Below are 57,671 nucleotides of genomic sequence, written 5' to 3' on the forward strand. Positions count from 1 at the left end.
AAGAACACCACCATTGCCATCTCCCAGGGGTCCCCCGGGATCGTGTTCCTGGAGCCAGGGAAGATCTATCCAGATGGGAATGTGACCGTCCACTTCACCGTGGTCGACAGCGCAGCCCTCGGCAAGCTGGAGTATTCCCTTGACGACGGAGCGTTCGTGGAGATCCCCCTGAACTCCACTTCGGTGTCGTTCGCAGGGCTCGGGAACGGACCACACAGCGTGACCGTGAAGGGCACGGACGGATCGGGTCATACCGTTGAGGGGGCCGTTGAGTTCTCGGTGGGCAGCTCTGGGAACGATGCCCTGGGAGACATCATGGGGAACCCCGTGCTCCTGGGCGGAGTGCTCGTGGCCGTGATCGGGGCCGTGGGTGGAGCGGTTTGGTTTATAAGGAGAAGAAGGTGATGCAGGGCGTAGACGCCCCAAGCGTCACTGTTCAGGGGAACGGAAGGACCATATGGATGGTTCTGCACCGTGACGGTGTTACTGGTCTGTGGGTAGGGAGAATGCCCACAATCCCAGGGCAGTATCGAGGAGATTATGATGAGGAACTCCAAGGATAAGAAGAAGGAAAGGACGAACAGGATGGCCGCATATGTCACCCAGGTCATCGAGCAGAGCGGCGGCGTGGTCCTGGTAAAGCAGGACATACAGGACAACATCGATGAGATCGAGTACCTGAAGGTGGAGCATCCGGACAAGAGGGATTACTACCAGGGGCAGATCGATATTCTCCAGAAGGTGATGACCAACACCCTGGACAAGTTCGAGGATGTGGAGGAGAAAGGGTCCAGCGAAGAGGGCTCCAAGTAGGTCTTAATAAAGACAGGCCGTGTTAGGATGGGCAAGGCCAGTCGATAATGACAGGCCCTATGCCGCCATGGGGGCGGATGCATAGTTCGTACCCAGGGCGGCCGAGAGGGTACGCTCAGGAGGAGAGAAGCTTCTCGATCTCCTTCTTTATCAGGTCGCTTGCCGCCTTTCCGTCGAGCTTGCCCTTGAGCTCGCCCATCACCACGCCCATGAGAGGGCCCACCGCGCCCGCTCCCTTCTCGCGCACAAAACCTTCCCGCTCATGCACGATCCTGGCTACCACCTCAGCAGCTTCATCGGTGGAAATCACCGTTATTCCCAGCTCCTTGATCGCCTGAGGGACGCTATTGCCCTTGGCCACCAACGATAGGACGTCGGGCACCGCCTCCTTGGCGAACCCTCCCTTGGATAAGGATGTGAACACCTCGCGCAAGGCGGCCTCGTCCAGTTTGCTGACGTCCACGCCCTGCCGCTCTAGCTCGGGCAAGGTCGAGAGCAGGGTCCGGGCCGCGATGCCGGCGAGCTCCTTGTTCGAGGCGACCTCTTCGAAGAGGTCGTCCCATCCGTCACGCACCAACTGCTTTGCCTGCTGCTCATGGATGCCATATGTGGACGCAATGCGGGCGGTGCGAACCTCCGGCATCTCGGGGAGGTTGGACGCGATGCGGTCCAGCCTGTCCTTCTCCAAGGTGATTGGCGGGACGTCCGTCTCCGGGTACATCCTGGCAGCCCCCGGCAGGGGGCGGGAGTAGGTGCTGGTGCCGTCGGGGAGGGGGTCGCGGGTCTCCTCGGGAACGCCCACCAGGGCTTCGTAGGCCCGGGCCAGGGCTGCGTTCAATGCCGCCTCCGCCCTGTTGACCTCATCCGCGCAGAGCACGAATGAATCCTGAGTTCCCAGGTTGAAGGTCCTGCACACCTCATCCACATAGCTCTGATCTATCCCGTAGTTCGGTAGCTCGTCGGAGTGGAATATTCCGGCCACACCCTTGGTGCGGGCATACTGCGCCATCTCCGCTCCCAGGCGCAGCTTGTTATCAGGAGAGCGCAGTACCCCGGCAAAGCCGGGAAGGGGAGCGCCGAGCACCTTCCCGCCCTTCTTGAGCGCGCCCATGATCACCTTGGAAGGGCACTTGATGAACGTTTCCGTGAGGTCCTGTATCGCGGTCTCGCTCCTGGCGACGTTCCTCTCCTTCAACACGTCCCGTATCCGCAGCAGGGAACGCTGCCTCTCCACTTCCTTTTCCACATATACGGGAAGAAGTCTCAGCTCCTGCACTCCCTTGATCTCGATCCTGCTTCCCCCGGGGATGGATATGTTGACGTCCTCGCGGATGGTGCCGATCCCCCTCTTCACCTTCCTGGTGGCGCGCATCATCGAGCCCAGGCGCTGGGCGGCCTCCTTTACCTCCTCAGGCGTGTGCAGCTCGGGACCGGTGGCCACCTCGATGAGCGGGATCCCCAGGCGGTCCAGGCGGTATGTGATCTCCCCGGCCTTGGTGTCCACCTTGCGGGCGGCGTCCTCCTCCAGGCAGAACGTGGGTACGGAGATGGCGCGGCCGTTGACCTCCAACACCCCGTCGGTAGCGATCATGGCAGTGCGTTGGAAACCCGTGGTATTGGAGCCATCGATGACGATCTTGCGCATGAAGTGGACCTCGTTCACCGACCGGGCTCGGAGCATGGCCGCGAACGTCAGTACAATGTCCAGGGCCTCGTCGTTAGCGCAGTGAGGGGGCTCCTCGTCCGCATCCACGAGACAGGAGGCGGAGGGGGGTGCCTGATAGCGGAATCGCATCTTCTTCTCCGCCTGCACCAAGGCCGCCCGGTCGATCTCCCCCAACTCCGACGTCGTAGGACGGAGGCGCCGCTGGAACTTGGCCCCCTCCTCCTCCACCAGAGATGTCTGGCAATCACAGAACAGCTTCTTGGTGTCAAGCTGCTGGTGGATCTCCAGCCCGCAGGTCAGCTCATGCTCGCTCATGTTGCACCCTCCTCGAAGTCAGCTCTCCACGCAGGTTCGTGGTCATCAGCTCCCTGATGCTGCTCTCATCGTCCTTCTGTCCCAGTACCCACATCAACTTCACCAGTGCGGTCTCTGGCAGCATGTCTCCGCCGGATATGACGCCAGCGGTCAGGAGGTCCCGGCCGGTATCGTACACGTTCATGTCCACCATGCCGTACAGGCACTGTGAGGTCATGACCACCGTGGTGCCTCCTGCGACCGCTTTCCTCACCTCCTCCACCATGTCCGAGGATACATGACCCAGGCCGGTACCGGCGAGGACCGCCCCTCGGCTGCCCCTTAGTACGCTGCCGAAGGTCGTGGGGCTCATGCCGGGGTAGAACTGCAACAGCGTGACGTTGGTCTCCATGGCGGTCCGGGCGATGGTCTTTCCAGATGACCGCCGGTGGTGATCGCCATGGAAGGCGATCTGTCCCTCGAAGTCCACCGTGGCGATGGGGGCTTCGTTGATACTGCGGAAAGCGTCCCTCCGCGAGGTGTGCATCTTGCGCACTTTAGTCCCCCTGTGGACAGCGGCCGTGGTGTCGGAACTGCTCTCATGCATCAGCACCACCACCTCAGCGGCATCGGTGTCCACGATAAAGCGGGCGGCCGATAGCAGGTTGGTGTAGGCGTCCGAGGACGGTCGATCGGAGGAGCGCTGCGCGCCCACTAGGACGACCGGCCTTGTCAGATCCTCAAGCATGAAGGACAAAGCTGCCGATGTATAGCCCATGGTATCCGTGCCGTGGGGGATGATGCATCCCTCCATGCCTCCGTTGATGCGGTCCGCTACGGACTCAGCGATCCTCTGCCAGCTCTCGGCCCTCATGTTCTCGGAGAAAATGGAGAACAGCACCTCGGCCCTCACATCACATATTTCAGCGATCTCCGGGACGCTGGCCACCAGGTCACCGGCGGACAGGGCGGGATGGACCGCACCGGTCCGATAGTCGACATAGCTGGCGATGGTGCCGCCAGTGCCGAGCACCGCCACCTGTTTCTTTCCCTTGCCGTTGATGCCCTCGCGGTCGGCCTTCGCCCTGGTCGCTCCCTTGGAGACCACTGAGACCTCAGACGTCGGGACGACCTTGACCCCAACGTTGTAGCCGCTCTTCAACTTCAGAACCACGACGTCGGGGTGGCTGAACTCGTGATGGGGCATGAGGACGCCGATATGGTCGTGGCTGTCGCTCCTCACCTGGAGCGTGTCGCCCTCGACCGCACCGGTCTTCTGCAGGATCTCGCGTACGCGGGGAGAATAGCTCATTCAACAGACACCGAGCTGGGGATACGGCTCTTTGCTTATAATTTGTGTCGAGGGTCGGACGAAGTCCTTTTCGTATACCATGCTCCCCTTCGGAGCAAATCGTTATTACTGCCTACTCGTCTTTGCGCTCGTGCATAAGGTTTCTAACATTTCCATAGAGGCGGACGTCCTCGCCGAGAACAGGAAGCTGGGCCATGAGAACCACCACCGGCTGAGGGAACATGGTATCCGCTCCGTGGACGTCATGGGTTCCATCGGATCGGGCAAGACCCTCCTCATCCAGCAGATGGCTGTACGTATGAGGGAGAAGGGTATCAGGGTCGCGGTCCTCGCCGGCGACGTGACCGGACAGGATGATTTCGACAGGTTCCAGAAGGCTGGCGTCAAGGCGGTGAACGTCAACACCGGAAAAGAGTGCCACCTGGATGCGGACCTAGTGTACCACGCGCTGGACGAACTGGACCTGGAAAACCTGGACTTCCTGTTCGTGGAGAACGTCGGCAACCTGGTGTGCCCCGCGGACTTCCCCTTGGGGACGGACCAGCGCATGGTGGTCATCTCCGTAACGGAGGGGGATGACATGGTGCGGAAGCAACCCCTGATCTTCCTGGAGTCGGATATCGCCGTCCTCAACAAGATCGACCTGCTTCCATACATGGACATCGATGCATCCCTGCTCGACCGCGACTATGACCGCGTCAAGAAGGGGGCCAAGCTCTACCGCACCTGTGCCAAGACCGGAGAAGGGCTGGACGAACTGTTCCAGGCGCTCAACATCCAGGCCTGAACCGCCAATTATTATTACGGGCCCCCATTATCCTAGCGAGGCATTTCCATGAAGGTCCTAGTCGTAGGAGGGGGTGGACGCGAGCACGCCATCGCCGCCGCTCTGTCCGCCAGCGGTTCGACAATCTACTCCGCCATGAAGAACCATAACCCCGGCATAGCAGGTCTGTCCCGAGAGTTCAAGCTCATGAAGGAGACCGACGTGGAAAAGGTGGTGGGTTTCGCGGCGGATCGAGCTGTGGATCTGGCGGTCATTGGGCCGGAATCCCCCCTGGAGGTGGGTCTGGTGGATGCCCTGGAGGCCAAGGGCATCGGCTGCGTCGGCCCCAGCAAGGCGGCGGCGAGGCTGGAGGTGTCCAAGTCCTTCACCCGGGGCCTTATGCGCAAGCACGATGTTCCTGGCAACATAGAGTTCGAGGCCTTCGACGACCTTGAGGCCGCGAAGGCTTATGTTCGAGACCACGACCAGGACCTGGTCGTAAAGCCCGTCGGGCTCACAGGGGGAAAGGGGGTCAAAGTGATGGGCGAGCACCTTCTCAGTGAGGAGGATGCCATGCTTTACCTTGAGGACATCTTCTCCCATAACATAGGCGGCGGAGGGGTGGTGCTCGAGGAGCGGCTGGTCGGCGAGGAGTTCACCCTGCAGGCCTTCTGCGACGGCCATAAGGTGATACCTATGCCTCTGGTGCAGGACCACAAGCGCGCTTACGAGGGGGATGTGGGGCCGAACACAGGGGGCATGGGCTCATATTCTCAGGAGGACCACCTTTTGCCATTCGTCACCCCCACCGAGAAGGAGGCCGCCCTTGACATAATGCGGGCGACGGTTGCGGCCATGGAAGAGGAGGGCTGTCCTTACCGTGGAATCCTGTATGGGCAGTTCATGAACACGCGAAGCGGGCCTCGGGTGATCGAGTTCAACGCCCGCTTCGGGGACCCCGAGGCCATGAACGTCCTGTCCATCGTTTCATCATCGTTCACGGACATCTGTGCTGGCATAGCCGCGGGTAGCTTGAGCGAGAAGGACGTTTCCTTCGCCCGTAAGGCCACGGTGTGCAAGTATGTCGTCCCTCAAGGGTATGGAACCAGCCCCGCGGCGGGCAAGGAAGTGCATGTCGATGAGAAGAGCATCGCTGCCATGGGGGCCCGCGCCTACTACGCCATGGTAAGCGAGGAGGGCGGCAGGGTGCTGACCACTACCTCTCGGGCCGTGGGAGTGGTGGGGATCGATGACAGCATCGAGGAGGCAGAGAGGGCGTGTGAGGAGGCGCTCTCCTTCGTGACAGGAGAGGCCATCTTCGTCCGCCATGACATTGGGCGGCCTGAGGTCATCCGGCGCCGCGTCGAGCATATGGAAACGATAAGAAGGTAGATGTAAACGGGCGGTGTTAAAATGGATATGAAGAACCTGGAAGAGATCGCTGAACGCATCGAATCCAGACTGGAAGAGAAGGATCAGGTGCGTGAGGTCGCCATCAAGTCCACGCGGGCCATCAACCGCCTGTCAGGCAGCATCGTACATATGATACACAAGAAGGACGATGCCATGCCTCTCATGCATGAGGCATTGGATGAGGCGCACCGACTTCGCTCTCTGCTGGAGGACTATCCCGAGATATGGGAATCGGGCCTGGTGGAGAGTGCTCTGCAGGAGCTGGCGGAGGCCGCGATCCTTATGGCCATGGTCAAGGACGAGGAGCTGCCGGACCCCGATGACATGGGCATCACCGGGAACGCCTACATGCTGGGCATGGCCGATGCCATCGGGGAGCTGCGACGCTTCGCCCTGGAAAGATTGCGGGAGGGCGACGTGGAGAAGGCCACGGAGTACCTCAACTTGATGGAGGAGATGTTCCTTGTCATAATGCGCTTCGATTTCCCCGACGCGCTGATACCGATAAGAAGGAAACAGGATGTGGCCAGGTCCCTCCTGGAAAAGACCCGGGGGGAAGTGGCAGTGGCGGTCAACTCGGCCCGCCTACAGAAGAAGATCGATGAGCTCTGCCGCAAGCTGTGAGGTCACAGCTTCTTTCGTATGACCTCTTCGATCTCTTCCTTGGGTACGAGCCCTACTATCTGGTCTACTACCTTTCCGTCCTTGAAGAACAGCAAAGTAGGGATAGCCATGATGCGGTGCGTCTGCGCTAGCTTCTGATTCTCGTCGACGTTGAGCTTGGCGAACGCCACCTTGCCCGAATGGTCCATGGCCAGCTTGTCTATGATAGGGCCCATCATGCGACAGGGTCCGCACCATGCCGCCCAGCAGTCCACTACCACCTTGGGGTGGGCCTTAATGTATGCATCGAAACCATCCTGACCAATATCCTCAACATGTTCAGCCATAGCGATCGCCCCGAACAATTGAGGAGGGACTATTTGGAGCTATTCCCGACAACGAAAAGATCGCTGTATAAATAAAAGGAGGAAAATGGTTTCAGTTCTTCTTCTTCCCCTTCTTACCCCTGTTCATATAGGTCAGGAACACGATGAAGGCGAGGATGGCCACGAGTATGGCCAAGATGATGTTCATGGTGCCCCAGATGGACTCTCCAACAAAGAACTTGGATGTGTACGTGGAGCTGCCGTCGAGGAACCTCACATACTCGTTGTCCGGGTCCAACATCACCTGCACGGTGTGTTCTCCTGCGCTCAGACCGTGCGCCGTCCAGTTGTAAGATACCGTACTGGTTGAATTGGCGGCGATATTGAAGGTGGTCTCGTTCAGGACCGCCCCGTCCGCCAGGAACCGCACCTTCACATCATCCATCGCCAGGAAGCCGCTGTTCTTCACCGTCGCGGAAATGACCGTGGCCTGTATGACGTGCAACGTATAGGTGGAGGTGTGGTTCACCGTCCCGTTGGTCAGGCTCAGGCTCAGGACCGCATCCCCTGTGGTAGCGGGAGCGGTGACAGTGATGTTGAAGCTGTCCGCGCTTCCCGAACCCTTGTTGGGGGTGATCTGCCCGGAACTTATCGACGCGTTCCAGGTGTAGTCGCCTAAGGGCCGGTCGGTGGCGATGTTTACCACCACCACGCCCTGCTCAGACGGGATCAGGTACTCGGCGCCGCTGAAGCTTACTCTATAGTCACTCGCCTCATCCGCCATCACCGGCAAGGCGAGGGCTGATGTCAGCAGCAGCGATATCACCGCTGCGATCAAGATCATCTCTTTCTTCGGCGTCCGAACACCCCCTTGTTGACCCTAAGGACCACGAACAGCACCAGCATCAGGACCAGAGCCACCAGGAGCACCCAGGTCATGGCCGGTATCTCCGGGGCGTTCATCTTGATGCCGTCTCCGCTGACCGTGAGGCCATCTTCTGGCATGCTGATGTCGGCCCTCTGAATCTGCCTTTCCCCGCTGGCCGTGGCGCTCTGCTCCGAGCTTACCGCCACCACTACAGTGGAGTTCACATCGGGTGTCTCCTGGTTCCTTGTAAGCACCACATTGACCGTCTGGGTGCTTCCCGCGGCCACTGACACGACCTTGTAGTCGTTGCTCGTGCCTGAGATGGTGGCTGTCCATCCCTGCACCGCCAGCTCTGCTATGTTGGACACCGTGAAGTTGTAGGTGTCCACGATGTTACCGTCGTTCTCGATGATGAACGGGTAGGTTATGGTGTCGCCTCTTATCGTCTGAGCCGCGGACGTGTTGATACTGACCGCGTACACCGGCACGATGTTGACGTCGACGTTGACCGTACCTGATGCGCTGGTGTGGTTCTTGGAGGTGGCGGTCAGCTTTATGGCGGAGTGGCTTACCTTTGCGTTATCCGGGGTCCCTATGGTTACCTGGACCGTCCTGAAGCTGTTGGCGCCCCAAGGTATCTCCACGGTGTTCTCGGAGAAGGTGACGTTCCAGCTGGAGTCACTGCCGAGGACGTACGTGTCGTCAATGTTGCCGCGGTTGTACACGGTAACATCATAGGTGGCGGACTCCCCCGCGTTGACGGTCGTCTTGCTCCCGGAGTCCCATACCAGCTCCACTACTCCCTTAATCTGCCGGACCAGATCGATGTCCCTGCTCACACTGGAGTTGACATCCAGATCGAAGGAGCGGGAGTAGGTAACGATGACTCCGGCCACCTCTTCGTTGGTCCATGTTGCTGTCACATTATAGGAGCCCCGTGGCAGGTAGGCGGAATAGCCTCCAGCCCCGTTGGCGTTGGCAGTGACCTGGGCACCGTCCGAGAATACTATCTTGGCGTTACCGGCGCCCGCTCCGTTGTATCGGACCGTCCCGCTGACCAGGAGGCCGCTCTCGAACGTCACGTTGGCGGTGTTGGTGCCCTCGGAGTTGACGTTTACGACCCCCAAGTACACATTGCCAGAACCATCGACGCCGTGGGCGCTGTATGTCCCTGGTGCGAGGTTCACGGAATAGGAGCCCGCTCCGGAGCTGGCGGCGCTATCGATGGCCGTGCTGGACAACGCAACGAAGGTCCAGCTCACTCCTGAGGAGGCCCCGCTGATGGAGCCGCTGAGGGTGGCGTTATCAAGGCTGCGGGCCAGAGCGATGTCCGCGGTCTGCCCGCCGTTGACAGTGACGCTTTGGCTCGCTGTGTAGACAAGGTAACGTGTCTTTTCATCTATCGTCCCCGTGGTGTGGTACTCCGCATCCACGGTATAGGTGCCGTTCACCAGGTAGGTGGTGAACGACCCTTGGCTGTTGGCGTTCATGGTAATCGCGGCCGCTCCCGAGGAGATGGTGACGTTGGCGGGGATGAGAAGGTCCTCACCATCGTACTGCAACTGCCCAGTTAGGGCATAGGAGAGCTGGGGAGCGATGTTCAGATCTGTGCCCGCAGCTATGGTCGCCGACCTTAGGTCAGTGTAGTACACACCGTCGTCCGAGAGCTCGGTATATACCGAATATGTGCCTGGTGTCAGGTACTCGGTGAAGGATGTGGACGCGGCCACGGTCGTTTCGTCGGGCCCGATGAAACGGACCGATCCCGATGCTCCCGAAGGTATGGCCACGTTGACCGTGACCCGGGCTACCGTGTCTAGCGAGACGTTGACGGCGTCGGGGTCCTTGCCTACCTCCACTGTCAGGGACTGGGAGGCCTTGTACATGCTGGAGTTGTCCCCGGAGACGTTCTGATCGACGATGATCGAGTAGGTGCCAGGTGCAGCGGTGACAGCGAACTGCCCGGACCCGCTGGTGGTCGCGGTGGTGGTCACAGCTCCACCGCCGTTGGCGGTAAGGGTGACCGTTATCCCGTTGACCGGGGTCCCGCCGGATGTTACCGTTCCGGTGACCGTGCGGTTGATGGCCGCCATCTCGATGTTGGTGGTGACGGCCGAGCTCAGGGGATCGTACGTGTTGGTGTACTCGGTGTAACCGTCCAAGTTGGCGGTGAGCACGTACGAGTTCCCAGTGGGCAGGGTTATGTTATAATCGCCCGAAGCATCGGATGTGAAGTACACCGTCTGAGATGGTGAATTCTTGGACTGCACCTTGAGGACCACGTTGCCGAGGCCCTCGCTGGCGTCCATCTCATCGTTGAGGTTGGTATCGTACCAAGTGGTTCCTCCGATGGTTGTCGAATCCTGCAAGGCGATCTCCTGGGTGCTGGTGCCGCTTATGGCCAGGTTACCCCAGTGGGCCTTTCCGGAGCCTGCCGCATACACGAAGTAATCTCCCGTGGGCAAGACCAGACGGTAGTCCCCGGTGGAGTTGGTAGAGGTCCTCAGGAAAGTAGCGTCAGCTGTAGAGGTGAAGACAACCTCAGCGTCGCTGACCGCCGAGCCGCCGTTCTTGACCGCTCCTGTGACCACCGAACCGGTGGACAGTTGTAGGTCGAGGGTGGCGCTGATGGTATTGGCGACCAGGGGCTCCATGGCCACCATGCTCGCGCCTTCCTTCAGGGTCAGAGCGTATGCGGTGTAAGTGCCTTGGGGCAGTGTCATCACATAGTTGCCTGAGGGATCGGTAGTGGTGAACAGCTCACCGGCATCGGATATGAAGCCGACCGCCACATTGGCCTGGGGCACCGCATCGATGGTGACCTGGCCGGTGATCTGTGTCGCTCTGTACATGTTCAAGTTCACGGTCGCGGTGGACCCTGCACTGAGGGTAACGGTCTGGGAGCCTCCGCTGATGTTGGCGTCGGCAGTGTCCACATTGTACTCTCCCGGCAGCAGGCGGCCAAAGGTGAACGCACCTCCAGCCCCGCTGGTGGTGTTGACCACCTCTCCGCTGGCAGTGTCGGTGAGGCTTATCACGACCCCACTGGCGGTCCCGCCTTCCAGGAAGGAGATGGTCCCACTGACCACCGCCGGCTCTATAGCGATGTTGCGGCGTAGGGAACCGGTCGAGGCCAGGTCCACAGAATCGTAACCGAAGGTATGGTCCTCGTAGGTGGCGTAGAGCACGTTGTCGTCGCTCTCCGGACCTAGCAGGGAGTAATATCCGCTGCCGTCAGAGGTCACGGTGGATGTGAACCCAGTTTTGTTATTCTCGAGTACTACGGTAGCGCCGGCGATGGCCTCATCCCCGGTGCTGTAACGCCCGTTCCCGTCCATGTCCCAGAACACGTAACCGGACAACCTCGAGCCCGCGAGGGTTATGTCTCCGTTCGCGGTGAAGCTCTCCAGCCTCATGGCCTGGGCATAGGATACCTGGTAGTCCACCCGATCGATCTCAGAGCCGATGAGGGTGCTGCCTTCGAGGTCTCCGACGGAGTATACCACGCTGACGTTGCCGAAAGGCAGGTAGACCTGGTAGGAACCGTCGGACGAGGTTGTGACCGTCTGATGCGGTATACCGTTCTCATCGACCACGGTAACGTGGATGCCCGAGTAGGGTGTCCCGTCACTGGCGATAGCCGTGCCGTTCAGTACCGCGCCGTCGTAGTATTGCAAGAACACCACGCCGGATTGCAGTACCGAGGCGCTCATGTCCACGGTACCGTTGATGGCGCCAGCATCTATCTGGGACTGCAGGTACTTAGCCTCCTCATAGGAGACCGCCTCCCAGGTGGTGGAGTTGTCTGGCAAGTAGTAAGCTGTGCGGTAGACCTGCTTGAAATGGGTCAGGTTATAGCCCGGCATGGCGTCGTACTTGCTTAGCGATCCCGAGTACCCGGGTATTCCCTGGGTGGTCTCGCCTATGTCCGAGGGGCTCAGACCCATGAACGTCCTGTAGATCATGGTGTCGTAGAACAGGTCGGTGTAGTAGATCTGGTAGCCCAGGACGGTGTCGCTGGAGGTCACGTTCTGGATGTCCACGGCGCTATAGTCGCTGAGTATGGCCTTTATGGTGTAGTAGTCGGTCGGAGAACCGGTGTTCGAGTCTATGTTCCGATCGTTGAGCTTGGCGGGGGCATAGAAGATGTTGCTCCCCGTCGCACTGAAGGGGAACAGCCTGCTGTCCACGGCCACATAGCCGATGTCGTGCCCACTGACCTCTCTGACATCGTGGTACATATCGACCAGTTTATCAAGGCCGACCTTCTCGAGCTCCACGCGGGCCGCCGCATACTTGGCGTTGGCCACGCTGATGTCGCTCGTGAACTTACTGTAGACATCGGGGTTGTCGAGAACCGTCTGGATATAGTTGGACGGGTTCTGCATGATATCCTTGAGGGCGGCTGCATCGGCGCCATTGTCAGTTAACGCGCTGTTCATGTCATCGGTGAAGCCGGTCTTCTCCAGCAGTCTTATGATCAGCAGGGAGACGGCATCGCTCTCGTTCTCTGACATCAGGAACGAGGCGGCATATTCGTAGCCGCTCTGGAAGTTGTCGGCCACGGTAGGGTGACCGCCCGATTGTATGGCCTCGAATCCATAATCCCACCATGATAGGAAGGCCGGTCTGTCTGCCTCCGTCAGATTACTGTCCTGCGTCTTGAGCCATGACCACGCGGCCGGATAGTATGAGGTCGGTAGCGGCAGCGAATACGAGAACGCACCAAGGTAATGGAACGTTCCGTTGACCGCATCATAGTCAGCAGGGTGCAGCACGTCCGGCAGGGCATAGTAGATCTGCTTGTCGTAGTCCTTCTTGGTCTCCGACGGGATGCTCGCGTCCATCGCCCCCCAAGCGTTGGGGAGGATGACCAAGAAGGCGAGGAACAGCACTCCTACAACATGGCTTATCCTCACGTTCTTCCTGAGCGTTCGCAGAGGATTGGACCAGAAGCCATTGAATGTCTTGGGCATTTCCTCGAACTTGAGCCTCGTGATCAGCAGCGCCAGTATCCATCCCGCGGCCATAGCGAAGGCGGGGGAGGCATTGAACAGGAACCTGCTGGCCGAGGCCGCCATATACATGCTGACCGCCATCCACACGACGATGAACACCAAGTAAGGCGAGGGGTCCTTGGGTATCTTCACCGCTGCCCATATAAGGCCGATGATGGCGAGCCAGAAGGTCACCACACCGAATGACATGGCCAGGTTGGAGAAGGTGGGGGCCGTGGCTTCCGAAATGGTGGAGTACAACTTGCTCTTGACCAGATATCCTTGGCCCGTGACGATCGCCTCGAACAGGTTGGGGGCGAGGAAGAACACCGCCACCAGTGCCAGGATGATTATGCCGACGACCACTGGGATGACCAGCGTCCAGGGATAGTCCCGGGATGCCACGAACAACCCGCCCACGAACATCGTGGCGAGGAACAGATAGAAAGGCACATCGTACCACTGGTTCCAGTAACTGAGCTGCCAGTACAGGGGGGCCATGAGGACGAAGCCAGTTAGGAGCATGGCCCCGATGACGAAGAACGCACCCATGGAGTCGATGTTCCGGAAGCGGTTTATAAGGACCTGGACCAAGAAATAGACCAGGACGATTATGAGCATGTACGTGTACCCGGTCCATATCATGGCCACTGTAGCGAAGCAGACGCCTCCCAACATCGCGTAGATGAGGGAACGCCGATTGGTTTCCATGTAAGATTTGACGCCCGTTCTAATGGACGTGACATTTTTCCAGTTCTCGACCCATCTGGTCCCTTTTATATTGGCCAGGGATCGGAAGAGGAAGTACAGACCGAAGATCACGAAGAACAATATCATGGCATCGTGGTCGGCATCCGCGAACACGCTGCGGGTGATGTTACCCGGCATTATCGCGAACAGAAGAGCCGCTAGGAGCCCTGCGCGGTTACCGAAGGCGGCCCGCGTCAGCATGTAAACTGGAATGCATGTAAGTGCCCCCCAGAACGCCGTGGAGGACAGGAGGGTAAAGCCAGTGCTGTCCGTGATCGACATCCCCGTGACGCCGGACATGAACATGCTGGTAACAGCTACAGACCAGTCGTATAGAGGCGGTCTCATGTTCCTGACGCCCATAGGGTAGTTCAGCATGGGGTCGTTAACCAGATGGTTGCCTGTGTCCTCGACATATCCGATAACGCGCTGATGATAGTACGAGTCCGAGCCTCCTGCGACCAAGAAACCATTGTCCACTGCTGTGGAGTACCCGAAGTAGCTACGCACGAAGAGTGCGATAAAAATGATAGCTACCAGGATGAGGATGGTGCCCCAGTTCCGACCCAGCCAGGAATCTTCCTTGAACAGGGCGTGGAGACCACCTTCCTTTGGCTTCTGTATCTTATGGGGACGACCATTTGGCCTCCCATCATTTGCATCCATCGTTAACGTCTCCTAGGCAGAATCGTCCTCAGATTACTGGTCCGGTATAAAAAATCTGGCTTTAAAGGGCTTTTTTCTGGCACAACCGTGCGGATGGGATTATAGATGTGCCTTTTCCGGGCATGACTTTCCAAAAAAGACGCGGCGAGGTGCAGGACGCAGCGGAGACGGAAGGCCGCCCCGAAGGGGCGAAGGAACGCGCCGGCGAACGCTATGGGGCTTGTATCACCTTCTGTATCTCTTCTACAAGCCTTTCCGCGGCCTCCCGGGGCCTTGGAGAGCCGTAGATGGAACGCCCCACGATCACATGGTCAGCTCCCATGGAGATGGCATCAGAAGCGCTCCCTCCCTGCGCTCCCACTCCCGGCGTCAGAATGAGGAGGTCTCCCACGATCCTGCGAACCTTAGCAATGCTCTCCGGGCGAGTGGCGGGTGCGATCACGCCAGATGCCCCTGCCTCCACGGCCATGCTGGCGAAGCGCTCGGCCAGGGGGGCGGTGAACTCCTGACCCCCGGGATGGGACATCTCTGTCACCACGAACACATCCAGATCCTCGGCCGCCTTCACGGCCGCGGACAGGGAATCCGAGCCGGTGAAGGCATGAACGATAACGCCAGCAGCACCCCTCTTCTGCACCTGCTCCACGATCAGGCGGTCGGTGTTGGGTATGTCCGCGATCTTGAAGTCGCATATGACCGGGGCCATTCGAGAGAGGCGGGTGATCATCTCCGGCGATGTGGAGAGCACCAAGGGCCAGTTGATCTTTATAGCGTCCACAAGGTCGGCCACCTCATCGGCGATCTTGAGCGCCCTGCTCTCGTCCGTCTCGTCCAGGGCGAGGATCATCCTCGTGTTCATCTTCATGTGACCATCATGACCTTATCACGATGCACGTATTTTAGGGATGGTCAGCCGCCCTTGGACCTCTCTAGGGGATGTGGAGCTCCATCGAAGGATGGTAAAGGGTCGAAAGAAGAAGTAAGATAGCTGGGGTAACGGCAGGGTCCCATGTACTTGCCTTGCGCAGAAGCAACCTTTAATAGCGGCGCCCGGCCTCAGGCAGACTGATGAGGGTCGAACCGATGGAGGCGGGGTCCGCATACACCGGACGGTTACCACGTGGATGCGTGCTGTGCCGCCAGGGGACCAAGATGGTGCTATTGGTGTCTGGCAGGTGCTCCACCGGCTGCTTCTATTGCCCACTGTCATTGGAGAAGAGGGGTAAGAACGTCGTCTTTGCCAACGAGCTGAAGGCCGGCAGCGATGAGGACGTGATAGAGGAGGCCAAGACTATAGGGGCCCTGGGCACCGGGATAACAGGAGGGGACCCCGTGGCATGTCTAGACCGCACAGTACACTTCATCAAGCTACTAAAGGAGACCTTCGGGAAGAGGCACCACATCCACCTCTACACCTCATCCTTGGATATCTCCGCATACCATGCTCTGGAGGACGCAGGGTTGGACGAGCTGCGACTGCATCCCCCTATGGAGGCATGGGGCCAGCTGGAGGGGTCCGGGATCGCGGAGTTCAAGAAGACCTCCCGTATGAAGATGGGGATGGAGGTCCCGGCCATGCCCGGAAAGGAGGAGGAGCTGAGGCGCCTCGTCCATTACGCCCAGGAGGCAGGTCTGGACTTCGTCAACCTCAATGAGCTGGAGTTCTCCGAGGGCAACTGGGAGGAGCTGAAGGATAGGGGCATGGAGGTCAAGGACGATGTGTCCAGTGCGGTCCTTGGGAGTGAGGAGACGGCGCTGAGCGTGGTCCAAGGTAAGCACACCATCCCCGTCCATTACTGCTCATCCAGCTTCAAGGACTCTGTGCAGCTGAGGAAACGTATAAAGAGGCGGGCGCTGAGGGTTGCGCTGCCCTCGGATATGATCACCGATGAGGGCATGCTCCTCAAAGGCGTTGTCGAAGGCCCCGCAGATGAGATCATGGCCGTGCTGCGGGACAAGTATGGTGTGCCCGATGGGCTCTTCAGAAGGGACGTGGAAAAGGAAAGGGTTGAGGTGGCCCCGTGGGTGCTGAAGGATCTAGCCCCCTTGCTACCTTACGAGTCCTTCCTGGTGGAGGAGTACCCCACCGCCGATCGGTTGGAAGTAGAGCGGGAACCGCTCAAGCCACGCTGATGCTCTGAACGTTGTGGTGACGGTTGACGATGTCCCGGGCGATCTTGAGGTTGCGGCCGTTCTTGCCGATGGCCCTCCCCTTGACCTTGGGATCCACGGTCACGGTGGCATGCACCACATTGCCCCGGTTCTCGATGACGACGTTCTGCACATTGTAGTTGTAGAACACGTTCCGGATGAACTTCTCCGGCTCGTCCGAGTACTCTATGACCTGGATATTCTTCCCGGTCTGGTTCTTGAGGCGGATGACGTTCTCGCCAGCCTTGCCCACGGCCCTGTTGGCCTGGCCAGGCTCGACCACGAACACCAGCTTCTCCTCTGTCTCCATGCAATCTTTGACCCTGGTCTTGGTCACCGCCTCGAAGAGGTTGATGTACCTCAGGGTGTCCTCGGTGAAAGTTATCTCAGCCGGCATAGGATCACAACGAAAGGATGTTGGAGGTACCCTTGTCGATCACCGCTAAAGCGGACACCGAGAACGGTTTCCCACATAGAGCCCCTAGCTCCATGTTGGTACCCTCAAACTTGACAACCTTGACATTGTTGTGGTTTCCAGATCTGAGGAACTCACTCGGGCAGTTCACAGATAGAATGACCATCTTGGCCTCACCGCTGTTGACCGCCTTCTCTGCCTGCTGCACGCCGTAGACCACCTTTCCGGTGGTCGCAGCCGCCTTAATCGCTCTTCCCAAATCTATCATTCGCTTGCCTCCTTAGGCCTTTTCTTGGGCACGTAAACAAGGTTGACAGCACCTGTCCCCAGGGTTACGGGTTGCCCCACGATAATGTTCTCCGCTACACCGTCCAGATCGTCCGTCTCTCCGGTGAGAGCGGCGTGGAGCAAGTGGGTGGCAGTGATCTCGAACGCGGCCCTCGCGAGCACGCTCGATTTCCTGCCGGAGATCCCATGCCTACCTATGGCCTTGACGTCGCCGTCGTTGGTCATCAGATCGGCCACGAGCATGATATGCCGGATGTCCACCGTCAGACCCTGTTCGCCCAGGGTCCTGGATGCCTCGTGGATGATGGAGTTCCGGGCAGCCTCCACACCCAATACGTCATATATCTCCTGGATGGAGTTGGTGGTGGTCCTCTTACGGTCCACGTGCTCCTCCGCCAGTACCTCCCTGAGATTGGAGCCTGCAGTGTATATGACGTACTCGCCACCCTGGTTCCTTAGGATGGCCCTCTCGATTCCGTCCAAGCCCTGGATGACCGCATCCCGGGTGGCCTGAACGATGCCTTGGAGCTTCTTGAAGCTGGCCTCCTCGGAGGATATGACGACCAACCGGCGGTCCTTGTCCTCCTCGTCCTGGACCAGGGCTACCTGCCCGCGCAGGCGGCGGTCCTTGTTGAGCCTCTCCACGATCTGCTCCTCGGTGATCCCTTTCTGCTCCAGCTTGGAGCGGTCGGGGTGGACTATCACCTTCATGTTGGCGATATCGGTCTCGATGTCCGCGATGTCCAGGAGGGTCGTCTTCTCGATCCTGGACGCCACCTTGCGAACGACCTCGACGTCCCCGGCCAGTTCCGGTTCGATGTACACCGTCATCATCGGGGTGGAGGGCACCCGACGGGCGTCCACGATCTCGATGAGACGCGGCAGACCCAACGTAACGTTGATCTCCGCCACACCGGCGTAGTGGAAGGTACGCATGGTCATCTGGGTACCCGGCTCCCCGATGGACTGCGCCGCAAGGATCCCCGCAGACTCGTTGGCGTCCATCTTGTGGAGCTCGTACTTCTCGGCGGATCTCAGCAGTATCTCCTTGATCTTGGAATCGGAAAGAGCGACCCCATCCAGCCTCTCTGCGAGAGAGACGACCACGCGACGGGGGAGGTACCTATTGATGTCAGAGAGCAATTTGTTCAGCTTCTCTTCCATCGGTATGAGGGGACGGGCCTTGACAACCCTCTGGAACTCCGTCTTCTTCACGGGCTCCGGAGCCGCCTCCTTCTTCTCCGCTTTCTTTCCGCCTTCCTTCTTCGCCTTGCCCAGGAGCTTGCTTACCTCACCGGCCTGAGCTTCGGTGAGGCCCAGGGCCACCATGTCCGCGGCCGAGGCCGCGGCGATATCGGTGATGCTGCTGTACCCCTGGAGCAGCTTGTCTGCCGTGGCCTCATCTATGCCCCGGCGCAACAGTGCCTTGAACGTGTCCTTACGGGCCATCAGTCCTCACCTCCGCCGCCTCCGGCGTCATATTCCGTCTCCTCGACCTCCTCTTCCTCGATGGTCTCCATGAGGTCCTTCTCCATGGTGGCGTAGCCGGCCACCTTCTTCTCCTCCAGCCGGGCCAGGGCCTCGGCATCATCACCAAGGACCTCAGCGAGGATATCATCGATATCCACGGCATCTCCCTGCACGCTGCGGCAGGGGTCCACTCCATCTTCCCCGTACTGTAACTGGACGATCATGTCCGCGGTGTTCCTCACCGTACCGTCCTGCTTCAGCTTTAGGTCCTCGAGCGCGTTGATCAGTCGGCGCTGCATGTAACCGGAACGGGATGTACGGACGGCGGTATCGACCAGACCCTCCCTTCCACCCATGGAGTGGAAGAAGAACTCGGTCGGGGTCAACCCGCTCTTGTAGGAGTTCTGCACAAAGCCCTTGGCCTGCGCCCCCAGGTCGCCTTTCTTGAAGTGCGGCAGGGTCCTGTTCCAGTACCCCCTAGATAGGCGTTCCCCACGGACAGCTTGCTGTCCTATGCAGCCCGCCATCTGTGAGAGGTTAAGCATGGACCCTCTGGCGCCCGAGCGGGCCATTATGACCGCGGAGTTCTCCATACCCAGATGCCGGCCGGCAATTTGACCGGCCTCATCTCTGGCGTTTCCCAGCGTTTTCATGACCTCGACCTCGAGGGTCTCCTCAAGGGACCGGCCCGGCCTTTGCTCTAAGGTCCCGTCACGGTATGCCTGGACATATTCCGATACCTTGCGTACCGAGTCCTTGAGCATATCGTTGATCTGGTGGGTCGCCTCCTCCGGAATGTCCTCATCATCGATGCCGGTGGTGAACCCGCGCACCATGATGGCACCGATGGCGAGCTTGGTAACGTTATCCAGGAACTCCCTGGCAGCGTCAGCGCCGTAATCGCGGGTTATCTTGTCGAGGATCTTGCCCTTGAAGGAACCGATGGCCTTCTCATCGATGGTGCCGGTGATCAGCTTCCCCTCACGTATCTTCACGTAGGCGTCAAGGTCACAGTCCTCTTTCTTGCATACCGCGCAGTTGCGGCAGATGGACGCCTTGAAGGTGCTGTGGAAGCCCTTGGGAAGCACCATGGAGAAGAGCTGATGGCCTGTCCAGTATTCCTTCCCGTCGACCACCAAGGGCTCGGGTAGGTGCTCGTGCTTCACCTTGGAGAGGATGCTCAGCGTCTCCTGCTTGTCGAACTTGGGGTCCATATGGGTCAGGAGGAACGTCCCGGTGATGTGGTCGTGGATAGCACCGATGACGGGGCCGCCGAACCTCGGGGACAGGATATGCTCCTGCACCCTCATCAGGATCATCGCCTCCGCCCTGGCCTCATCGCTTTGAAGGACGTGCAGGTTCATCTCATCGCCGTCGAAGTCGGCGTTGTAGGGCGGGCACACGCACAGGTTGAACCGGAAGGTCTTCCACGGCATGACCCTGACGGTGTGGGCCATCATGGACATGCGGTGCAGGGACGGCTGCCTATTGAACAGCACGACGTCCTTGTCCATGAGATGCCTCTCCACTATGTACCCGATCTCCAGGCCGTCGGAGATCATCTCGGCGTTCCTGTCGGTGACCTTCATCCTGCGCCCGTCGGAACGGATGACGTAGTTGACACCAGGGGCGTACCTTCCGTCGTCCAGAGGCGGGTTGGAGCCCCTCTTGACCATAGCCTTGAGGACGTCTATGTTGGCCTTGGTGACATGGACCGGGACGGTCAGTTCACGGGCAGCCTCGTACGGTACTCCCACTTCATTGATGGAGAGCGAGGGGTCGGGAGAGATGACGGTACGCGCCGAGAAATTGACACGTTTACCGGACAGGTTCGATCGGAACCTCCCCTCCTTACCCTTTAGCCTCTGGACCAGGGTCTTGAGGGGCCTACCGGAGCGGTGCCTAGCCGGGGGGATGCCCGACGTCTGATTGTCGAAATAGGTGGTTACGTGGTACTGCAGCAGCTCCCACAGGTCCTCTACGATCAGCTGAGGGGCGCCGGCATCACGGTTCTCACGCAGACGCTGGTTGATCCTCAGGACGTCCACCAGCTTGTGTGTGAGGTCGTCCTCGGAGCGGTCGCCGGACTCTAGTGTGATGGAGGGGCGGACCGTCACCGGCGGAACGGCCAGTGCGGTGAGCACCATCCACTCGGGACGGCATGAGTTGGGGTCTATGCCCAGTGGAGGCAGGTCCTCATCGGGGATACGCTCCAGGCGCTCCCTGACCTCCTTGGGGGTGAGCTTGTGGCCATCCTCACGGAACGTGGTCGGCTTGTCCAGGGTGATCTTGCCCTGCTCCTGGCCGCAGTGGGGGCAGGTGGTGTTCTTGGACGCGTCCTTGGCCGTTCCCTTGGCAAGGAGACGATAATCGATGGCATCTCCACCGAGATCATCCATCATCTCCCATTCCTGGGCCTTCCGCTGCGCTTCCTCCTTGGTCATGAGGAGCTTTCCGCAGGTCTTGCAGGTGGACTGCAGCAGCTTCTTGATCTCCTTAACCAGGCCAACGTGGATCACAGGCATGGCAAGGTCGATGTGGCCAAAGTGGCCAGGGCACTCATCCACTTTGTTGCCGCAGGTCTTGCAGCGCAGACCGGGCTCGATGACGCCCAGGTGGGGGTCCATCAGACCCATGTCTATGGGGAAGCCATCGTCATCGTACGTGTCCGCGGTGATGACCTTGGTCGCGGACATCTTCCTGACCTCATCGGGTGACAACGACGAGAACTTGATCGAACCTATCCTCTTTGAAACGCCTCGCATCATCTTAGGTCCTCCAGTTGAAGGCGCATGACGACGCCAAGTGACAGCAGCTCGTCGAGCAACAGCTTGAACGCATAGCTCGTCTGCACGAGGTGCACGTTGGTGTTGTTGCCGCATACTGGGCAGCGTATCGCTCCCCTCCGGTCCATCATGGCGATGTGACCGCAGTTGGAGTTGCCGCAAACATACAGGAACGTCCCATCGGACTCGTCCAGCAACCGGTCCTTGATGACCATGGCCGCCCCATGCCCGATCAGGCAGTCCCTCTCCATCTCACCGAAACGCAGACCGCCCTGCCTTGAGCGGCCTTCCGTCGGTTGTCTTGTCAATATCTGCACCGGTCCGCGGGAACGCACGTGCATCTTTCCCGACACCATGTGGTGCAGCTTCTGGTAGTAGATGACGCCGGTGAATATCTCGGCCTCGATCTTCTTGCCGTTCTGACCGTCGTACATCACCTCCTTCCCCGTGGTTCTAAACCCGGCTCGGCCCAGGGATTCCCTGATGGCCTGCTCCTTCTCCCCTGAGAAGGACGTGCCGTCGATGGATCTGGCCTCCATGGCCCCGACCTTACCGCCGATCATCTCCAGGACGTGGGCGACGGTCATACGAGAGGGGATAGCATGGGGGTTGATGACCAGGTCCGGTGTCACACCGTCGCAGGTGAACGGCATGTCCTCTTGCGGCACGATGAGGCCTATGACCCCCTTCTGCCCATGTCTAGAGGCGAATTTGTCACCCAGCTCAGGGATGCGCTCGTCCCTCACCTTGACCTTGACCAAGCGGGAACCGTTCTCCGATTCTGTCAACATGACGGAGTCGACCCAGCCGCTCTCTCCCGGCCGTATGGTTATGGACGTCTCCCTCCTCTTCTGCGGAGTGAGGAAGTCGGTCTCCTCCTCCAGGAACCTGGGGGGTGAGGTCTTTCCGACCAGGACATCGCCTCCGGAGACCAAGGTCTCGGGGGAGATCAGTCCGTCCTCTCCCAGGTTTGCATAAGAGAGGTCGGTACGTGCGCCGCGGACATCGGGGGAGGGGATCTCAAAGTGGTCCTCCTGCCCTCCAGGGTAGCGCCGCTCCTCGGCACGGTATGTCCTCATGAAGGTTGATCGTCCCAGGCCGCGCTCGATGGAAGCCCGGTTGAGGATGAGGGCATCCTCCATGTTGTAGCCATGATAGGATATGACGGCGACCACGAAGTTCTGCCCCGCCGGGCGATCGTTGAACGCCACGAAGTCCATGGGCTTGGTCTGCACCATGGGCTTCTGGGGGTAGTGCAGGATGTGGCCGCGAGTATCCGGCCTCTTCCTATAGTTGGTGCAGCTTAGCCCCAGCGACTGCTTTGCCATTCCCGATCCCATGGTAACACGCGGGGAGGAGTCATGCTCCGGATAGGGGACGACTCCCGCCGCCACGCCCAGGATGACCATTGGATCTACCTCCATATGGGTATGCTCAGGTGTGATCAGTAGAGGGACCTTGTTGTCCCCACCGCAGTGCTTGCACTTCAGGACGGCCTCGGTACTGTCCGTCCCCGGGTTCATCCAATCCACGTCAGTAGGCGACAGCGCACGGGAGCATGACGCGCAACGCTCGGGGGAATCGAAGGGCTCCACAGCCACCAGGGAGTCCTCTTCCTCTTCGGCGTCGATCCACTCCGTGACCCCTTCGCGCAGCAGGTCGGACCACTTTATCCGGCCCTCGCGGATGTCCTCGAGGTGCCTACGGGTGATGACGGTGCGCCCCTCCTGGATGACCAGTAGGGGCCTCCTCAGGCGGCCTTCATCGCAGTTGATGACGACCTCGCCCATCTCCTCGTCGTAGCGGATGTTTATCTCGCTGGACAGCAGCCCCTGCCTCCTGCCGGCCCGGATCTCGGACACCAACAGGCGGGGATTGTCCACATTTCCCACCAGGTCGCCGTTCACATATACCTTGGCCCCGGTGCTGATCTCCCCCGCCTTGACCTCCACAACGCCCCGGTCCCGGAGCAGCCACTGGACGTCCTCCTCGCGGAATCCTTCGGAAACGTCGATGATGAGGGCGGCGTTCTTCACCAGACCGCAGTTCTGACCCTCAGGGGTCTCATTGGGGCACAGCCGGCCCCACTGGGTGGGGTGCAGGTCACGAGCCTCGAAGTGAGGCTGAGAGCGAGTTAGGGAGGAGGTGACCCTCCTCAGGTGGGACAGGGTGCTCATGTTGGAGGTGCGGTCCAAAAGCTGAGATACTCCAGCCCTACCGCCGACCCAGTTACCGGTCGCCAGCGCGTGCAAGAGCCGGTGCGTGAGCAGGTCCGGACGGATGGCCGACGCGATTCGCAAATCCTTCTTCCTGGCAAAGCTCCTCTCCAGCTGATACTTCAAATCCTTCATCAGGTTGGTGAAGGCCACCCGGAAGAGGTCCTCCATGAGGTCCCCCGAAAGTTTGAGACGCTTATTGGCATAGTGGTCCTTGTCGTCCTCCTTGCGCAGGCCGATGCTCAGTTCCAACACCGAGCGAGCGATCCTGCCCAGGAAGTGGGCCTTCTTGATGCGGTCCTCCTTGGTGTCGCCCAGGTGGGGCAGCAAGGAACGGTCGATGATGGACTCCACCTTCTTCTCCCTGTACTCCCGCGCCTGCCCGGTCGCGAACTTTCGCTCCAGGTAGTTCAAGGCATCCTCGGTGGTGAACACACCGTTGGGGGGGTAGAGCTTCTTGTCATGGCACTCCTCGATGTTGGCGTAAACTATGTTGGCCATGTCCGAGACGCTCACGATGGCATCGTAGATCTCCTTGTCGTTCTCCATCCCCAGGGCCTTCATGAGGATGACCAGGGGGATCTGTCCGGATGCGGCAGGGACGGTGACCATCAGGATGCCGTCCTTCTTCTTCTCCACCAGGGTGAGGGCGCGGTAACCCTCCTTCTGCGAGAATACCTTCGCTACCTCCAGCTGGGTACCGTAGCGCTCGTTGTACTCCACCATCACTCTGTTAGGAGCGAGGTCCTCAAGAGAAATGAGGACCCTCTCGGTCCCTCCGATGATGAAGTATCCCCCAGGGTCAGCGGGGTCCTCCCCGAACTCGATGAGCTTCTCCTTGTACTCGGCCTCGGTCAGCTCCCGCTCCTCCTCCATGCTCTCCTTGAAGAGATTGCAGCGCTTGGAACGGAGCATGATGGGGAGGTCACCTATGTGCACCTTCTCCGGTTCCTTCTCGATGCCATCCTCGATGATGGTGAACTCCAACTCTATAGGTGCCAGGTAGTTCAGGTTCCTTAGCCTGGCCTCCATGGGGGTCAGTTTGTGGGTGGCACCGTTGGCCTCCCTGACCACGGGGTTGAGGATCCTTATCGTCGGCCGGCTGTACTGAGGATCGATGTTGCCGGTCTTCTCGTCCCGTCGCCGTCCCACCCGGATCTCCACTTGGCGTCCGTCGGTGCGGTCCTGCTCCAGTTTGATGATGCCTCGGGTGGTATCATCGGCCGACACCCTCAGGTTGTCGACGATCTTCTGCATGCGGCTGTTGGGATTGTCCATCGTGGAGAGGAAATCGTTGAAACTGGCGATGTGGTGATTGACGATGGACCGGTCCTTGAAGTATAGCTCTATAAGATCACGCAATTTGTCCTCACCCCTTGAGTTCCTTGCTAATCACCAGGCGGTACACTATGAACTCCTCGGCGGTGTCGCTTTTACGTCTTATCTGTATCACCCTTCCGGGACTTATGGGGCCTTCTATCCTCTCCAAGATCCTGATGCAGGCATCATCCTTCCGGATCTTGGGTAGCTGGTCCTTGGTAATCTTAAACTTGGCCAAGACCTTCTCGGCCTCCTGCTCGGTCAGCAGGGTATGCTCTGGCACGAGATCGTGCTCCAAAACGTGTAAATCAGATTCGACCACCTAGTTCACCTCGTCCGCGAATGAGATTGAAAGATATTGTTGACCACTGGTCAGAATTGTAAAACATCGCCGTATTGGCTTCCCGAACGTTGCACCTTCCATCGTTCAACTCCTATTTCCCCAGGGCGGGCCCGCGGGGATTTTCGGAGCGCACGGGAAGGCCGCGCGCCTTTCGAACCCCGGACCACCTGGTTAAAAGCCAGATGCTCTTTCTAGGGACAACGGGATGTTATTACCGCCATCCTACCTAGCTGAGCTACGGGCCCATGGCAAGCTAATAGGCATTGCAGAAGCCCATGTAAAGCCTCTAATTATTTAAAGGTTGGCTTGGGTCCTGGAAGGGGGCCATTGCTCATGGGCGGTTTTCGAAGGATGAGGCCGCGGCGGCGGCCGAACGAAGCGGGTCCTGTTCCGCCCGCCCCTGCCTATCTGGATGCGGCCCAACATAACAACTGGCCATTACTTATGCTTTACCAGGCGCTTCTGCACGGCCTCGCTGCGAAGCTCGCGGAGAGCATCAGATGATATCCAACGTCCGGCCTTGGTACCTTTCGCCCTGATCCTCTCCGCGCAGGCGACCGCTGAGGCGTTCAATGCCAAATTCCGCTTTCCGATGTTTCTTAAGGCCCAGTTCACGGCCTTGCGGACATAGTTGCGGTCATCGTACGACTCCCGTTCTATGACAGACAGAAAAGGGTCGAACCTATCGTTCTCTGCCTTCTTATCGTGTACGGCCAGCGCGGCCATGAGGGCGAATCCCGCCCGCTTCACGAACTCCTCCTCTCGCGATGACCATTCCACGGCCTTCGTCCACCCCCTGGATGTGTAGGAGAAGACGTTGGAGGTGCATTGGTCGCAGATGTCCCAGGAGTCGAAGTCGGCCACCCATGCCTCCATCTGTTCCTCGGTGACCTCTTGGGGATCCTCTACCAAGGTGGCCAGCAGGCGGGCCTCGTGGACATCCGTCGACCACAGGGCCAGGGCCAGAGCGTGGTCCTTACCGAGGCCTTTGGCCATGGCCCTGAGGAAGTAGAGGGAGGAGCCGCCGAGGGCATGATCAGTCCTGATGCCGTATCGGGCCATACCCTCTCGGGAAGCAGGGTCAGCCCGAGCCCGAAGTTCGTTCATGATGCGATCGAGTGTTCCATCCTCTGTTCTGGCCATGTTCCTAACCTACCGCAGGTCCGAAATGTGCGTAATCATAATAGATTATCGCTGCGATATGACCAGCTGGAGGCAATGGTTGAAGATAGCCCATATATCGGACCTGCATTTCTCAAGTTCCCTGTTCGTTCCCCGGTGGGCGGACAACGTCACCCGGACCATAGAGGAGGAGAGACCGGACCTGCTGGTGGTCACCGGGGACCTGACCACTGACGGCTATGCCTCTGAGTTCGAAGCGGCAAAGAGCTTCCTGGAAGGCCTGGAGGTGGAGGATATGCTCGTAGTGCCCGGTAATCACGACTCCCGAAATCTCGGCTACACCATCTTCGAGGAGATAATCGGGCCTAGGTTCCCCACCTATGTGGGAAAGGGGGTGACGGTTGTGGGTCTTGATTCCACAGAGCCGGACGTGGACGACGGCCATGTTGGCAGGGAGCATTATGGACCCATCAGAGAGCAGTTCGCCGGTCCGAACATCAGGATAATGGCGCTGCACCACCACCTCATACCGATACCTGGAACAGGTCGGGAGAGGCAGATACCGACCGATGCCGGAGACCTTCTGGGGGTGTGCAAGGAGGTGGGTGTCGATATTGTTCTCTCCGGGCACAAGCACCTACCCTGGATATGGAACCTGGACGGCTGCTACTTCATAACCACGGCCACGGCCACCACCCGCCGCCTCAAGGGTCGTTCCCGACCGGCCATGGGCATCCTGGAGATAGAGGGGCGAAGTCTGGTCCTACATGACATCAAGACCGATGACCTGGAAAGAACGGTAGCGCTCAGGGCCGAGCTTCGAGCCCGATCGATCACACGATGAATCCCATGACCCCGCTGGAGCAGGAACCATCTCATCAGAGGCACGGAGCGAAGATCACGGTGGTTAGCTACGACAGCACCACTGTGGAGAAGAGCACCGCGGCCGATATGAAGGTCGCCCTCGAATATATTGGTCGACGGAGGGTCACCTGGATCGTGGTCCAGGGGAAGCTCGACATGGACGAGCTGATGGTAATCCGGAAATGGGGAGGGCTCCATCCACTGGTCATCGACGAGATCGCCGAGGAGGGCCCTAGTCGGCCAAAGCTCATGGACCTTCAGGGGGTCATCTTCCTGACCTGGAGGTTGTTATTGCTGGAAGGCCTGGAGGTGAAGGAGGAGCGGGCCGTGTGTCTGTTGGGCAAGGGATTCCTTATCACCATGGTCCCACCGGGTGTGAGGATGGACAAGACCATGGATGCACTGGGCAACGAGCACAACGAGATCCGGAACATGGGCACGGACTACCTCCTCTACGACATAATCGATTCCGTCATCGATGATTATTTTTCCATCTCGGAGGAGATGGGGGACCTCATCGAGGACGCTCAGGACAGCATCCTGAACGATGGTGGCACGGAAGCGCTGGCGAACGTGCAGGGCCTCCGGCGAGCGCTGATAAAGGTCCGCAAGGCGATCTGGCCTCTGCGGGAGGTCATCAATGCGCTGGTCAAGGGGCAGTCCGACCTGGTCGATGCCTACACCGCCCCCTACTACCGAGACGAATATGAGCACACCATAGAGCTTATGGACACCGTGGATACACACAGGGACATGGTCTCGGAGATGCTCGATATGTATCAGAGCATGGTGAGCAATCAGCTGAACAAGATCGTGAAGGTGCTGACCCTTATATCAGTAATATTCGCGCCCCTGACGTTCATCGTCGGTCTTTACGGGATGAACTTCGCCCATATGCCAGAGCTCGGCAGCGTGTACGCCTATCCTGTGGTGCTGGTCATCATGATAGTGCTGGCCATCCTCATGCTGCTGATATTCAGGCGAAAGGGCTGGTTCTGAGACGCAGCAAGGCCTTATATACAAGGAGAAAACTCTATCGGCTCAAATCCGGTGAATACCATGGAGTCCGAGAAGATTTGCAGCTCATGCGGAGTAAGGCTGGGCAAGAACGACGGTATGACGTTCTTCAAGTGCCCCGAGTGCGGTGTGGTCGAGATCGGCCGCTGCCCCCAGTGCAGGGATCAGAGCATCACTTACACCTGCACCAAGTGCGGGTTCACCGGTCCTTAGGTGATGACATGGGAAAGGTGGCCGCAGTATACAACATGATCCCAGAGAGCCCCGAGTCGCCTCTTGAGGACATTATCAAATCCATTCCTGGTGCGATCCCTGAAGGCGTTACGATAAACAACGTGGTCGTCAAGCCTTTCGCCTTTGGCCTGAAGATCATCGAGATCACCTGCATCATGGACGACACCTCGGGCATCATCGAGAAATTGGAAGAGGCCCTGCGTTCCGTCCCCCAGATCCAGAGCGTGGAGAACACCACCGTTACCCTGATCTGAAACCTCTTACGGCGCCGAGGCGCCGAGATCGACTTTTTTTATCATTCCAGGTCAACTACGTACCGGGATGTGAGGTCCCATTCCGCGCGGAGGTCCGTGAGGTTCGCATCCAGCACATGGCCGCCTTTGGTCCTATCGCTGCTCAGGAAGTGGAAGTGTAGCTCCGCCGAGCTCAGGACGGAGGTGTCAGGCGGGCTCCACAGGCCGATGAGGATCCCGTCGATGCCATCATAGTCGAAGACGGTCTGCTTCTCGATGACCTCAGCGAGGGGAGGGTAGGGAGCGGCCTGCTTGGGCACCGAGCGAACGGTGACGTTGTCGAAGGTCCCGGTTATCTTGATCAGATAGAAAGCGCCGGAAGAGGGGAGAGCGGCTTCGATCAGGCCTTTCACGCTGCTCATGTTCAAGGATCCCTGTAGGTCAATGGTGCCATCGATATCGAACCGGCTGACCTGCGCAAAGGGCGTGGTCTCATCAGAGCTGATGACCTGAACAATTCCGTCGTCCCGGGCCTTATAGCACGTGCCGTCCAGGACTATCATCTCCCCGTCCAGACCATCGAACGTCCCCAGACCGATATCACCCTGTGAGAGCACATCGCCCACAGTGGCGATACCATTATAGTTACCCTGTACAAGGTCTTCCAAAGAGCCTACCTGGTAGAGGGACTCGCGGTCCTGCTTCCGAGGAGCGGCCAGAGTGAGCATGGCCGCGGCGATTACCACAGCGATGACGGTGAGGACGAGAGCGATCTGTGCAGGGCGGTTCATGGTCCGTTCATCGCTTGCGATTTATTAAAAACGTAGGTCTGGCCAATACAAGCATATCTCAAGGCTCGAGCATCTCGAAGCCGGTGGGGGCATCCCTCTTCCTGATCGCATCGACACCCAGGAGCTCGATCATGATGACTTCCAGTATCTGCCACACCACCACTCCGCGGCGGATGCATCCCATGGTGGCCTTCCCTTCCCTGCCGAAGGCGGCGTGCACATGGAGCATCATGTGTCCATCTTCATTGGGGAACAATGTGCCGGAACCGGTCATCTCATGCACGTCCGGTAGCGTATAACCGAGGGGTTTCACCGGCCGGGCATCACCATCCTGGGGACCGACCACGAGCTTGCTTTCCTTGTCAGCGGCCCCGACTACTATGAGAGCTGCGGCCCTCACGCCCTTGTCCTCGGCGAACCTCTCCAGGACCTCATGCACGACCTCACCCTGTTCGAGTCTTATGACGAAGATCCTGCCTGGCCTAGCCTCAGTGTACTTCATAGGAATACAGATAAGAAATAAGGGAAAAGGAGAAAAAGGTTTACTCGGGGAAATCGCGGATGTATCCAGAGTCCATCAACAGCTGGGTCTCTCCGCGGGCCCGCTTGATAGCGGTCTCTGCACGGTGCATCAGCTCGTCCCTGCTCATCTTGGTGCGGGCCACACCTGTCTCCATGGCCTTCATTCCTACGGCGACCGCCTCCCTGGGGAACACCTCCCACTCATCCATCGTGGGCACGATGTGGGTCTCCGTCAGCCCCTTGTCCTCAGCGGTCTTGGCGATCTCCAAGGCCGCGGCGATGCACATCTCATCGGTGATCGTCCTGGCCCTCACGTCCAACGCTCCTCGGAATATGCCCGGGAAGCCCAGGGAGTTGTTGACCTGGTTGGGGAAGTCGGAGCGACCGGTGGCGATGATGCGGGCTCCAGCCTCCTTGGCCTCCCACGGCCATATCTCGGGTATGGGGTTGGCGGTGGCGAACACGATGGAATCGTCGGCCATTCCTTGGACCCATTCCTTCAGGATGGTGCCCGGTCCGGGCTTGGATGCGGCCACCACGATGTCCGCGCCCTTCATCGCCTCCTTGGCCCCGCCAACGATGTTCTCAGCGTTGGAGTGCGTGCACATGAACCACTTCTCCTTGTGAGCATCGTCGATGTCTGTCCTGCCCTGATGCAGCGTTCCCTTGCTGTCCACCATTACGATGTTCTTGATGTCGAAGCCCGCGGAGACCATCACCCTGGCGATAGCGATGTTGGCCGCGCCCGCCCCGATCATGGCGACCTTCGACTCGCCGATCTTCTTTCCCACAAGCTTGTGGGCGTTGATCGCTCCCGCGGTCTCGATGGTTGCGGTCCCTTGCTGGTCGTCATGCCACACGGGGATGTCCATCTCCGCCCGGAGGCGGTCCAGGATCTCGAAGCACTTGGGGTTCTCTATGTCCTCGAGGTTTATGCCTCCAAAGGAGGGGGCCAGGTACTTGACGGTCTTGATAATCTCCTCAGGGTCCTTGGTGTCCAAACAAATGGGCACGGCGTCCACGCCTCCCAGGTACTTGAACAGCAGGGCCTTACCCTCCATCACCGGCAGGCCGGCCTCGGGCCCGATGTCCCCCAGACCGAGGACCCTAGTGCCATCGGAGACGACCGCCACCATGTTGCCCTTGGCAGTATGATCGTAAACCTTCTCAGGGTGGGCTTTGATGTCCTTGCAGGGCTCAGCAACGCCGGGGGTGTACCAGATGGCGAAATCCTGAAAGCTCTTGACCGGGCACTTGGCGGTGACCTCGATCTTCCCTTCGTAGAAGGGGTGGTATTTCATCGCCAGCCTGGCCGGCTCGTACGCTTTCTTCAACATCTCTTCCTCGGTCTTTTTGTCCATGGTCATAAGCAACGACTCCGCCGGGTTAGGATCTGTTTTTCAGGGCCCGGTTGTCTCGAAATCTTACATCATATTATAAAAGGATTAGCAGGGATTTGCCTGCGAACCGTTGCTTTCTCGCTCGTTATAGTGCTCGTCCATACGATTATCGTACCTGATAGTGGAGCTTTGCTCCACGGTTTGAGCAGGACATACCAGGAGGCGCACCGACCATCGCAATATCGTGGCAAGGGCCCATTTGATATATGCCTCCGCTCTTACTTCGGTCCATGGCCAAGGTCCGGAGGGCGCTCATCATCGACGGATATGTTGACGAGCCTGCCTGCCTGGGGGTCCCACCTTACGTTTCGCCGCAGACAAGGGCCGCTGTGGGCGCAGCCAGGGAGGCAGGGGCCGAGCCCATGTTACTCACCGTGGAGCAGTGGCGCCGGGGAACTCCGTTGCCCAAGGCCGATCTCAGCCTCATCATCGCCGGTTCCGCCGTTCCCGGAAGGTACCTAAGGGCCATGCCTGCGTCTGGCAGGGAGATAGGAGAGCTGTCAACGTTAATGCAAGGAGTGACAGTGTTAGGTGGCCCGGCTTCCTCTGAAGTTAGATATTTGGACATGTTCCACCACCTCGCCCGCGTGGACGCGGCCGCGAGGATCTATGATATCCTGACCGGAACGGAGAGCGGGGAACGGTGTAGGACCATGGAGGAATGGAACACCTGGCTGCTGTCAGGGGCGGACTCTGTGCTCTCTCACCCCGATTATCCTCAGCCGTTGATCGCGGAGGTGGAGACCTACAGAGGATGCGTACGGTACCGATCTGGAGGCTGCTCCTTCTGCATCGAGCCCCTCAAGGGCGTTCCCGCCTTCCGCGACCAGGACGATATATTCGCCGAGTGTCGAAGGCTCCGTGACCTTGGGGTCACCAACCTGAGGCTGGGGGCGCAGACGTGCATCCTATCTTATAAGGCCGACCTCACGGCCGGTGATCCGCCCCGGCCGGACCCCAGTGCCGTAGAGTCCCTGTTCTCCCGCGTGTCCTCGCTGCATTTCGATGTCCTTCACGTGGACAATGCCAATCCGGCGGTGGTGGCCACGTACCCCCAGGAAGCGGAGGAGGTTTTGATATCTTTGGTCCGCCATTGCACCAGCGGCAACGTGCTGGCGCTGGGTTTGGAGAGCGCCGATCCTGCGGTGGCGAGGGTAAACAATCTGAACTCCACCTCAGAACAGGCGCTCGACGCGATCCGAGCCATCAATCGCATCGGTGGCAACGTTGGTACCTCCGGTCTTCCTGAGCTCCTTCCAGGGCTGAACTTTATCGTCGGCCTCGAGGGGGAGACCGAGGACAGCTTGCGAATGAACGAGAAGTTTTTGCGGACGGTGCTAGCCGAGGGGCTGCTCCTGCGGCGGATCAATGTCCGTCAGGTGATCCCCGTGCGCAAAGCGTTCCCCCGTACCGTTGACCACTCCGAGTTCGTCCGCTTCAAAGAGATGGTGCGACGGGATATCGATCTTCCCATGCTTCGAAGGATGTTGCCCCAGGGCAGGGTCCTGAGGAAAGTGTACACTGAGCTAAGGGACGGCAACACCACCTTCGGCCGCCAAATCGGAAGCTATCCGCTATTGATAGGGATCCCTTATCCTGTGGAGGTGGGCCGGTTCGTGGATGTTGCGGTCATCGAATGGGGGTTCCGGAGCATTACCGCCATAGAGCATCCGTTGAACGTCAATAGCTGCTCTATAAAGGCCCTTGAGGCCTTGCCTGGGGTGGGAAGGAAGAGGGCGATACGCATCTTCCGAAAGCGCCCGCTAAGGGGGGAGGCGGACCTGGTGGCAGCCCTTGACGATGCAGCAGTGGCGTCATCCATATCTCACCTCTTGAGCTATTGACCGTAAGAGAATTCTGAAAATATTTATCCCCGCACCACCTGTCCAACGGTGATGGACGTCCTTCACTATGCCAGGTATCCGTTCCTCAAGGATGCGGCCGAGCATGTGAGGGACCGGGGAGTGACCTTGGAGGACCTTCTGACCCATGAGGCCTACCGGCAGGCCCGGGCACGCGGGAAGGCGCGGGTCATCGATGCCTTGGAGGAGGGAGTGATCGGCCTACGCCCCATGGGCACGGAGGAGGACCTGTTGGAGGAGATCCTCTCGTATCCGGTCGCCAGGATGTTCGTGTCCGGCGTCAACGACAGGTTCCTCACCAAGCGCTACGCCCTCGCTGAGGGTGTGGCCATGGACACTAGATTGGAGAAGGAGAACATGGAGGTTGTAGAGGAGGTCGCCTTCCAGCTCGGTGTCAGGCTTAATACAGAGGGCGACGGGATGATGATGCACTTCTCTGACTACCTGCGGTACACGTCCCGCATGCGCAGCAAGGAATGGAAGCTCATCAATACGGAGGTCAAGGAGGGTCAGGTCGCCCTGAGCCAGGTGAAGCTGGCCAGAGTTCTACAACAGGCCCTTCAGGACCGCATTGAGGAGGAGCTGCCGCTTCCTGTGGACACCTTCATCAACACCGCCCTGGGGGCGGACCTCCAGGAACTGAAGGTCCGGACCGCCGTGAAGAGAGAACAATTCAAGGCCGAGGACTTCGGCAGGATAAGCGTCGAGAACTTTCCGCCCTGCATCAACCACCTCATAGGGATGGCCCAGGCCGGAGAGAACATACCTCATCTAGGCCGCTTTGCCCTCACAGCATTCCTGCACCATATCGGCCTGTCCTCGGACGATATCCTGGCACTGTACGCTACCTCTCCAGATTTCGATCAGGCCAAGACCAAATATCAGGTGGACCACATCACTGGCCAGACCTCAGGAACTGAGTACACACCTCCAGAGTGCGCTACTATGAAGAGCTATGGCATATGCTTTGAGCCGGACAATCTGTGCACTAACCCTAAGGCCAACGTCAAGCACCCTCTGAGCTACTACCGCATCAAGAACCTGCCCCGAAAAGGGGTAAAGGGTGAGAAGGTGCCTACCCCTTCAACCGATTCCAGATCGTCACCGCCCGCTGAACCGCGGTGATGTTGCCCACCACCGCGAACCACAGCATGACCAGCTCGAAGGCCGAGAGGCGTATGGAATCGGTGATCTCCAGGAAGCCATACTGGTAGTAAGGGGTAGGATCGCCTGCAGGGATGTTGCCCGGGAGAAGGAGCATGAACACGATCTGCAGGAGCGCGGCCGCGGTCAGCAGGACCACCCGGTCCGCTCTTCCGAGAAGACCGGCGTACAGCCTCCCCGCCCCTATCGCCTGGGATTGGGTACCCATATAGCTGGTGAGAAGAACGCCTATGATGGCCATTATGCCTATGTAGGGATTGCACCATGCGGACACGGCCACCGCCCCTATCATCACTACATCGGAGTAGCGGTCCAGGATGTGGTCCAGCACGTCTCCCTGCTTAGAGGCTTTACCGGTGAGACGGGCGACCTTGCCGTCGATGGCATCGAGAAAGCCGCTCACCAATATAGCAACCGCCGACAAGGGTAGTAACAGCTCCCAGTAGTAAGGGCTGAAGAACAGCAGCAGACCAGCCACCCACGCCATCGCGAAGGAGGCCCAGGATATCGTATTGGGATCGAACCGGGACATCGCCTTGGCGACGGGGGTGATGATGAACTCTACACTGTCACGCTTCGAGTCTAATACCATCCCATTACCTCCTGGCTCCAGTCCACATGACCGACCTCGTACTTTTTCCTTTCTCCGGCCAGGATCTCCTCCACTGAGGCTACGGCCTGCTCTGTGGTCAGTTCGGTGGTGTCCAGCTCTACCGTCTCGCGGCCTGATTCCACCGCCTCGACGAGGATTACGTCCAAGGCCTCCGCCTCAACGTTCTCCTGCACTTTGGCAGGAGGCCAATCCCTAGCCTCCAGCCTCTTCCTGAGGACCGAGGGGCGGCATCTCAGTACCAGGACCAGATCGGGGTCGACATAATGGGAGAGATGACCGACGAGTATGACGTCTCCGTCCGGCAGCAGGGACGGGATCCGTTCTGAGAGTTCTTCTGGGTCCACCTCTAGGCTGCCCCTCTCCTCATCCATGCCGGCATAGAGGTGGTGCTCCCTCACAAGATCGCCCAGCTCCACCACGGTGCGGCCTTTGCTGGCGAGAGAAGCTCCCACGCTGCTCTTGCCGGTCCCGGGGGTGCCGGTTATGGAAAGTATCACGATCTCAAGAACAGGCAGCAGTGATAAAAAAACATCCATGCGGACCGGGCTCGTCCCGTCCGCAGTGACTCCCCATGGACCTTCCCCAAAGCCATTGAGCGTTCGTAGACTCCAATGTGAATATTAAAGAAGTGCTGGAGCATGCTACAATTAAGTTTATATATAGGAATCCTAGGCCGAACGTTCCGTTTTGGCCCAAATAGGTATCCATGGTCAATTAACGGAGCTAAGGCCCTGATGGGGCAGGTTTATTCCTGGCAACGATCCAGGAGGGCATCAGCGAACAGCAGGCGGGCAAGAGCGTCCCTGCGGCATGCCTCGGCCCGTCGTCTCATTGTAGACGGGCACTCTATATCAAAGCAGAACCCGTAATCTATGTCCATCAGGGTCAGGCCCTCAGGGACCGCCAGGCCGAACGATATGCCCCTGGCACCGCTGCCGTCCAACGCCACACTCACATCCTCCAGTGAGGCTTTACCTTCCCCTACCTTGATCATGCTGGCCACGATACGCCGGACCATGTTGCGCAGGAACTCCCGCGCCTTCAGATCTATCACCAGGCTATCTCCCAGGGCCATAGCCGACACCGATTCCAGGGTCTTGATGGTGGCACGGCCTTCAGGCTTGCAGAAGTGGCGGAAATCGTGCCGGCCCTCGAAGAGGCGGGAGCATTCCACCACCTTCTCCATGTTTAGGCCCTCACTGCTCATCATGTACCGATACCATCGACCCTGGGCCCGACGAGGGGTGAAGGCATGAGCGACCTCCGCAAGCCCATACACATAAACGTCCTCGACGGCGGAGTTGACCGCCCGCAGGAGGGCCTCACGGGGAAAATCAGTGTCAAAGGCCGCGACGTTCCCCAGTGCGCTTACTCCCCTGTCAGTTCGGCTCGCGAAACGGAAACGGGATGCGGAGACCGATTCGATGGCCCCTACCTTGAGCAACGCGTTGATGATCTCGGACTCCACCGTGCGCTCCCCCGGCTGCCTCTGGGAGCCCATGAAGGAGCGGCCGTCGTAAGCGAGCTTGATCGCAGCGTGCCAGACCACATCAGGATTAAGTAGAACTGCTCTATTAATGGTTCCGAGCGGCATGGTAGATTTCAGGGTAGTTCTGGTAGAGCCAGAGCACGAGGGGAACGTGGGGGCGGTGGCCCGTTCGATGGGCAACTTCGCCTTCGAGGACCTGGTCTTGGTCGACCCCTGCCCCATAGGGGATGAGGCGTTCAAGAGGGCCAAGCATGCCGGTCATATTCTGGAGAGAGCGGCCGTGGTAGGCACGGTGGAGGAGGCCATCAGGGACTGCTCACTGGTGGTGGGCACGACAGGTATCGTCACCCATGGGCCGAGGCGTTACATCCGCATACCCATGAGCCCGCGGGAACTGGCTGCAAAGACCGCTGATCATGATGGACGCATAGCCTTGCTGTTCGGCCGAGAGGGATTGGGGCTCACACAGGACGAGCTGTCCAAATGCGATCTTCTTGTGCACATCCCCTCGGATGACGCGTATCCCGTGCTGAACCTATCGCACGCTGTGACCGTGGTCATATACGAGCTGTACCTTGCGGAGGGGCACCGCACCTCCCGCGTTCCTGTATCCTCTGAGGAGGAGCGGGAGCTGCTCTACAAGTTCTTCTCCGACCTACTGGAAGCGATAGACTACCCCGAGTTCCGGAGGGAGAACACAGAGATAATGTTCCGGAGGATGATGGGGAGGTCTGTTCCCACGAAGTGGGAGTTCTACACCATCATGGGTGTCATCGGAGATGCCGCCAAGCTCATCGATGGGAGGAAAAAACTACCTCGGTGAGCGGCGACGGGGCCTTCCGTCCACCAGCTCCTCGATGGTGTTCGCCAGCTCCTCGCGCTCGTGGGACCGCCGGCCTTTCTTCTCGCCGACCCCCTGGATGCCGGTTATCACGGCCATAACCCGTATGAGGTCCTTGTACGAGGGGTCCACCCTGGCCCCGAAGATGACCTGTGCCTCGGGGTCCAGCTGCTCGCTCATCCCTTCCAGGACCTTGGTCACCTTCCTGACCGACAGCTTCTCCCCGCCTGTGACATGTATCAGCGCGCCGGTGGCGCCCTCATAATCGATCTCCAGTAGAGGGTTGCCAAGGGCCTCCCGCACCGCCCCGTCCGGGTCCGTGCTCTCGCCGTACAGTATGGTGGAGACCCCTTTGTGACGCATGATGGTGCGCAGGTCGTTGAAATCGATGTTTACCAGGGATGGCAGGGTCACCGCCTCCACCAGTCCCTTGATCATCTCCGAGATGAGCTGATCCATTACCCCGAAGCCCTGCTCTATGGGCAGGTGGTTGACCATATCCATCAGCCGATTGTTGTCCAGGAGGAGCATCATGTCGGAGTTGTCATTCAGCCTCCCGATGCCCCAGCGCGCCGCCTCCATGCGCCGGCCGCGCTCGAACTGGAAGGGCGTTGTCGCCATGGAGACCACCAGGGAGCCGTGCTTACGCGCCTCCCGGGCCACCACCGGGGCCACCCCCGTCCCCGTGCCGCCACCAAGACCGGCAGTGATGAAGGTCAGGTCCGCGTCTTGGAGGATCTTGTTCAGAGCGTCCAACGCGTTCTCCATGCACCCCTCGCCCACCTCCGGGATCCCCCCTGCCCCCAGGCCACGCGTCACCTGGCTCCCTATGAGCAGTCTTTGGTCGGCGTTGATGGTCCGGAGGTGGCTCTTGTCGGTATTGATCGCAACCGTCTTGACGCCTTGAATGCCAATGCTGGTAAGGCGGTGGACGCTGTTACATCCTCCTCCACCGCACCCTATAACCAGTATCTTGAGCTCCGCAGCGCTCTGCTGCAGGTCCTCCAAGGACCCGAGGTTGATCACAGCCTCAACACCTCCGCTTTGTCCAACATGTGGATCAATGCGGCTAGTGCATCTCCTCCATGACCCGGAGCCTCTTCCTCGTGTACTCCCTAACAGCGTTCCTTATGGCATCGTCGATCGAAACGGAGTCGCCGTCTTTGACCAGACATTCGAGCTCTACCACGTTGCCCTTGGGCAGCTCTACTGTCACTCTCTCGATGTGATCGGGAGTGAAGTTGCTGTCCACGAAGCTGTCGATGGCCGCTCGAATGGCATCAGAGATCGTGGGGTACTTACCCTCTTTCACCAGCATCTCCAAGGCCTCGACCTTATCGCTCGGTATCCTTATGGTGATCCGTTCAGTCTCGCTCATACATCTCTCCCGATCAGGTTGTCCGACATTATTGGTATTATTGTCGGACAAACGTCATTATGTATAAGGAAGTATATAAGACTATACGAACTTAAACAAGAGGCCAAAAACAACGCACCATGTGAACGAGCGACCCCATAGGATCGGTTCATTCTGGATGGCGAAGTAACTAAAAAGGCAAGCAAAACAATTGGTGGAGGGGAGAATGGTGCCAGTATATGTCATTGTACGTGTCGATATAACAGATAGGCAACAGTACCAGAAGTATCTCGCCGTGGCACCATCAATTGTACAGAAGTACGGAGGCCGGGTCATCGCAAGATCTGAGACCGCTGTGACCCTGGAGGGTCCGGAAGAGAAAAGAAAGATCGTTCTTATCGAGTTCTCGTCCATCGAGAGGGTAAGGGGGTTCTATGATTCCCCTGAGTATAGGCATGCCCGTGGACTTCGGGCAGAGTCAGCGTCCGGCGAGATGATCGTCGTTGATGGGCTAATACCTGGTTAGCGGCCAACGAAGTTCCGATGAACATGCCGTCTGCCTAACCAATAGAAAAGTCGACTCACAGGCGTTGTGATGGTGGAGCTGAAAGCCCCTGCCTTCTCATCAGTGAACTATGATAACTATCGATAGTGATCGCAGGCACCTTCCCCCCCCCCCCAAGCAGCTAGTATCCTCCACCCGCCCACTTTTTAATTGTTCACCGCACCGCGTTCACATCTTCAATTCTGGCTTGGCAATAGGCTTGATGAAGGATAAAAATATGTTCTAATAAATAATGTCAGACATATTGAAAGACGACGAGCAGGTTTAGATAAAATCTACGGTTTTGCTTGGAAATCATTGTGTTTGTTCGTAATTCTGTTTTCCTAACATACTGGCCCATACATGTTCCGACCTGGCTAAAGGGCCGGATGGCTGAATCATCACGAAGTTAATTCAATAATTAACGGATTTTTTTCAAACCTTTGGGCCAATTCTGAGGCTGGCGCAGATCAGGTCGTCATTACGCTCAACGCTGGGGCTCTAACGGAGGATCGTGGGACCTGGTCCCAGCCTATTGTCCCTTTTTATTAGCTGAACATAAAAGCTTTATAAAGGCATATAAATACTTAGGCCAGGTGTCTGTCTGGCCAAGCATGAGAACATTATTGCTTACACGTCCTTTGGCGAGGGGCTTGACAAACGGTCGGTCCCACTAGCTCTCGAGAGGACGTATTCCGAACTCGAGCGGTTCTCTGGTCTGGTCTGCCGCCCAGAGGGGGGCAAGGAGGCAGTGCCCCTATTTGATTCCAGCAAGCGTGTGTGCACCGAGGCCAGGAAACCTCGGCACGTGGAGGCCGTGATAACCAATACCGCCGAAGAGTTGAAGGCCGCGAGGTTTTTGCATTGAGCATTGTCCCAATTTACGATAACCACTTCCATCTGCAGCCCTCCGGGCGAGGCGTGGATGCCTTGCGTGACTTCTCCAAGGCCGGGGGTACCCATGCCATGCTTTGCCATCTGCCGTATGCCGAGGTCCCCATATCTTCTGCAGAGGACTTCTCCCGCTCCTACGAGATAACGATCGGTATGGCCGAACGGGGCAACGCTGAGACGGAGGTAAGGGTGTTCACTTGTGTGGGGCCATACCCAGTGCTCCTCCTTGGCCTGGCGGAGAGATACGGCCTGCCACGTGCGGTGGAGATCATGAAAGGAGGGATGGAGGGGGCGCAGAGGCTGGTAAAGGAAGGGAAGGCCGTGGCCATCGGTGAGATCGGTCGTCCCCATTTCCCGGTGCCCCCTGAGATCTGGGATGCTTCCAATGATATCATGCGCTATGGCATGGAACTGGCAAAGGAGGCCTCGTGCCCCGTGGTCCTGCATACTGAGAGCAGCGACCCAGCGGTCATGTTGGACCTGGCAACTCATGCGGATCGTGCAGGGATCGCCCGGGACAAGGTGGTCAAGCATTATTCGCCGCCACTAGTGCTCAGCGAGGAGAACCATGGACTGTTCCCATCAGTGCTGGCGAGCAGGACGTCAGTGAGGGAGGCGCTGAGCAAGGGGGACCGCTTTGTGCTCGAGACCGACTTCCTGGACGAGCCCAGTCGGCCAGGGGCGGTCATGAACATCAACACCGTTCCCAAGCGCACCAAGGCACTCCTCGCCTCCGGAGAGCTTACCGAGGAAAGGGCCTTCCGGATCCACAAGGACAATCCTGAACGCATCTACGGAATTATCATCGAATGAGCTAATGACGGATGGAGAAAGAGTCGAACTCCCCCGTTGGTTTCTCCCACCTGACGTCACATTTCTTCACCACGGCCAAGGGGTGCTCCGTGCACAGTCTATGGATGACACCTTCGATGGCGTCTTGGTCACCTTCGAGGACCGCCTCCACCGACCCGTCAGGTAGGTTCCTGACCCATCCACAGACCCCTGCCGAGATCGCATAACGTCTGGTGTAGGCGCGGAACGACACGCCCTGAACCGTTCCCTCGAATCGGGCCTTTGCTCTTACAGGCATTGCTCCCATGATGGCAGGGTTGTATGTAAATTCCTTTCCTGTGTCGAGGGAATCAACTTTCGAGGTGTGAGGGACCGTCCTGAATCATAGGTACGAGCGTCTCAAAGCTCATGCGGCGATGAATTTGATCGGACCGGGGAGCGTCTACGCCAGTCGGCTGTCTGACACTGGCAGCACATGCTTATAAGCTTTTTTATTGAGTGCGATAATTATAAAGTTCTGGGTCAATGTATTAATAGTTAAAATCACCATTTCGCTTAGTAGGGATGCACTATGAAATCTTTGGTCGAAGAAGCGTTAGCTAGAGAAAGCGCTGCGGCTACACCGTTCGGGCCAACGGTCGGGTCGTCTAGGACTATCGGTCAACAATCAAGCTCTGCCGACGCGGAACTGTTAGATCTGCTGCAGAAGTTGAAAACAAATATCAAGATCATCGGCTGCGGTGGTGGGGGTTCCAACACCATCAACCGCATCGCTCAGGAAGGAATATCCGGAGCTGAGCTGTACGCTGCCAACACCGATGCCCAGCATCTTCTGGCCGTCCGGGCTCCGCACAAGATACTTCTGGGAAGGCGCTCCACCCGCGGTCTAGGCGCAGGCGCGCTTCCGAAGGTAGGTGAGGAGTCGGCAATGGAGGCGGAGGAGGAGCTCCGCAAGGCGCTACTTGACGCCAATATCGTCTTCGTCACTGCAGGCATGGGGGGAGGCACTGGTACTGGCTCCGCTCCCTATGTCGCCAAGATCGCCAAGGACATAGGTGCCCTGACCATCGCTGTTACCACCATACCATTCAGGGGAGAGGGGAAGATGAGGATGGAGAACGCAGAGTGGGGTCTGGACCGCTTGAGGAACAACGCTGACACTGTTATCGTCATCCCCAACGACAGGTTGCTGGAGCTTTGCCCCCGTCTGTCCATCAACGCCGCCTTCAAGGTGGCGGACGAGGTATTGATGAGGGCCATCAAGGGGATCACCGAGCTCATCACCAAGCCTGGACTGGTCAACCTGGACTTCAACGATGTGAAGACCATCATGAAGGGCGCGGGCGTGGCCATGATCGGCCTGGGAGAGTCCACCGGTCAGACCGAGGACCGGGCCCAAGAAGCTATCGAGGATGCTCTCAACTCCCCCCTATTGGACGTGGACATTGCCGGAGCATCCGGTGTTCTTGTTAATGTGATCGGAGGGGCGGACATGACCATATCCGAAGCGCAGAAGGTGGCAGAGGTCCTCCAGAGCAAGGTGCAGCCCACAGCACGCATCATATGGGGTGCGGCCATTGATCCTGCCCTGGAGCACAAGATCAGGGTCATGGTTGTGATCACGGGTGTGAAGTCCAAGCAGATCTTGGGCAAGGCCAGAGAGACCGCTCGGCTGAAGGAAACGGATATCGACCTCATCAAGTAAGGGTCAATCGAAGCTAGCATAGCGCACCTCCCTATAGGCCGGGGCACACCCCTCCGGCCTCTTTTTTATTCCCCCAGACAGCCAGTGTTAGGGGGAACAGCACCGAAACCTTTTAACGTAGAAATGCTTCTTAGCCTTTGCCCGGGCATCCAGTGGTCGCTCTAGCTGGCTTGGCCCAGGAGGGCTTATAATGAAATCATTCCTCAGTGATGCCATATCCCGCGCAAGTGCCCAAGGCGGAGACATTAATTCACCGTTCGATGAGACATCGGCCGACCAGGAACTCGTAAGGATCCTTGAGAGCCTGAGGACGAACATCAAGATCGTCGGCTGCGGTGGTGGGGGTTCCAACACCATCGACCGGTTGTCTGAGGTAGGGATCGTGGGCGCAGATGTCTATGCAGCGAACACCGATGCCCAGCACTTGTTGGCGATACGATCCCCACACAAGATCCTCCTGGGAAGGCGCTCTACACGCGGTCTAGGAGCTGGTGCGTTACCTCATGTTGGCGAAGAGGCGGCAAAGGAGGTCGAGGAGGAGCTGAGGAAGGTCCTTACCGGAACTGACATTGTTTTCGTCACTGCGGGCATGGGTGGAGGCACCGGTACTGGCTCTGCTCCCTTCGTGGCCAAGATGGCCAAGGACATGGGAGCTTTGACCATCGCGGTGGTCACATATCCCTTCAAGGCCGAGGGAGCCATAAGAGCTGAGAACGCGGACTGGGGGATCGAGCGGCTCAGGCAGGCCGCGGATACGGTAATTGTCATCCCCAACGACAAGCTCCTGGAGCTCTGCCCGCGTCTGGCCCTCAATGCGGCGTTCAAGGTTGCCGATGAGGTGTTGGTGCGTGCAATAAAAGGTATCACCGAGCTCATCACCAAGCCCGGGCTGGTTAATTTAGACTTCAACGATCTCAAGACCATCATGAAGGGCGCGGGCGTGGCCATGATCGGTATGGGCGAGGGAGATGACGAGGATCGCGTGGAACATGCCATCAACGAGGCCATCAACTCACCGTTGATCGATGTGGACATATCTGGAGCCACAGGTGCGCTGGTGAACGTCACTGGCGGGGAGAACATGAGCATCTCCGAGGCGGAGAAGGTCGCGGAGATCATACAGAGCAGGGTATCCGCGAACGCGCGCATCATATGGGGTGCGGCGGTCGACCCTGCCCTTAAGGACATGGTCCGGGTCATGGTTGTGGTCACCGGCGTGAAGTCCAAGAACATCATCGGTCCCCGCGAGGACCGGTCCAAAAAAATCGTAGACGTCGACTTTATTAAGTAGATGTCTCTAACGATACGGCGCATCACTACAAAAATGGTGTCATTATGGACGTAGTGGAAAAGTCCTGGGAAGTCCAAAAGGACATAGAGGAACGGGTCAGGAAGATCGGAAAGGGCAAGTACGGTCGAGTCATAAAGATGGCCCGTAAGCCCTCTCATGAGGAATACATGAAGGTCATCCAGATCACTGGCCTGGGCCTCCTTCTGATCGGGGGCGTAGGCTTCCTGATCTACTGGCTCATGACATATCTGCCTACGTACTTCGGTTAATCAAACATGTTCGGGAATGATGGAAATGAGAGATGATCAACAGGCTGCCGCTCCCTCCTCGGAGGGGTCGGGTATGATATCGTTCATCGGTGAGGGCGGCGAGTCCAAGGTACCCGCTTCCGGCATGACCACCTGGAACATTCAGGTGAAGAGCAAGGAGGCAGCCAAGAAGAAGGTCCGGATGAAGGTAGGATTGGAGACCATCCCTGAGGACGCTGCAGAATGGTCGATCCGTCTTTACGATGCCACCGGGGGCTCCATGTTCGACACTCATAGCTCCCAATCACAACCTGAGTTCGATTTCTTCCTCGAGGGTGCCAGGCCCAAGGAGCTTCGCCTGGAGGCGCACGCTCCGGTGGGTGCCGCCTACAAGGACAGGGTCACAATAAAGCTGGAAGTATGTCTGGTGGAGTTCCCTACCGAATGCGACCGCTTGGAGTTCGCTGCTGAGGCAAGGCAGTCCATTCTGGCGCTAAAGACCTCCATCGGACACGAGAAGGACGTCGCTGACGGAATCAGCGCCAAGACCAAGTCTGGAAAGTCCGACATATCCGCTATCCTTGCACCCACCAACCTCCGCGGTTACGTGCTCATAGAAGGCATGAACACTGACAGGATGAGGGACACCGTAAAGGGAGTACGGAAGGCGCACAGTTTCGTTGACGGCGAGATGAACTTCGCCGAGATCGACCACTACCTCGCACCCAAGCCCCTGGTCTCCGGGATCATGGAGGGCGACGTGGTGGAGCTGGTGGCAGGACCGTTCAAGGGCGAGAAGGCCAGGGTCCAGAACATCGACGAGGCCAAGGAAGAGATCACCGTGGAGCTGTTCGAGGCCATGGTCCCCATCCCGGTGACGGTCAGAGGAGATCACGTTAGGGTTCTAGAGAAAGATAGGTGAAGCTATATGGCAGATACAGTGGAAGTACTAGTGGAAGGTGGCAGGGCTACCCCCGGCCAGCCGCTCGGACCGGCCCTCGGCCCCCTCGGTGTGAACATCCCCAAGATCGTGGCGGAGATCAACAACAAGACCAGGGCCTTCGATGGAATGAAGGTCCCCGTTAAGATCATCATCGACTCCAAGACCAAGGATTTCGAGATCAAGGTGGGAACGCCCCCGACGTCCTCTCTCATCACCAAGGAACTGGGAGTGGAGAAGGGGAGCGGTTCCTCCAAAACCAACAAGGTCGGTAACCTCAGCATCGCTCAGGCCATAAAGATCGCTCAGATGAAGGGCGATTCCCTGATGGGGAAGGACCTGAAGATGAAGGTCCTGGAGGTCGTGGGAACCTGCACCTCAATGGGCGTCACCATCGAGGGATTGGATTCCAAGGCAGCCCGCACCGAGATACTGGCCGGTAAGTTCGACCAGCAGCTCACCGAGTGAGGCGAGCATAAACCCTTTACAAAAAACTATTTAAAGTATTGTTTTCTTAGGGAGACCTCACTGTAGGAGAGCTTCACTGCTCAATTGCACTACAGGAGGTATGTTATTTGGTAGAGAAGACAACCCTAGCGGCCGTCAAGAAGGCCCTTGAGTCCTCCCCCAAGAGGAACTTCAAGGAGACCGTTGATCTGGCCATCAACCTCAGGGATGTGGACCTGTCTGTTCCCAAGAACAGGATACAGGAAGACGTTGTTCTGCCACATGGAAGGGGGAAGGCGCTTAGGGTCTGCGTCATCGGAGGCGCCGAACTGGCCGCGAAGGCCAGGGACGTCGCCGACATGGTGATCACTCCGGACGAACTGGGGAAGATCGCAGATGACAAGAAGCAGGCCAAGAAGGTCGCCTCTCAGGTCGATTATTTCATCGCCGAGGCCCCCTTGATGCCCCAGATCGGTAAGAGATTGGGTATAGTCCTCGCGCCGAGAGGAAAGATGCCCAAGCCCATACCCCCAGGGGCTGACCCCAGGCCCATTATCGAGAACCTGCGCAAGTCGGTCTCGGTCCGTTCCAAGGACCGCAAGACGTTCCAGGCTCCCGTAGGCACGGTGGACATGGCCCCCGAGCAGATCGCAGAGAACGTCGATGCCATCCTCAAGAGGGTAATCGGCAAGTTGGAGAAAGGAAAGATGAACATTGACTCGGCCTATGTCAAGACGACCATGGGTCCGTCGGAGAGACTGCTCTAGGAGGCTTCGAAATGGCACACGTAGCATCTTGGAAGAAAGAAAAGGTCAAGGAGCTCGCCGACGTCATGGTAAAGAACCCGGTCGTCGCCATCGTCGATATCTATGGCATCCCGTCCCCTCAGATGCAGGACATGCGTCACGGGATGAGGAAGTTCGCCAACGTCATGATGACCAGGAACAATCTCCTCCTGATCGCCATCGATGAGGCAGCGAAGCAGAGGCCTGGCCTGGAGAAGCTGAAGCCGTTGGTCGGCGGGCAGTGCGCTATAGTCGCCACCCCCATGAACCCATTCAAGCTCTTCCAGCAGATGGAGGCTACCAAGTCCAAGGCCCCCGCCAAGCCAGGCGACATCGCCCCAGAGGATATCGTCGTCAAGGAGGGTGAGACGCCCTTCAAGCCCGGCCCCATCGTGGGCGAGCTGCAAAAGGCCGGTATCCCCGCAGCCATCGAGGGCGGCAAGATCGTCATCCGCAAGGACAAGGTCCTGGTAGAGAAAGGCCATAAGGTCCCTGAAGAACTCGCCAAGATCCTTCCTAAGCTCGAGATCCTACCCATGATCGTCGGTATGGATCTAAAGGGCGCTTTCGAGGATGGCATCGTTTACCAGAGGGATATCCTCAACGTCCCGGTTGGCTATTACCCGACCATGCTGGCCACTGCGGCCAGGAACGCAACCGCCTTGGGTGTGAGCATCGTCTACCCCACCAAGCAGACCATCGGTCCACTACTGGGCAAGGCCTATCGTGGCGCCTCTGCCGTTGGTGTCAAGGCGGCTATCCCCACAAAGGACACTATCGGTCCCCTCCTGGCGAAGGCCAGGGCAGAGATGCTTGCCATCGCCGCCCAGGTCCCCGGGCTGGAGGATGACCGTTTGAAGCAGCAGCTCACCGTGGCTGCCGCGCCTGCGCCTCAGGAAAAGAAGGTAGAGAAGAAAGAGGAAGAGAAGAAGCCCGAGGTCAGCGAGGAAGAAGCTGCTGCAGGCCTTAGTGCTTTATTCGGATGAGAACTATTCAATGGAGGAATAAAAATGGAGTACATATACAGCGCCTTGGTCCTTCACGCCGCTGGAAAGACTGTCAACGAGGATGCGATTGCGAACGTCCTGAAGAGCGCCGGTGTTGAGCCGGACGCCGCCAGGGTAAAGGCTCTCACGGCCTCCCTCGAGGGCGTTAACATCGACGAGGCCATCGCCTCCGCCGCTGTCGCCGCCGCTCCCGCTGCCGCAGCCCCTGCTGCCGCGGCCCCAGCCGAGCACAAGGAGAAGAAGAAGGAAGAAGAGAAGAAGCCGGAAGTCAGCGAGGAGGAAGCCGCCGCTGGACTTTCCGCCCTGTTCGGTTGAACGAGTGAACCGAAACATCTCGGGAGCTTTGCTCCCCCTTACCTAACGGCCTTGCGGCCCCTTTCCAAAATTTTTCCCATTTTTCCCCATCTTTGACCATAGGGACGTGCTGCCAAGCATTCCCTGAAAACGCCCCACCGCCCCAACATGTTATATTGTGGCAGGAGGATTATTCGGCCGATAGCATGCGGTTGTCAGAATACTACCGGTTGGCAGTGGAGGTCGCCATGGAGGCCGATCCCCGGAAGGGGGAGGAGCTCAAGTCCATTCTCCTGCAGACGATCAGGGCGTACGATGCGCTCGATGCCGCCGGCAGGGACATGTTCGATGTCGACAGCCTGTGGAACCCCTACGCGGACAGCCGCATCCTGAGCGGTGACGGTGATACCGAGGTCTCCACAGCAATGTGGGGTATCGATATCTCCTCGGCGGAGGTCCTCCTCGCCGACCGGCTGCGCGAGAAGGGTAAGAAGATCGACGCCATCATCAGCCACCATCCCCACGGCCGAGCGCATGCTTCATTGTACAAGGTCATGCCTGTACAGGAGAGTATGATGCGCTCCTGGGGCGTGCCGGTGACGATAGCGGAGGACATACTGGGGCCGAGGATGCATGAGGTCATGTGCGCCTTGCACTCACAAAACCATGCCCAGACCGTGGACGCCTGCCGCCTCCTGGATATGCCCTACATGTGCCTGCATCAGCCCTGCGATCTACTGGGCCAGCAGTTCATGCAGCGGCTGGTCGACGAGAAGGAGCCTGAGCGTCTGGGTGACCTGCTGGACCTTCTCGCTACCCTACCTGAATACCAGCACGCCACCAGGGAATGCAATCCCCCGGCCATCTTCGTCGGTGGCCGCGATCGCAAGGCCGGCAGCATCGCCGTTAAGTTCGCCGGGGGCACGGCCGCGCCCAAAGAGATGTACGAGCAACTGTCCCGCTCGGGCATCGGGACGGTCATGTGCATGCACGCGCCAGAGAGCCATAGGGAGGAAGCGAGGAAGCATCACATCAATCTGGTGGTGGCCAGCCACATGGCCTCCGACTCCCTGGGGACGAACCTGTTGGCCGACCGCTTCGAGGAACGCGGGCTGGAGATCATTCCCTGCTCGGGATACGTCCGGGTGAGGCACCAGTGACCGCACCTCACGCGGGCAGGGCGGCCAGGGTGCTCAAGGACCCCTCCAAGCTCTCCTTCGACTACGTACCCGAAAAGCTGGTCCACAGGGAGAAGCAGATGGACCGGCTGTGGATGATGTTCCGCCCGGTACTGGAATCAGGGGTGTCGCAGACCGCCTTCCTTATCGGCAACGTAGGTACCGGTAAGACAGCCACCAGCAAGCGCTTCTGCCTGGACCTCATAAAGGAGGGGACGAACATGGGCAAGGCCATGGACTTCATCGTGGTCAACTGCCGTCAGCGCAACACGGAGTCCAGCGTGCTGCTTCGCCTGGTGACCCACTTCGATGAGCGCTTCCCGGACCGGGGCTTCTCCACCGCGGAGATGTTGCGGACCCTGCACAAGCATCTCGACCGTTTGAAGGTACATTTCGTGGTGGTGCTTGACGAGGCGGACGTGCTCTTGCGAAAGGGCGTGGGGGACCTGATATATCTGCTTTCACGCTTCGATGAGGAAAAGATCGGGGGGAAGGCCTCGATGTCCCTGATCCTGATCTCCCAGAAGTACCTATTGGACATGCTGGACCCGGCGTCCATGTCCACCTTTCGGAGGGCCAATGCCATCATCTTCGACAAATACACTACGGAGGAGCTGAAGGACATCGTGGCCTCGCGCGTGCCCCTGGCGTTCTATCCGGGCACGGTGCCGCAGAGCACCATCGAACTGATCGCAGATGCCTCGGGGGAGCTAGGGGACGCGCGCTTCGCCATCGAGATACTCGAGAAGGCGGGGATGTTGGCCGAGGAGGAAGGAAGCCAGGTGGTCACCCCGGAGAACGTGCGCACTGCCAAGGCGCTCACATACAACGTGGTGACCAGCTCCAAGATCGAGGTCCTCGACGTCCAGAAGAAATTGGTGCTGTTGGCGGTGGCCCGGGCGTCCCGGGAGCAGGCCTACGTGACCACACGGGAGGTGGAGACCGCCTACAAGGTCGCCGCCGAGGAGTACGGGGAGCGGCCTCGCGGCCATACGCAGTTCTGGGCGTACCTGCAACAGCTGGCGAACGAGGGGCTGGTGGAGACGAAGGTCACCGGCGATCCTTCCGGAGGGAGGACGACTTACATCTCGGTCCCCGACATGCCCGTGAAGGTGCTGCGGGAAATTTTAGAGGGGATGCTCGGCGACCGTTGAGCCCGCAGGGGCGTTCGTTCCTGCGTAGAAGGATCGCCAGGAGCAAGGCATGGCACCTTTTGGAAGGTAATTCAGGACATGCTATTTGGCGGCCACTGGGAACCTAACCTCAAGGAAGTGTTCATGATGGCTCGAAACGTCCTAAATGGCCGCAGCCGTCAGAACACATCTCTCCTTAGATGTTCGATCAGGAGAACCAGTGGACACGGGGCTCCGGGGAGCGGTTTATCACCAGCATCTGCTTCTTGGTGAACATCTGTAGGCGGGACATCGAGGACGGTATGCTGCTCTGCTTCCATCCCTGGAAGTACTCTCCACCGGGCAGGGTGCGGACGCACTCGTTCACCCACACGTTCCCGACCTCCAGCTGCCGGGCGATGAACTCGCCTTTCTGGCAGTCCCGCGTCCACACCGTTGCCCCCAGGCCGTAGGGGGAGTTGTTGGCCAGGGCAACGGCCTCGAGGTCTGTGCGCACCGCGCGCACCGGGCACACCGGTCCGAAGGTCTCATTGTGCACCACGGACAACCGGTCGTCGGAGTGCCGCAGCACCGTGGGCTGGTAGAAGAAACCGGGCCCCGGAAGGGCGTGCCCTCCGCACAGGAGCTCGGCACCACCCCTGATCGCCTCATCCACCGCCCTCATCACCTTATCCCGTGACTCCTCGCGGATGAGCGGGCCGATGTCCTTCTCCACGTTCAGGCGGGTGGCGATGTCTACGAGACGGTCCACAAGTTCCTCGGCGATGTCCTCGTGGACGTAGACGCGCTTTATGCGGATACATATCTGCCCGCCCCGGCTGAACGTACCATAGGCGATGCCCCTCGCCGCGATCTCCACGTCCGCGTCACCGCAGACGATCGCCGCATCGTTGCCTGACAGCTCCAGTATCAGGGGCTTTATCCCCGCATTGCGGGTGATGTCCAGCCCTGTGCTCATTCCTCCAGTGAACGCCAGGGCGTCAACGTCTGAGGTCACCAACATCCTACCCACCTCCGGGCCCCCGATCACCGGGACGTACAGGTCCCGGGGGTAGCCGGCCTCGTGGACCAGTTCCGCGATCCTCAGCCCCGTTCCGGTGCACAGTTCTGAAGGCTTGTACACCACCGCGTTCCCGGTCAGGAGAGCGGGTATCGCCGTGATCATGGTCTGCCAGAAGGGGAAGTTCCACACGCCGATATGACCCAGCACCCCGTGGGGATGCAGGGACAGCCGAGCCGTGGTATCGGTCCAGGTCGCGGGGCAGGGGTATTCCATGTCCTGCAGCTGCGAGGCTTCGGACACATAGTGGTCCACGCCTGCCAGCACGCTGTTGTAGGCCGCCCGCAGCGCGTTTGCGGGGATGCCCACCTCCTCGTGCATCAGCCCCACGACCTCGTCCATCCTGCGGCGGCACACCGCCTCCAGCTCCTTGACCGCGGAGACCCGCTGCTCGAGTGTGGTCCCAGAGAACCATTGTCTCTGGGCTGACCTTGCCCGGCCCTCCGCGTCCCTCAGCTGGGAGGAAGACGTCGGGGCGTAGTCGGAGATCACTGTTCCCGTTCGAGGGTTAATGGAGCGGACCATACCAAATCATCCTACTACGCGCAGGACTAATGAACCTTGGCATTTGACGGGCGATCGGTCGCCTCTCGCCCCCTGATCACCACAGGGCGATGCCCGTAGCCATGCCTTCCTTGTTGTACGCCCGTGCCAGCATCAGAGCGTCGACAGCGCTGGCAATCAGTATGAAGAGCAGGAATACGTACAATAAGGCGGCCACGCCGCTGTTGACGATGCCTGATAGAAGGGAGGACTCACGGAAGATGAGCATGATAGCGGCTATGCCCCCGATCACGAGGAACGGTATCCCTCGTAGAGGCCTGCCCACGTAGAAGTGGCCTATGCCGAAAAGCCCGATAATTCCAGGAATTACAGATAATCCCAAGGTAACCAGCGGATCCTTGAAGGGCTTACGCAGTTGCGGCGCCTGGTTCGCGCAATCCGTTGAGTTCATGAACCTGGACCGATGCACGGCTATTTACAGGTAGTTGGCCCCGCGGGCGAGGCGCTGGGGTCAATGCATCTCAGAGCGTCGAAGGACCTACTTCTCATGAAGACCACAATCCCACACAAAGGATATTATCCGTCCAGGGAGTTCCTCGAGCGCTCATGAAGCTCTCCCTCTTGCACTGTACCCGCCCTGATACGGGTGCCGAGATGGTCTGTTATGGAGGACAGGAGACGTCCGTCCGTAACGTGAGTGCTATAGACGAAAGCGTAGCATTGCGCCTACTTCATCTGGCAGGTGTGAGGGGTCCCCGTGACTGCGTTGTCCTGGCTGCCAGAATTACCGGTCAGCGGGTCGGGGCGACGATGAGAAGGTCACCTTGCGAGGATGTGATCCAATGAAAGAGAAAGTACTAGACACACTGCAGGACCTCCTGGCCATGGAGAGCGACCTTCACTGTGACATGAGCACAATCATCCGTTATACCCGGCGCCGGCTGGAGGCCGTGGGGATGCGGGTGAAGCAGGTAGGTCCCGAAAGGTATCCGGCTCTCCTCGCTACTTATGGCAAGAACGGCATGCTGTTCTCCGGGCACCTCGACACCGTTCCCTTGGGTTCCAACTGGGCGATGTTCCAGGGCGAGATCGACGGCAACCGCATCTATGGCCGAGGGACCACGGACATGAAGGGGGCCTGCGCCGCCATGATCGAGGCCGCCGGGGACCTGGTGAAGGAGGATGTCCCTTTCAGCATCTGCCTGACCACGGATGAGGAGGAACAGATGGAAGGGGTGACCGCCCTTGTCAAGGAGGATGTGGTCCGCAAGGCCAAGGGCGTGCTCATCATGGAACCGACGGAGCTGGCCCCGGCGTACCGAGAGAAGGGGGTGTACCGCTTCCGGCTCACCACCCGGGGCCGGGCCGCCCATGCGAGCCAGCCCTGGCTGGGGGACGATGCCGTACTGAAGATGCACTACTGCCTCGGCCGCCTGCTGGACCTTGCCGAGATCTCCTCTCAGAGATCGACGGGCATGACCATGTGCTTCTCCACCATACAGGGAGGGAACAAGAACAACGTGGTCTCCGACCATTGCACCGTGGAGGTCGACGTCCGGTATCCCTCCACTCAGACCACCAACGATATCGAGGACATCATCGTAAACAGACTTAGGGGAGAGGTCTACGAGATGGATGTGGAGTACACCATCGGCGCGTTCGAGTCCGATCCCGGTTCGGAGATCAGCAGGGTCCTGTCTGACTTCCTGGGCACGGACCCCATCGTTGTGCCTTATGCCACGGAGGCGCCCCACTTTGCCGCGGTGAACCCTCATGTTTATATCTGCGGCCCCGGCGATCCTAAGCTTGCTCATATAATCGACGAGTATGTGGAGATACAGGAGCTGGAGGAGGCGCACGACTTGATCGTGCACCTCGCCAAGTATGTTCAGGGGTAGGCGCGAGAGACCGTGCGCGGGAACGGTATGGCGTCCCGGATATGCTCCAGGTCGCAAAGGAACTTGACCACCCTCTCGATCCCCAGGCCGAACCCGGAGTGCGGCACCGATCCGTAGCGGCGGAGGTCCAGGTACCACTCGTATGCCTCCGTGCACAATCCCTGCTCCTTAATGCGAGCGAGCATCTTGCCGAGGTCCACCTCTCTCTCCGATCCTCCGATTATCTCCCCGAAGCCGGCAGGCGCCAGCAGGTCCGCGCAGGCGTACGTCCGGGGGTCCTCCTCATCCTCCTTCATGTAGAAGGGCTTGCACTCTTTGGGGAAGTTGGTCACGAAGACCGGAACCACCTCGTCGGCGGTGATGGCCCGTTCCTCCGGTGCACCCAGGTCGCATCCCCAGGTTATCTCATGCCCTAGGGCCTGGAGCTTCTCGATGGCCTGAGAGTAGGTCATCCGCTTGAACGGTGCCTCTATCGCTTCCAGCAGGCCGATGTCCTTCCTCAGGTGCACCAGCTCGTCCCTGGTGTCGAGCAATGCCCTCTTCACCATGGCTGTGACCAGCTGCTCCTGGACCTCCATGTTCTTCCTGTAGTCGATCCACGCCGCCTCCAACTCCAGGTGCCAAAACTCGGTGAGATGCCTGCTGGTCCGTGATTTCTCGGCGCGGAAGGAGGGGGCCAGAGAGTAGACCCGCTCAAGGGAGAAGATCAGCGCCTCCAGGTACATCTGGGAGCTCTGGCTCAGGAACACCTCGCGGTCGAAGTAGTTCAGCTTGAACAGCGTGGTACCACCCTCGCAGGCGTTCTGGGTCAGCATGGGGGGCGTGACCTCCGTGAATCCGTTCTCCCGCAGCCAGTCCCTGGCACCGGCCATGACCGCGGCCTTGACCTTCATGACCGCGGTCTGCTCCCGGGAGCGGATCCACAGATGCCGCTGATCGAGGAGTAGCTCCTCGCTCTGGTATTCGGTGATGGGGAACGGCTGGGCGGAGCCCAGTACTCTGAACGCGGAGGCCCTCAGCTCCTTCCCGCCGGGAGCGCGTTTGTCGTCGAACAACCTCCCTTGCAACACGACGGAGGACTCCACCGTCGCGCCCTGAGCGGCCTCGAACTCGGGGTCCGGAAGGTTCCCCTTCTTCACCGTGACCTGGATGATCCCCGAGGAATCCCTCAGAACGAGGAAAACGATGGCCCCGCTGGACCTGGCCCGGTATATCCAGCCCCGTGCCTCGACCTCGCTGTCGGATGGCAGGTGTAGGAGATTGCTGATCGGAAGGAACCTCATGCTCATTCAAACTCGGTTCAACTATCTTTTTATTTCGCCCTGCCAGGTGGCCATCGATAACGGCCATGCAACCTTCCCGAGGCATATATTCGCTGATCATTCAAAAGTGAATTAACGATGTTCTTGCTATGCGTTTTCGTGATGATCAGGACTGCGGGGATCGAGGACCTGCCGATACTGCAGCAGATCGAGAACATCTGCTTCGGAGATGAGCGCTATTCCGCCGAGGACCTGGCTGCCATCCTGGAGGAGAATGGCTTCGAGACGATGCTTGCCGAGGTGGACGGACCTGTGGGGTCTGCCATCGTGAACTATCGCCAAGATCTCATCGCGGCCCAGCTGGTTTCCCTGGCCGTTCTTCCACAGTACAGGGGCCAGGGCATAGCCCATGCCTTGCTGATAGAGGCGGAAAAAAGGGTGAGGGCAAAGGGCGCTCGGAGGATGGTCCTGCAAGTGGAGGCGATAAACGTTCCCGCCATGAACCTCTATCTACACCATGGTTTCACCATCGAGGGCGTCATCGGGGACTATTATGGGCCTGGACGGGATGCGTTCTTCATGATCAAGGCCCTTTGAGCCATAAGTCGCCCTGAAAAACGGAACAGTGCCAGCTCGTCGAGGGGAAAAGCAATATATACCGACCGCAGTATTCGCCGTGCTGTCATCTAACGAGGATGATGGCTCGGGTGAAGGAAGATGGAAGAGACCCTCTGCAACGTTGAATTCATTAAGGACAACAACGACTATATAGCCAGGGTTCAGAGCGAGATTGGCGGGGTCAGAGAGTACCGCAGTTCCTCCCTCGAAGAGGTCCTCGAGCAGGTCATCATCGACCTCCAGGAAGAGTTCGAGACCGCAGGTTGAGCTCCTCTTTTAGGCTTTTAGTAAGAAGGCAGAGGATTCGCTCGTAGAGCATATCATCCACAACTGCAATAAGGTCTTGAGGTATTGAGATGCAAAACAGGGAAAAGTCCGACTACGATTCGGTAATCTCCTCGTATTTCGGGGACGAACAGGTGACAGCCTTGATCAACCTCAAGGTGGAGACCAAGGAGGCCGATGTCATTGCCGAGGCCATTGCACAGAATGACTCTGTCGACGATGTCTACCTGGTAACGGGTGACGTCGACATCGTAGCGGTCGTAAAGTTCGATTCCTACCCTAAGCTCAAGCGCTTCCTCATGGAGACTGTGTCGAGCATCCCGGGTATAAAGGAGAGCAAGACCTCTATGGTAGTGACGACCTTCAAGAAGTACGGCGAGCTAAAGTTCGAGAAGGGAGAGGTCGAATCCTCCGACTAGCTGTGAGGAGCGTAATATATTTCCCCATGAGGGGGTAAAAACTATGGCGGACAATGTTAAGTTGAAGCAAATCATGGACGTGTTGGACCAGTTGGCAGAGGATACCTCTGTTCCCCGCAATATCCGGAGAGGGGCATCGGACGCCAAGGGGCGCCTGCAGGCACCCAACGAGGCCATGGACGTCAAGGCAGCCAGCGCGATCTTCATATTGGATGAGCTGGCCAACGACCCCAACATCCCTCTCCACGGAAGGACGTTGATCTGGAACATCATCAGCCAGCTGGAAACAGTTAAGTGAGCTTTGCTGGGCTCCAAACATTTTAATCACCAATTCGCTATGAGGCTCGAGTAGAGCGGGCGTAGTCTAGCGGTTAGGACTTAAGCTTCCCAAGCTTGAAGCCCGGGTTCGAATCCCGGCGCCCGCACCATTACGCATATCCAGATATCCACGATTTTTTGTCAATCAGGGGGGTATTGGCCTCCGGCGCTGTCGAGACTGTGGCATTACTGCCCCAAACCTTCCTAGCATCGGCGACCGCGGCTTCGTTCTTCTTCCTTGCGTAGTAGGTCTCTGTGGTCCTTGTGTTGGCGTGCCCTAGCATTATGGACACCGTATCGAGTTCTACACCATCGTCTATACCCACCTGGCCGTAGGTCCTACGGCAAGCCCGGAGGTCGAACTTTACCCCGGTCTCCCGCATGACGATGGTGCGTAGCATCGTTGTGCCGTTGATGGAGAAGGAGCCGTCCCCCTTCTTCTTGATATCCTGGATTGCGGGAAAGAGAAGGTCAGTTATGATCCTCTCCTTCTCCAGCTTCTTTGCCCTCACCCTGAGGTAGCGTCGGAGAAAGGCGAGCCCATCGGGATGAATGCAAGCATCCCTAGGCTCTCCATAACGGCCCTTTCCTTTCACCTCCTCGGCGTGGAACACTTGTCTAGCGATGTTGAGGTCCTGCGCCTTTGCGAACCTAAGCTCCTTCGGACGGAGGCCGGAGCAGATCGCTGAGACGCATAGCGCATAGGCTAGCATCCTCCGCCAATCCTTATCCGGTACCTTTCCCGCCGCCTCGATGATAGCTCTACGATCGCTATCCGAGATGGGGGCCAACCTCGCCTTCCGAGAATGTGGGAAGTGTTGTGAGTACTTCCTTTTAGCCTGATCCACCGCACCGTTTCCAATGTAGCGAAGGAGGCCGACCAGGGCATCGAGGTTGTGATCGATACCGCTATCCTGCAACCCTCTTGAACGCAACAGGCTGATGTAGGCCAGCACGTCCAAGTCGTTGAGCTTGTAGGGATTGCAGGTCTTGATTTTCCCAGCATCCTTTAGGACCGTCAAATCCTTGTCCATTCTTCTCATACGCCTCTCTAGTTCCGAATGTGTGGAGACTGCC

56 protein-coding genes and 2 tRNA genes (1 of these 58 running past the window's edge) are annotated in these 57,671 nt (G+C 58.7%); 31 read left to right on the top strand and 27 right to left on the bottom strand.

Going from position 1 to position 57,671, the window contains the following annotated elements; translation table 11 throughout:
- Positions 1-405, top strand: a 405-nt coding sequence (locus GXX95_09095) for a hypothetical protein (GenBank protein ID NLT38297.1), incomplete at its 5' end; no start/stop codon positions are given.
- A gap of 138 nt (positions 406-543) precedes the next feature.
- Positions 544-813, top strand: coding sequence for a hypothetical protein (locus tag GXX95_09100; GenBank protein NLT38298.1), 270 nt, complete (start codon positions 544-546; stop codon positions 811-813).
- Between the two features lie 115 nt (positions 814-928).
- Here the strand turns inward: GXX95_09100 and gatE are convergent, their stop codons facing one another.
- Together gatE and gatD are read right to left on the bottom strand one after the other, a co-directional pair.
- The gene (gene gatE / locus GXX95_09105) at positions 929-2,794 is read right to left on the bottom strand and encodes a Glu-tRNA(Gln) amidotransferase subunit GatE (GenBank protein NLT38299.1); all 1,866 of its coding nucleotides are present in this window, start codon (positions 2,792-2,794) and stop codon (positions 929-931) included.
- The gene (gatD, locus tag GXX95_09110; protein ID NLT38300.1) at positions 2,781-4,085 is read right to left on the bottom strand and encodes a Glu-tRNA(Gln) amidotransferase subunit GatD; all 1,305 of its coding nucleotides are present in this window, start codon (positions 4,083-4,085) and stop codon (positions 2,781-2,783) included. The genes gatE and gatD overlap by 14 nt, the downstream gene beginning before the upstream one ends.
- A 130-nt stretch (positions 4,086-4,215) precedes the next feature.
- Between gatD and hypB the strand changes: the two genes are divergently transcribed.
- The 3 genes from hypB to GXX95_09125 are packed head-to-tail and all read left to right on the top strand — an operon-like array spanning position 4,216 to position 6,888.
- Positions 4,216-4,872: a hydrogenase nickel incorporation protein HypB gene (hypB, locus tag GXX95_09115; protein ID NLT38301.1), complete on the top strand. Its 657-nt coding sequence runs from the start codon at positions 4,216-4,218 to the stop codon at positions 4,870-4,872.
- 48 nt (positions 4,873-4,920) lie between these two features.
- Positions 4,921-6,243 (top strand): phosphoribosylamine--glycine ligase, encoded by a 1,323-nt coding sequence (purD, locus tag GXX95_09120; GenBank protein NLT38302.1) that lies wholly within the window; start codon positions 4,921-4,923, stop codon positions 6,241-6,243.
- A 21-nt stretch (positions 6,244-6,264) separates the two neighbouring features.
- Complete coding sequence (locus GXX95_09125; protein NLT38303.1) at positions 6,265-6,888, top strand: translin family protein; 624 nt, start codon at positions 6,265-6,267, stop codon at positions 6,886-6,888.
- A gap of 2 nt (positions 6,889-6,890) precedes the next feature.
- Here GXX95_09125 and trxA read toward each other — a convergent pair whose 3' ends face one another.
- The 4 genes from trxA to pyrF all read right to left on the bottom strand — a co-directional run bounded on the left by trxA (position 6,891) and on the right by pyrF (position 15,339).
- A complete protein-coding gene (trxA, locus tag GXX95_09130; protein NLT38304.1) occupies positions 6,891-7,214 on the bottom strand; it encodes a thioredoxin in 324 nt (107 codons plus the stop codon).
- A gap of 91 nt (positions 7,215-7,305) precedes the next feature.
- Positions 7,306-8,037, bottom strand: coding sequence for a hypothetical protein (locus tag GXX95_09135; protein ID NLT38305.1), 732 nt, complete (start codon positions 8,035-8,037; stop codon positions 7,306-7,308).
- Positions 8,034-14,474, bottom strand: a complete 6,441-nt coding sequence (locus tag GXX95_09140; GenBank protein NLT38306.1) for a hypothetical protein — start codon at positions 14,472-14,474, stop codon at positions 8,034-8,036. The genes GXX95_09135 and GXX95_09140 overlap by 4 nt, the downstream gene beginning before the upstream one ends.
- Before the next feature lie 211 nt (positions 14,475-14,685).
- Entirely contained in the window at positions 14,686-15,339 is a 654-nt protein-coding gene (gene pyrF / locus GXX95_09145; GenBank protein NLT38307.1) for an orotidine-5'-phosphate decarboxylase, read from the bottom strand.
- Between the two features lie 203 nt (positions 15,340-15,542).
- Here pyrF and GXX95_09150 point away from each other — a divergent pair, with 203 nt between their 5' ends.
- Positions 15,543-16,607 carry a radical SAM protein gene (locus GXX95_09150; protein ID NLT38308.1) on the top strand — a complete coding sequence of 355 codons (1,065 nt, stop codon included), beginning with the start codon at positions 15,543-15,545 and terminating at the stop codon, positions 16,605-16,607.
- Here the strand turns inward: GXX95_09150 and GXX95_09155 are convergent.
- The 8 genes from GXX95_09155 to GXX95_09190 all read right to left on the bottom strand — a co-directional run bounded on the left by GXX95_09155 (position 16,594) and on the right by GXX95_09190 (position 26,606).
- Positions 16,594-17,022 carry a NusA-like transcription termination signal-binding factor gene (locus GXX95_09155; protein ID NLT38309.1) on the bottom strand — a complete coding sequence of 143 codons (429 nt, stop codon included), beginning with the start codon at positions 17,020-17,022 and terminating at the stop codon, positions 16,594-16,596. The genes GXX95_09150 and GXX95_09155 overlap by 14 nt on opposite strands.
- A gap of 4 nt (positions 17,023-17,026) precedes the next feature.
- A complete protein-coding gene (locus GXX95_09160) occupies positions 17,027-17,308 on the bottom strand; it encodes a 50S ribosomal protein L30e (GenBank protein ID NLT38310.1) in 282 nt (93 codons plus the stop codon).
- The gene (rpoA2, locus tag GXX95_09165) at positions 17,305-18,777 is read right to left on the bottom strand and encodes a DNA-directed RNA polymerase subunit A'' (protein NLT38311.1); all 1,473 of its coding nucleotides are present in this window, start codon (positions 18,775-18,777) and stop codon (positions 17,305-17,307) included. The genes GXX95_09160 and rpoA2 overlap by 4 nt, the downstream gene beginning before the upstream one ends.
- Complete coding sequence (locus GXX95_09170; GenBank protein NLT38312.1) at positions 18,777-21,563, bottom strand: DNA-directed RNA polymerase subunit A'; 2,787 nt, start codon at positions 21,561-21,563, stop codon at positions 18,777-18,779. The genes rpoA2 and GXX95_09170 overlap by 1 nt, the downstream gene beginning before the upstream one ends.
- Positions 21,563-25,162 (bottom strand): DNA-directed RNA polymerase subunit B, encoded by a 3,600-nt coding sequence (locus GXX95_09175; protein NLT38313.1) that lies wholly within the window; start codon positions 25,160-25,162, stop codon positions 21,563-21,565. The genes GXX95_09170 and GXX95_09175 overlap by 1 nt, the downstream gene beginning before the upstream one ends.
- Before the next feature lie 7 nt (positions 25,163-25,169).
- Entirely contained in the window at positions 25,170-25,442 is a 273-nt protein-coding gene (locus GXX95_09180; protein ID NLT38314.1) for a DNA-directed RNA polymerase subunit H, read from the bottom strand.
- A 126-nt stretch (positions 25,443-25,568) separates the two neighbouring features.
- Positions 25,569-25,708 (bottom strand) — tRNA-Lys (locus GXX95_09185).
- A 193-nt stretch (positions 25,709-25,901) separates the two neighbouring features.
- The gene (locus tag GXX95_09190) at positions 25,902-26,606 is read right to left on the bottom strand and encodes a DNA alkylation repair protein (protein NLT38315.1); all 705 of its coding nucleotides are present in this window, start codon (positions 26,604-26,606) and stop codon (positions 25,902-25,904) included.
- A 79-nt stretch (positions 26,607-26,685) separates the two neighbouring features.
- Between GXX95_09190 and GXX95_09195 the strand changes: the two genes are divergently transcribed.
- Genes GXX95_09195 through GXX95_09210 form a run of 4 tightly spaced genes read left to right on the top strand, consistent with a single transcriptional unit; the run spans position 26,686 to position 28,954 of the window.
- Complete coding sequence (locus GXX95_09195) at positions 26,686-27,429, top strand: metallophosphoesterase (GenBank protein ID NLT38316.1); 744 nt, start codon at positions 26,686-26,688, stop codon at positions 27,427-27,429.
- A gap of 5 nt (positions 27,430-27,434) precedes the next feature.
- The gene (gene corA / locus GXX95_09200) at positions 27,435-28,448 is read left to right on the top strand and encodes a magnesium/cobalt transporter CorA (protein NLT38317.1); all 1,014 of its coding nucleotides are present in this window, start codon (positions 27,435-27,437) and stop codon (positions 28,446-28,448) included.
- A 60-nt stretch (positions 28,449-28,508) separates the two neighbouring features.
- Positions 28,509-28,679 carry a hypothetical protein gene (locus tag GXX95_09205; protein NLT38318.1) on the top strand — a complete coding sequence of 57 codons (171 nt, stop codon included), beginning with the start codon at positions 28,509-28,511 and terminating at the stop codon, positions 28,677-28,679.
- Between the two features lie 8 nt (positions 28,680-28,687).
- Positions 28,688-28,954 carry an elongation factor 1-beta gene (locus tag GXX95_09210; protein ID NLT38319.1) on the top strand — a complete coding sequence of 89 codons (267 nt, stop codon included), beginning with the start codon at positions 28,688-28,690 and terminating at the stop codon, positions 28,952-28,954.
- Between the two features lie 41 nt (positions 28,955-28,995).
- Here GXX95_09210 and budA read toward each other — a convergent pair whose 3' ends face one another.
- Genes budA through GXX95_09225 form a run of 3 tightly spaced genes read right to left on the bottom strand, consistent with a single transcriptional unit; the run spans position 28,996 to position 31,613 of the window.
- On the bottom strand, positions 28,996-29,724 hold the full coding sequence (budA, locus tag GXX95_09215) for an acetolactate decarboxylase (protein NLT38320.1): 729 nt from the start codon (positions 29,722-29,724) through the stop codon (positions 28,996-28,998).
- 58 nt (positions 29,725-29,782) lie between these two features.
- Positions 29,783-30,226 (bottom strand): DNA-binding protein, encoded by a 444-nt coding sequence (locus GXX95_09220; GenBank protein NLT38321.1) that lies wholly within the window; start codon positions 30,224-30,226, stop codon positions 29,783-29,785.
- Between the two features lie 40 nt (positions 30,227-30,266).
- Positions 30,267-31,613 carry an NADP-dependent malic enzyme gene (locus GXX95_09225; protein NLT38322.1) on the bottom strand — a complete coding sequence of 449 codons (1,347 nt, stop codon included), beginning with the start codon at positions 31,611-31,613 and terminating at the stop codon, positions 30,267-30,269.
- 263 nt (positions 31,614-31,876) lie between these two features.
- On the opposite strand from GXX95_09225, the gene GXX95_09230 reads away from it, so the two are divergent.
- Positions 31,877-33,490, top strand: a complete 1,614-nt coding sequence (locus GXX95_09230; protein ID NLT38323.1) for a radical SAM protein — start codon at positions 31,877-31,879, stop codon at positions 33,488-33,490.
- Between the two features lie 51 nt (positions 33,491-33,541).
- Complete coding sequence (locus tag GXX95_09235; protein NLT38324.1) at positions 33,542-34,633, top strand: DNA primase large subunit PriL; 1,092 nt, start codon at positions 33,542-33,544, stop codon at positions 34,631-34,633.
- Here GXX95_09235 and GXX95_09240 read toward each other — a convergent pair.
- The 3 genes from GXX95_09240 to truA all read right to left on the bottom strand — a co-directional run bounded on the left by GXX95_09240 (position 34,584) and on the right by truA (position 36,834).
- On the bottom strand, positions 34,584-35,264 hold the full coding sequence (locus tag GXX95_09240; protein NLT38325.1) for a CDP-alcohol phosphatidyltransferase family protein: 681 nt from the start codon (positions 35,262-35,264) through the stop codon (positions 34,584-34,586). The two genes, GXX95_09235 and GXX95_09240, sit on opposite strands and share 50 nt — an antisense overlap.
- Entirely contained in the window at positions 35,255-35,782 is a 528-nt protein-coding gene (locus GXX95_09245; protein NLT38326.1) for an AAA family ATPase, read from the bottom strand. Before GXX95_09245 ends, GXX95_09240 begins: the two co-directional genes overlap by 10 nt.
- Positions 35,783-36,030: 248 nt before the next feature.
- Complete coding sequence (truA, locus tag GXX95_09250; protein NLT38327.1) at positions 36,031-36,834, bottom strand: tRNA pseudouridine(38-40) synthase TruA; 804 nt, start codon at positions 36,832-36,834, stop codon at positions 36,031-36,033.
- Positions 36,835-36,877: 43 nt separating this feature from the next.
- Here truA and GXX95_09255 point away from each other — a divergent pair, with 43 nt between their 5' ends.
- The gene (locus tag GXX95_09255; protein NLT38328.1) at positions 36,878-37,597 is read left to right on the top strand and encodes an RNA methyltransferase; all 720 of its coding nucleotides are present in this window, start codon (positions 36,878-36,880) and stop codon (positions 37,595-37,597) included.
- Here the strand turns inward: GXX95_09255 and ftsZ (GXX95_09260) are convergent.
- Positions 37,586-38,641, bottom strand: a complete 1,056-nt coding sequence (ftsZ, locus tag GXX95_09260; GenBank protein NLT38329.1) for a cell division protein FtsZ — start codon at positions 38,639-38,641, stop codon at positions 37,586-37,588. The two genes, GXX95_09255 and ftsZ (GXX95_09260), sit on opposite strands and share 12 nt — an antisense overlap.
- Positions 38,642-38,684: 43 nt before the next feature.
- Positions 38,685-38,993 (bottom strand): ribbon-helix-helix protein, CopG family, encoded by a 309-nt coding sequence (locus GXX95_09265; GenBank protein ID NLT38330.1) that lies wholly within the window; start codon positions 38,991-38,993, stop codon positions 38,685-38,687.
- A gap of 208 nt (positions 38,994-39,201) precedes the next feature.
- Between GXX95_09265 and GXX95_09270 the strand changes: the two genes are divergently transcribed.
- Together GXX95_09270 and GXX95_09275 are read left to right on the top strand one after the other, a co-directional pair.
- On the top strand, positions 39,202-39,498 hold the full coding sequence (locus tag GXX95_09270) for a DUF1330 domain-containing protein (GenBank protein NLT38331.1): 297 nt from the start codon (positions 39,202-39,204) through the stop codon (positions 39,496-39,498).
- Positions 39,499-40,386: 888 nt separating this feature from the next.
- Positions 40,387-41,223 (top strand): metal-dependent hydrolase, encoded by an 837-nt coding sequence (locus GXX95_09275; GenBank protein ID NLT38332.1) that lies wholly within the window; start codon positions 40,387-40,389, stop codon positions 41,221-41,223.
- 1 nt (position 41,224) lies between these two features.
- Here GXX95_09275 and GXX95_09280 read toward each other — a convergent pair whose 3' ends face one another.
- Entirely contained in the window at positions 41,225-41,509 is a 285-nt protein-coding gene (locus GXX95_09280) for an acylphosphatase (GenBank protein NLT38333.1), read from the bottom strand.
- Between the two features lie 264 nt (positions 41,510-41,773).
- Between GXX95_09280 and ftsZ (GXX95_09285) the strand changes: the two genes are divergently transcribed.
- From ftsZ (GXX95_09285) to GXX95_09330, 10 genes are all read left to right on the top strand, one after another.
- Positions 41,774-42,907, top strand: coding sequence for a cell division protein FtsZ (gene ftsZ / locus GXX95_09285; protein ID NLT38334.1), 1,134 nt, complete (start codon positions 41,774-41,776; stop codon positions 42,905-42,907).
- 190 nt (positions 42,908-43,097) lie between these two features.
- Positions 43,098-44,198: a cell division protein FtsZ gene (gene ftsZ / locus GXX95_09290; GenBank protein NLT38335.1), complete on the top strand. Its 1,101-nt coding sequence runs from the start codon at positions 43,098-43,100 to the stop codon at positions 44,196-44,198.
- Between the two features lie 44 nt (positions 44,199-44,242).
- The gene (locus GXX95_09295) at positions 44,243-44,467 is read left to right on the top strand and encodes a protein translocase SEC61 complex subunit gamma (protein ID NLT38336.1); all 225 of its coding nucleotides are present in this window, start codon (positions 44,243-44,245) and stop codon (positions 44,465-44,467) included.
- 259 nt (positions 44,468-44,726) lie between these two features.
- The gene (locus GXX95_09300; protein NLT38337.1) at positions 44,727-45,368 is read left to right on the top strand and encodes a transcription elongation factor Spt5; all 642 of its coding nucleotides are present in this window, start codon (positions 44,727-44,729) and stop codon (positions 45,366-45,368) included.
- 6 nt (positions 45,369-45,374) lie between these two features.
- Positions 45,375-45,854 (top strand): 50S ribosomal protein L11, encoded by a 480-nt coding sequence (locus GXX95_09305; GenBank protein ID NLT38338.1) that lies wholly within the window; start codon positions 45,375-45,377, stop codon positions 45,852-45,854.
- Between the two features lie 107 nt (positions 45,855-45,961).
- A complete protein-coding gene (locus GXX95_09310) occupies positions 45,962-46,600 on the top strand; it encodes a 50S ribosomal protein L1 (GenBank protein ID NLT38339.1) in 639 nt (212 codons plus the stop codon).
- Between the two features lie 11 nt (positions 46,601-46,611).
- The gene (locus GXX95_09315; GenBank protein NLT38340.1) at positions 46,612-47,604 is read left to right on the top strand and encodes a 50S ribosomal protein L10; all 993 of its coding nucleotides are present in this window, start codon (positions 46,612-46,614) and stop codon (positions 47,602-47,604) included.
- A 24-nt stretch (positions 47,605-47,628) separates the two neighbouring features.
- On the top strand, positions 47,629-47,940 hold the full coding sequence (gene rpl12p / locus GXX95_09320; protein ID NLT38341.1) for a 50S ribosomal protein P1: 312 nt from the start codon (positions 47,629-47,631) through the stop codon (positions 47,938-47,940).
- Between the two features lie 185 nt (positions 47,941-48,125).
- Entirely contained in the window at positions 48,126-49,079 is a 954-nt protein-coding gene (locus GXX95_09325; protein ID NLT38342.1) for an NGG1p interacting factor NIF3, read from the top strand.
- On the top strand, positions 49,076-50,251 hold the full coding sequence (locus GXX95_09330) for an AAA family ATPase (protein ID NLT38343.1): 1,176 nt from the start codon (positions 49,076-49,078) through the stop codon (positions 50,249-50,251). Before GXX95_09325 ends, GXX95_09330 begins: the two co-directional genes overlap by 4 nt.
- Before the next feature lie 187 nt (positions 50,252-50,438).
- Here GXX95_09330 and GXX95_09335 read toward each other — a convergent pair whose 3' ends face one another.
- Together GXX95_09335 and GXX95_09340 are read right to left on the bottom strand one after the other, a co-directional pair.
- The gene (locus GXX95_09335) at positions 50,439-51,815 is read right to left on the bottom strand and encodes an aldehyde dehydrogenase (GenBank protein NLT38344.1); all 1,377 of its coding nucleotides are present in this window, start codon (positions 51,813-51,815) and stop codon (positions 50,439-50,441) included.
- Positions 51,816-51,891: 76 nt separating this feature from the next.
- Complete coding sequence (locus GXX95_09340; protein NLT38345.1) at positions 51,892-52,245, bottom strand: hypothetical protein; 354 nt, start codon at positions 52,243-52,245, stop codon at positions 51,892-51,894.
- 391 nt (positions 52,246-52,636) lie between these two features.
- Between GXX95_09340 and GXX95_09345 the strand changes: the two genes are divergently transcribed.
- Positions 52,637-53,692 (top strand): M20 family metallopeptidase, encoded by a 1,056-nt coding sequence (locus tag GXX95_09345; GenBank protein NLT38346.1) that lies wholly within the window; start codon positions 52,637-52,639, stop codon positions 53,690-53,692.
- Here the strand turns inward: GXX95_09345 and asnS are convergent.
- Positions 53,683-54,975, bottom strand: a complete 1,293-nt coding sequence (gene asnS, locus GXX95_09350; GenBank protein NLT38347.1) for an asparagine--tRNA ligase — start codon at positions 54,973-54,975, stop codon at positions 53,683-53,685. The genes GXX95_09345 and asnS overlap by 10 nt on opposite strands.
- Positions 54,976-55,092: 117 nt before the next feature.
- On the opposite strand from asnS, the gene GXX95_09355 reads away from it, so the two are divergent.
- From GXX95_09355 to GXX95_09375, 5 genes are all read left to right on the top strand, one after another.
- Positions 55,093-55,551 carry a GNAT family N-acetyltransferase gene (locus tag GXX95_09355; protein ID NLT38348.1) on the top strand — a complete coding sequence of 153 codons (459 nt, stop codon included), beginning with the start codon at positions 55,093-55,095 and terminating at the stop codon, positions 55,549-55,551.
- A 120-nt stretch (positions 55,552-55,671) separates the two neighbouring features.
- Positions 55,672-55,839 carry a hypothetical protein gene (locus tag GXX95_09360; protein NLT38349.1) on the top strand — a complete coding sequence of 56 codons (168 nt, stop codon included), beginning with the start codon at positions 55,672-55,674 and terminating at the stop codon, positions 55,837-55,839.
- An 89-nt stretch (positions 55,840-55,928) separates the two neighbouring features.
- On the top strand, positions 55,929-56,276 hold the full coding sequence (locus GXX95_09365; GenBank protein ID NLT38350.1) for an Lrp/AsnC family transcriptional regulator: 348 nt from the start codon (positions 55,929-55,931) through the stop codon (positions 56,274-56,276).
- A 43-nt stretch (positions 56,277-56,319) separates the two neighbouring features.
- The gene (locus tag GXX95_09370) at positions 56,320-56,574 is read left to right on the top strand and encodes a UPF0147 family protein (protein ID NLT38351.1); all 255 of its coding nucleotides are present in this window, start codon (positions 56,320-56,322) and stop codon (positions 56,572-56,574) included.
- Between the two features lie 55 nt (positions 56,575-56,629).
- Positions 56,630-56,704 (top strand) — tRNA-Gly (locus GXX95_09375).
- Here the strand turns inward: GXX95_09375 and GXX95_09380 are convergent.
- Positions 56,705-57,671 carry the 3' portion of a site-specific integrase gene (locus GXX95_09380; protein ID NLT38352.1) on the bottom strand. Its footprint extends 191 nt past the window's final position, so 967 of the gene's 1,158 nt are visible here — the last part of the coding sequence; its start codon lies beyond the right edge, outside the window — the gene reads right to left on this strand; the stop codon is at positions 56,705-56,707.

The organism is Methanomassiliicoccus sp. (genome assembly GCA_012719175.1).
In the GTDB taxonomy this organism is placed as follows: domain Archaea; phylum Thermoplasmatota; class Thermoplasmata; order Methanomassiliicoccales; family Methanomassiliicoccaceae; genus UBA6.

Coding starts and splice junctions, on each gene's coding strand:
- GXX95_09100 (NLT38298.1), top strand. CDS start 544: ATGAGGAACTCCAAGGATAAGAAGAAGGAAAGGACGAACAGGATGGCC.
- gatE (NLT38299.1), bottom strand. CDS start 2,794: ATGAGCGAGCATGAGCTGACCTGCGGGCTGGAGATCCACCAGCAGCTT.
- gatD (NLT38300.1), bottom strand. CDS start 4,085: ATGAGCTATTCTCCCCGCGTACGCGAGATCCTGCAGAAGACCGGTGCG.
- purD (NLT38302.1), top strand. CDS start 4,921: ATGAAGGTCCTAGTCGTAGGAGGGGGTGGACGCGAGCACGCCATCGCC.
- GXX95_09125 (NLT38303.1), top strand. CDS start 6,265: ATGGATATGAAGAACCTGGAAGAGATCGCTGAACGCATCGAATCCAGA.
- trxA (NLT38304.1), bottom strand. CDS start 7,214: ATGGCTGAACATGTTGAGGATATTGGTCAGGATGGTTTCGATGCATAC.
- GXX95_09135 (NLT38305.1), bottom strand. CDS start 8,037: ATGATCTTGATCGCAGCGGTGATATCGCTGCTGCTGACATCAGCCCTC.
- GXX95_09140 (NLT38306.1), bottom strand. CDS start 14,474: ATGGATGCAAATGATGGGAGGCCAAATGGTCGTCCCCATAAGATACAG.
- pyrF (NLT38307.1), bottom strand. CDS start 15,339: ATGAAGATGAACACGAGGATGATCCTCGCCCTGGACGAGACGGACGAG.
- GXX95_09150 (NLT38308.1), top strand. CDS start 15,543: ATGAGGGTCGAACCGATGGAGGCGGGGTCCGCATACACCGGACGGTTA.
- GXX95_09155 (NLT38309.1), bottom strand. CDS start 17,022: ATGCCGGCTGAGATAACTTTCACCGAGGACACCCTGAGGTACATCAAC.
- GXX95_09160 (NLT38310.1), bottom strand. CDS start 17,308: ATGATAGATTTGGGAAGAGCGATTAAGGCGGCTGCGACCACCGGAAAG.
- rpoA2 (NLT38311.1), bottom strand. CDS start 18,777: ATGGCCCGTAAGGACACGTTCAAGGCACTGTTGCGCCGGGGCATAGAT.
- GXX95_09170 (NLT38312.1), bottom strand. CDS start 21,563: ATGCGAGGCGTTTCAAAGAGGATAGGTTCGATCAAGTTCTCGTCGTTG.
- GXX95_09190 (NLT38315.1), bottom strand. CDS start 26,606: ATGGCCAGAACAGAGGATGGAACACTCGATCGCATCATGAACGAACTT.
- corA (NLT38317.1), top strand. CDS start 27,435: ATGACCCCGCTGGAGCAGGAACCATCTCATCAGAGGCACGGAGCGAAG.
- GXX95_09205 (NLT38318.1), top strand. CDS start 28,509: ATGGAGTCCGAGAAGATTTGCAGCTCATGCGGAGTAAGGCTGGGCAAG.
- GXX95_09210 (NLT38319.1), top strand. CDS start 28,688: ATGGGAAAGGTGGCCGCAGTATACAACATGATCCCAGAGAGCCCCGAG.
- budA (NLT38320.1), bottom strand. CDS start 29,724: ATGAACCGCCCTGCACAGATCGCTCTCGTCCTCACCGTCATCGCTGTG.
- GXX95_09220 (NLT38321.1), bottom strand. CDS start 30,226: ATGAAGTACACTGAGGCTAGGCCAGGCAGGATCTTCGTCATAAGACTC.
- GXX95_09225 (NLT38322.1), bottom strand. CDS start 31,613: ATGACCATGGACAAAAAGACCGAGGAAGAGATGTTGAAGAAAGCGTAC.
- GXX95_09230 (NLT38323.1), top strand. CDS start 31,877: ATGGCCAAGGTCCGGAGGGCGCTCATCATCGACGGATATGTTGACGAG.
- GXX95_09235 (NLT38324.1), top strand. CDS start 33,542: ATGGACGTCCTTCACTATGCCAGGTATCCGTTCCTCAAGGATGCGGCC.
- GXX95_09240 (NLT38325.1), bottom strand. CDS start 35,264: ATGGTATTAGACTCGAAGCGTGACAGTGTAGAGTTCATCATCACCCCC.
- GXX95_09255 (NLT38328.1), top strand. CDS start 36,878: ATGGTAGATTTCAGGGTAGTTCTGGTAGAGCCAGAGCACGAGGGGAAC.
- GXX95_09265 (NLT38330.1), bottom strand. CDS start 38,993: ATGAGCGAGACTGAACGGATCACCATAAGGATACCGAGCGATAAGGTC.
- GXX95_09280 (NLT38333.1), bottom strand. CDS start 41,509: ATGGGAGCAATGCCTGTAAGAGCAAAGGCCCGATTCGAGGGAACGGTT.
- ftsZ (NLT38334.1), top strand. CDS start 41,774: ATGAAATCTTTGGTCGAAGAAGCGTTAGCTAGAGAAAGCGCTGCGGCT.
- ftsZ (NLT38335.1), top strand. CDS start 43,098: ATGAAATCATTCCTCAGTGATGCCATATCCCGCGCAAGTGCCCAAGGC.
- GXX95_09295 (NLT38336.1), top strand. CDS start 44,243: ATGGACGTAGTGGAAAAGTCCTGGGAAGTCCAAAAGGACATAGAGGAA.
- GXX95_09300 (NLT38337.1), top strand. CDS start 44,727: ATGTTCGACACTCATAGCTCCCAATCACAACCTGAGTTCGATTTCTTC.
- GXX95_09305 (NLT38338.1), top strand. CDS start 45,375: ATGGCAGATACAGTGGAAGTACTAGTGGAAGGTGGCAGGGCTACCCCC.
- GXX95_09315 (NLT38340.1), top strand. CDS start 46,612: ATGGCACACGTAGCATCTTGGAAGAAAGAAAAGGTCAAGGAGCTCGCC.
- rpl12p (NLT38341.1), top strand. CDS start 47,629: ATGGAGTACATATACAGCGCCTTGGTCCTTCACGCCGCTGGAAAGACT.
- GXX95_09325 (NLT38342.1), top strand. CDS start 48,126: ATGCGGTTGTCAGAATACTACCGGTTGGCAGTGGAGGTCGCCATGGAG.
- GXX95_09335 (NLT38344.1), bottom strand. CDS start 51,815: ATGGTCCGCTCCATTAACCCTCGAACGGGAACAGTGATCTCCGACTAC.
- GXX95_09340 (NLT38345.1), bottom strand. CDS start 52,245: ATGAACTCAACGGATTGCGCGAACCAGGCGCCGCAACTGCGTAAGCCC.
- GXX95_09345 (NLT38346.1), top strand. CDS start 52,637: ATGAAAGAGAAAGTACTAGACACACTGCAGGACCTCCTGGCCATGGAG.
- asnS (NLT38347.1), bottom strand. CDS start 54,975: ATGAGGTTCCTTCCGATCAGCAATCTCCTACACCTGCCATCCGACAGC.
- GXX95_09355 (NLT38348.1), top strand. CDS start 55,093: ATGTTCTTGCTATGCGTTTTCGTGATGATCAGGACTGCGGGGATCGAG.
- GXX95_09360 (NLT38349.1), top strand. CDS start 55,672: ATGGAAGAGACCCTCTGCAACGTTGAATTCATTAAGGACAACAACGAC.
- GXX95_09365 (NLT38350.1), top strand. CDS start 55,929: ATGCAAAACAGGGAAAAGTCCGACTACGATTCGGTAATCTCCTCGTAT.
- GXX95_09370 (NLT38351.1), top strand. CDS start 56,320: ATGGCGGACAATGTTAAGTTGAAGCAAATCATGGACGTGTTGGACCAG.